The 44,813-nt window shown below is 63.3% G+C and carries 41 protein-coding genes and 1 pseudogene; 16 read left to right on the forward strand and 26 right to left on the reverse strand.

The features are described 5' to 3' along the window. The coding region (locus tag ACYVD0_RS21540; protein WP_460428700.1) for an IS630 family transposase at nucleotides 1-490 on the forward strand (490 nt) is incomplete at its 5' end. Nucleotides 491-699: 209 nt separating this feature from the next. Here ACYVD0_RS21540 and ACYVD0_RS21545 read toward each other — a convergent pair. Continuing rightward, complete coding sequence (locus ACYVD0_RS21545; RefSeq protein ID WP_460428701.1) at nucleotides 700-1,188, reverse strand: Lrp/AsnC ligand binding domain-containing protein; 489 nt, start codon at nucleotides 1,186-1,188, stop codon at nucleotides 700-702. 138 nt (nucleotides 1,189-1,326) lie between these two features. Here ACYVD0_RS21545 and dadA point away from each other — a divergent pair, with 138 nt between their 5' ends. The 5 genes from dadA (at nucleotide 1,327) to ACYVD0_RS21570 (ending at nucleotide 5,271) form a co-directional block, all read left to right on the forward strand. Further along, nucleotides 1,327-2,625 carry a D-amino acid dehydrogenase gene (dadA, locus tag ACYVD0_RS21550; protein ID WP_460428702.1) on the forward strand — a complete coding sequence of 433 codons (1,299 nt, stop codon included), beginning with the start codon at nucleotides 1,327-1,329 and terminating at the stop codon, nucleotides 2,623-2,625. After that, entirely contained in the window at nucleotides 2,600-2,953 is a 354-nt protein-coding gene (locus ACYVD0_RS21555; protein ID WP_460428703.1) for a RidA family protein, read from the forward strand. Before dadA ends, ACYVD0_RS21555 begins: the two co-directional genes overlap by 26 nt. A gap of 30 nt (nucleotides 2,954-2,983) precedes the next feature. After that, entirely contained in the window at nucleotides 2,984-4,069 is a 1,086-nt protein-coding gene (gene alr, locus ACYVD0_RS21560; RefSeq protein ID WP_460428704.1) for a type III PLP-dependent enzyme domain-containing protein, read from the forward strand. Between the two features lie 88 nt (nucleotides 4,070-4,157). After that, nucleotides 4,158-4,706 carry a cupin domain-containing protein gene (locus ACYVD0_RS21565; protein ID WP_460428705.1) on the forward strand — a complete coding sequence of 183 codons (549 nt, stop codon included), beginning with the start codon at nucleotides 4,158-4,160 and terminating at the stop codon, nucleotides 4,704-4,706. A 151-nt stretch (nucleotides 4,707-4,857) separates the two neighbouring features. Beyond that, nucleotides 4,858-5,271, forward strand: coding sequence for a c-type cytochrome (locus ACYVD0_RS21570; RefSeq protein ID WP_460428737.1), 414 nt, complete (start codon nucleotides 4,858-4,860; stop codon nucleotides 5,269-5,271). Nucleotides 5,272-5,323: 52 nt separating this feature from the next. On the opposite strand, the gene ACYVD0_RS21575 is transcribed toward ACYVD0_RS21570, so the two are convergent. The 7 genes from ACYVD0_RS21575 to ACYVD0_RS21605 all read right to left on the reverse strand — a co-directional run bounded on the left by ACYVD0_RS21575 (nucleotide 5,324) and on the right by ACYVD0_RS21605 (nucleotide 13,903). Further along, a complete protein-coding gene (locus ACYVD0_RS21575) occupies nucleotides 5,324-5,896 on the reverse strand; it encodes a xanthine phosphoribosyltransferase (RefSeq protein ID WP_460428706.1) in 573 nt (190 codons plus the stop codon). 190 nt (nucleotides 5,897-6,086) lie between these two features. Next, nucleotides 6,087-7,088, reverse strand: coding sequence for a catalase family peroxidase (locus ACYVD0_RS21580; protein WP_460428707.1), 1,002 nt, complete (start codon nucleotides 7,086-7,088; stop codon nucleotides 6,087-6,089). A gap of 1,147 nt (nucleotides 7,089-8,235) precedes the next feature. After that, complete coding sequence (locus ACYVD0_RS21585) at nucleotides 8,236-8,502, reverse strand: DUF2790 domain-containing protein (RefSeq protein ID WP_460428708.1); 267 nt, start codon at nucleotides 8,500-8,502, stop codon at nucleotides 8,236-8,238. Between the two features lie 597 nt (nucleotides 8,503-9,099). After that, a complete protein-coding gene (locus ACYVD0_RS21590) occupies nucleotides 9,100-9,993 on the reverse strand; it encodes an HlyD family secretion protein (RefSeq protein WP_460428709.1) in 894 nt (297 codons plus the stop codon). 24 nt (nucleotides 9,994-10,017) lie between these two features. Then, the gene (locus ACYVD0_RS21595; protein WP_460428710.1) at nucleotides 10,018-10,218 is read right to left on the reverse strand and encodes a DUF1656 domain-containing protein; all 201 of its coding nucleotides are present in this window, start codon (nucleotides 10,216-10,218) and stop codon (nucleotides 10,018-10,020) included. After that, nucleotides 10,208-12,385: an FUSC family protein gene (locus ACYVD0_RS21600; protein ID WP_460428711.1), complete on the reverse strand. Its 2,178-nt coding sequence runs from the start codon at nucleotides 12,383-12,385 to the stop codon at nucleotides 10,208-10,210. The genes ACYVD0_RS21595 and ACYVD0_RS21600 overlap by 11 nt, the downstream gene beginning before the upstream one ends. 9 nt (nucleotides 12,386-12,394) lie before the next feature. Beyond that, nucleotides 12,395-13,903, reverse strand: coding sequence for an outer membrane factor lipoprotein domain-containing protein (locus tag ACYVD0_RS21605; protein WP_460428712.1), 1,509 nt, complete (start codon nucleotides 13,901-13,903; stop codon nucleotides 12,395-12,397). Nucleotides 13,904-14,109: 206 nt separating this feature from the next. On the opposite strand from ACYVD0_RS21605, the gene ACYVD0_RS21610 reads away from it, so the two are divergent. After that, nucleotides 14,110-15,051 (forward strand): LysR family transcriptional regulator, encoded by a 942-nt coding sequence (locus ACYVD0_RS21610; protein ID WP_460428713.1) that lies wholly within the window; start codon nucleotides 14,110-14,112, stop codon nucleotides 15,049-15,051. 5 nt (nucleotides 15,052-15,056) lie between these two features. On the opposite strand, the gene ACYVD0_RS21615 is transcribed toward ACYVD0_RS21610, so the two are convergent. Then, on the reverse strand, nucleotides 15,057-16,061 hold the full coding sequence (locus ACYVD0_RS21615) for a substrate-binding domain-containing protein (RefSeq protein ID WP_460428714.1): 1,005 nt from the start codon (nucleotides 16,059-16,061) through the stop codon (nucleotides 15,057-15,059). Between the two features lie 996 nt (nucleotides 16,062-17,057). Here ACYVD0_RS21615 and ACYVD0_RS21620 point away from each other — a divergent pair. Then, entirely contained in the window at nucleotides 17,058-17,915 is an 858-nt protein-coding gene (locus ACYVD0_RS21620) for a restriction endonuclease (RefSeq protein WP_460428715.1), read from the forward strand. Nucleotides 17,916-18,043: 128 nt separating this feature from the next. On the opposite strand, the gene ACYVD0_RS21625 is transcribed toward ACYVD0_RS21620, so the two are convergent. Both ACYVD0_RS21625 and ACYVD0_RS21630 read right to left on the reverse strand, forming a co-directional pair. Continuing rightward, entirely contained in the window at nucleotides 18,044-19,345 is a 1,302-nt protein-coding gene (locus ACYVD0_RS21625; RefSeq protein ID WP_460428716.1) for an acyltransferase family protein, read from the reverse strand. Further along, nucleotides 19,342-19,800, reverse strand: coding sequence for a transposase (locus ACYVD0_RS21630; RefSeq protein ID WP_460428717.1), 459 nt, complete (start codon nucleotides 19,798-19,800; stop codon nucleotides 19,342-19,344). Before ACYVD0_RS21630 ends, ACYVD0_RS21625 begins: the two co-directional genes overlap by 4 nt. Before the next feature lie 415 nt (nucleotides 19,801-20,215). Between ACYVD0_RS21630 and ACYVD0_RS21635 the strand changes: the two genes are divergently transcribed. Continuing rightward, the gene (locus ACYVD0_RS21635) at nucleotides 20,216-20,365 is read left to right on the forward strand and encodes a hypothetical protein (protein ID WP_460428718.1); all 150 of its coding nucleotides are present in this window, start codon (nucleotides 20,216-20,218) and stop codon (nucleotides 20,363-20,365) included. A 46-nt stretch (nucleotides 20,366-20,411) separates the two neighbouring features. On the opposite strand, the gene ACYVD0_RS21640 is transcribed toward ACYVD0_RS21635, so the two are convergent. The 4 genes from ACYVD0_RS21640 to ACYVD0_RS21655 are packed head-to-tail and all read right to left on the reverse strand — an operon-like array spanning nucleotide 20,412 to nucleotide 24,557. After that, nucleotides 20,412-20,885, reverse strand: coding sequence for a Csu type fimbrial protein (locus ACYVD0_RS21640; protein WP_460428719.1), 474 nt, complete (start codon nucleotides 20,883-20,885; stop codon nucleotides 20,412-20,414). A 39-nt stretch (nucleotides 20,886-20,924) separates the two neighbouring features. After that, complete coding sequence (locus tag ACYVD0_RS21645) at nucleotides 20,925-23,321, reverse strand: fimbria/pilus outer membrane usher protein (protein WP_460428720.1); 2,397 nt, start codon at nucleotides 23,319-23,321, stop codon at nucleotides 20,925-20,927. After that, a complete protein-coding gene (locus ACYVD0_RS21650; RefSeq protein ID WP_460428721.1) occupies nucleotides 23,284-24,021 on the reverse strand; it encodes a fimbrial biogenesis chaperone in 738 nt (245 codons plus the stop codon). The genes ACYVD0_RS21645 and ACYVD0_RS21650 overlap by 38 nt, the downstream gene beginning before the upstream one ends. Beyond that, nucleotides 24,021-24,557: a Csu type fimbrial protein gene (locus tag ACYVD0_RS21655; protein WP_460428722.1), complete on the reverse strand. Its 537-nt coding sequence runs from the start codon at nucleotides 24,555-24,557 to the stop codon at nucleotides 24,021-24,023. The genes ACYVD0_RS21650 and ACYVD0_RS21655 overlap by 1 nt, the downstream gene beginning before the upstream one ends. Before the next feature lie 424 nt (nucleotides 24,558-24,981). Between ACYVD0_RS21655 and ACYVD0_RS21660 the strand changes: the two are divergent. Together ACYVD0_RS21660 and ACYVD0_RS21665 are read left to right on the forward strand one after the other, a co-directional pair. Further along, nucleotides 24,982-25,185: pseudogene (locus tag ACYVD0_RS21660) on the forward strand (PDDEXK nuclease domain-containing protein); the annotation flags it as partial. 72 nt (nucleotides 25,186-25,257) lie between these two features. After that, entirely contained in the window at nucleotides 25,258-26,013 is a 756-nt protein-coding gene (locus tag ACYVD0_RS21665) for a metallophosphoesterase family protein (RefSeq protein WP_460428723.1), read from the forward strand. Between the two features lie 163 nt (nucleotides 26,014-26,176). On the opposite strand, the gene ACYVD0_RS21670 is transcribed toward ACYVD0_RS21665, so the two are convergent. Both ACYVD0_RS21670 and mqo read right to left on the reverse strand, forming a co-directional pair. Next, complete coding sequence (locus tag ACYVD0_RS21670) at nucleotides 26,177-26,950, reverse strand: haloacid dehalogenase type II (protein ID WP_460428724.1); 774 nt, start codon at nucleotides 26,948-26,950, stop codon at nucleotides 26,177-26,179. Between the two features lie 149 nt (nucleotides 26,951-27,099). Continuing rightward, nucleotides 27,100-28,725 carry a malate:quinone oxidoreductase gene (gene mqo / locus ACYVD0_RS21675; protein WP_460428725.1) on the reverse strand — a complete coding sequence of 542 codons (1,626 nt, stop codon included), beginning with the start codon at nucleotides 28,723-28,725 and terminating at the stop codon, nucleotides 27,100-27,102. 779 nt (nucleotides 28,726-29,504) lie between these two features. Here mqo and ACYVD0_RS21680 point away from each other — a divergent pair. Continuing rightward, nucleotides 29,505-30,113, forward strand: a complete 609-nt coding sequence (locus tag ACYVD0_RS21680) for a hypothetical protein (protein ID WP_460428726.1) — start codon at nucleotides 29,505-29,507, stop codon at nucleotides 30,111-30,113. Nucleotides 30,114-30,237: 124 nt separating this feature from the next. Here the strand turns inward: ACYVD0_RS21680 and ACYVD0_RS21685 are convergent, their stop codons facing one another. Beyond that, a complete protein-coding gene (locus ACYVD0_RS21685; protein ID WP_460428727.1) occupies nucleotides 30,238-30,471 on the reverse strand; it encodes a hypothetical protein in 234 nt (77 codons plus the stop codon). Between the two features lie 308 nt (nucleotides 30,472-30,779). After that, nucleotides 30,780-31,043, reverse strand: a complete 264-nt coding sequence (locus tag ACYVD0_RS21690) for a helix-turn-helix domain-containing protein (protein ID WP_460428728.1) — start codon at nucleotides 31,041-31,043, stop codon at nucleotides 30,780-30,782. An 88-nt stretch (nucleotides 31,044-31,131) separates the two neighbouring features. Between ACYVD0_RS21690 and ACYVD0_RS21695 the strand changes: the two genes are divergently transcribed. The 4 genes from ACYVD0_RS21695 to ACYVD0_RS21710 all read left to right on the forward strand — a co-directional run bounded on the left by ACYVD0_RS21695 (nucleotide 31,132) and on the right by ACYVD0_RS21710 (nucleotide 37,714). Beyond that, entirely contained in the window at nucleotides 31,132-31,563 is a 432-nt protein-coding gene (locus ACYVD0_RS21695; protein WP_460428729.1) for a helix-turn-helix domain-containing protein, read from the forward strand. Nucleotides 31,564-32,099: 536 nt separating this feature from the next. Continuing rightward, entirely contained in the window at nucleotides 32,100-33,791 is a 1,692-nt protein-coding gene (locus ACYVD0_RS21700; protein ID WP_460428738.1) for a glycoside hydrolase family 13 protein, read from the forward strand. A gap of 614 nt (nucleotides 33,792-34,405) precedes the next feature. Beyond that, nucleotides 34,406-36,208, forward strand: a complete 1,803-nt coding sequence (locus tag ACYVD0_RS21705) for a glycoside hydrolase family 13 protein (RefSeq protein WP_460428730.1) — start codon at nucleotides 34,406-34,408, stop codon at nucleotides 36,206-36,208. A gap of 534 nt (nucleotides 36,209-36,742) precedes the next feature. After that, complete coding sequence (locus ACYVD0_RS21710) at nucleotides 36,743-37,714, forward strand: glucokinase (RefSeq protein WP_460428731.1); 972 nt, start codon at nucleotides 36,743-36,745, stop codon at nucleotides 37,712-37,714. 182 nt (nucleotides 37,715-37,896) lie between these two features. Here the strand turns inward: ACYVD0_RS21710 and gloA2 are convergent, their stop codons facing one another. From gloA2 to ACYVD0_RS21745, 7 genes are all read right to left on the reverse strand, one after another. Next, on the reverse strand, nucleotides 37,897-38,301 hold the full coding sequence (gloA2, locus tag ACYVD0_RS21715) for a VOC family protein (protein ID WP_460428732.1): 405 nt from the start codon (nucleotides 38,299-38,301) through the stop codon (nucleotides 37,897-37,899). A gap of 501 nt (nucleotides 38,302-38,802) precedes the next feature. Then, nucleotides 38,803-40,092 carry a sugar MFS transporter gene (locus ACYVD0_RS21720; RefSeq protein WP_460428733.1) on the reverse strand — a complete coding sequence of 430 codons (1,290 nt, stop codon included), beginning with the start codon at nucleotides 40,090-40,092 and terminating at the stop codon, nucleotides 38,803-38,805. Between the two features lie 758 nt (nucleotides 40,093-40,850). Further along, nucleotides 40,851-41,669 carry a metallophosphoesterase family protein gene (locus tag ACYVD0_RS21725; RefSeq protein WP_460428734.1) on the reverse strand — a complete coding sequence of 273 codons (819 nt, stop codon included), beginning with the start codon at nucleotides 41,667-41,669 and terminating at the stop codon, nucleotides 40,851-40,853. Further along, on the reverse strand, nucleotides 41,666-41,923 hold the full coding sequence (lysC, locus tag ACYVD0_RS21730) for an Rz1-like lysis system protein LysC (RefSeq protein ID WP_460428739.1): 258 nt from the start codon (nucleotides 41,921-41,923) through the stop codon (nucleotides 41,666-41,668). The genes ACYVD0_RS21725 and lysC overlap by 4 nt, the downstream gene beginning before the upstream one ends. Continuing rightward, on the reverse strand, nucleotides 41,808-42,215 hold the full coding sequence (locus ACYVD0_RS21735) for an Rz-like lysis system protein LysB (RefSeq protein WP_460428740.1): 408 nt from the start codon (nucleotides 42,213-42,215) through the stop codon (nucleotides 41,808-41,810). Before ACYVD0_RS21735 ends, lysC begins: the two co-directional genes overlap by 116 nt. A gap of 258 nt (nucleotides 42,216-42,473) precedes the next feature. Next, on the reverse strand, nucleotides 42,474-44,483 hold the full coding sequence (gene rep, locus ACYVD0_RS21740) for a DNA helicase Rep (RefSeq protein WP_460428735.1): 2,010 nt from the start codon (nucleotides 44,481-44,483) through the stop codon (nucleotides 42,474-42,476). Between the two features lie 89 nt (nucleotides 44,484-44,572). Continuing rightward, nucleotides 44,573-44,813: pirin family protein (locus tag ACYVD0_RS21745; RefSeq protein ID WP_460428736.1), on the reverse strand; the 241-nt coding region annotated here is incomplete at its 5' end.

Genomic DNA, 44,813 nt, shown 5'->3' on the forward strand with positions numbered 1-44,813 from the left:
TTTCGACGAGTCCGGGTTTTCGCAAAGATCCGCCTTGCCTTACGCCTGGAGCTCCGTGGGCCAACCGCTGGAACTGCCGGCCTTCTCGCGTAGCCGACGCCTGAACGTGCAGGGCTTGCTGAGTCGCCAGGGCAAGCTGATCCATCACACGACGACCGCTACCGCGACGACGGAGGTGGTCATCGAAGCCTTCGACCGCCTGATCGAGCAGAAGTCGCCCGACGCCTTTGCGATCGTCGTGCTCGACAATGCCAGCCCCCATCGCTCCGCCTTGTTTCAGCGCAAGCGGGTGGAGTGGCGGGCACAACGAGTCCACGTGATTTTCCTGCCTCCGTACTCGCCTGAACTCAACCTGATCGAGATGCTCTGGCGGAAGAGCAAGTACGAATGGCTGCCCCTGAGCGCCTACCGGAGCTTCCAATCGCTCTGCAGCCATGTGCATCGGGTGCTGTCGGGCTATGGCGATAAATATCGGGTTAATTTTCTGTAAGTGCTTATCCATTGGCAGGAATATAATCTCGGCTCGCTCGTATCCGATTTAACCAATGGATGTATTCCTGCCTCACGCTTTGCTCATCTGGGTCCTGATATCAAGCGAGAGAGAGCCTATCTCGACATCCCGCATGGCGGCCAATACTTGGGCAAATAGGCGCCGCAGGATGATGTCGTGGCCGGATCGTCGGGATAGTTGGAGTCGATTCAATCCGGCACTGGCAGCTCCAGGCTTTCCTTGACCTCTTCCATGACGATATAGCTCTTCGACTCGCGCACATGGGGCAGCTTCAGCAGGATGTCGCCGAGCAGCTTGCGGTAGGAGGCCATCTCCGAGATGCGCGCCTTGAGCAGGTAGTCGAAGTCGCCGGATACCAGGTGGCATTCCAGCACCTGGGGCAGCTTCAGCACCGCCCGGCGGAACTCCTCGAAGATGTCACCGGACTTGTAGGCCAGGCTGATCTCCACGAACACCAGCAGGCCGGCCTTCAGGTACTGCGGATTCAGCCGCGCCGCATAGCCGAGGATGAAGCCCTCGCGCTCCAGGCGGCGGACCCGCTCGGTGCAGGGGGTGGTGGACAGGCCGACCCGCTCGCCCAGCTCGGTGAGGGAGATGCGCCCCTCCTGCTGCAGGAGGCGCAGGATGTGCCGGTCGATCCGGTCCAGCTCGCGGCGGCTCTGATGCTGGGTTCTCACGATGGATTCTCCGGGCGCAGGCGCCCGCTCTTGAAAAAACACCTGAATATAGACTTTCAAATAGTGAAAGCCGCTGGCTGCGGCTTTTTATACTGCAGACATTCAAGGTTTTACAGCTCGCAGGAGGGGGAGACCGTCATGCGCGTACTGGTACTTGGCAGCGGGGTGATCGGCACGACCACTGCCTACTATCTGGCCTGGGCCGGTTTCGAGGTGGTGGTGGTCGATCGCGCCGCCGCGCCGGCCATGGAAACCAGCTTCGCCAACGCCGGCCAGGTGTCGCCCGGCTACGCCTCGCCCTGGGCGGCGCCCGGGGTGCCGCTCAAGGCCCTCAAGTGGCTGCTGCAGCGCCATGCGCCGCTGGCCATCAGGCCGACCGCCGACCCCCGCCAGTACCTCTGGCTGGCGCAGATGCTGCGAAACTGTACCGCTGAGCGCTACGCGCTGAACAAGGAGCGCATGGTGCGCCTGTCCGAGTACAGCCGCGACTGCCTCGATGAGCTGCGTGCCGAGACCGGTATCGATTACGAGGGCCGTCAGCTGGGTACCACCCAGCTGTTTCGCAGCCAGCGGCAGCTGGACGCCGCGGCCAAGGATATCGCCGTGCTGGAGCGTTCCGGAGTGCCCTATGAGCTGCTCGACCGCGCCGGCATCGCCCGTGTCGAGCCTGCCCTGGCCGGCGTCGCAGACCGGCTCGCCGGCGCCCTGCGACTGCCCAACGACCAGACCGGCGACTGCCACCTGTTCACCATCCGCCTGGCGGAAATGGCCGCTGCGCTTGGTGTGGAGTTCCGCTTCGGGCAGCACGTCGAGCGCCTGGAGAGCGATGGCGAGCGCATCGCCGGCGTGCGGATCGACGGCCGGCTGGAGCACGCCGACCACTACGTGCTGGCCCTCGGCAGCTACTCGCCACAGCTGCTCGCGCCGCTGGGCATCCGCGCGCCGATCTACCCACTGAAGGGCTACTCGCTGACCATTCCCATCGTCGATCCGGCCATGGCGCCGACCTCGACCATCCTCGACGAGACCTACAAGGTCGCCATCACCCGCTTCGATGCGCGCATCCGTGTCGGCGGCATAGCCGAGCTCGCCGGCTTCGACCTGTCCCTCGATCCGCACCGGCGCGAGACGCTCGAGCTGGTGGTAGGCGACCTCTACCCGCGCGGCGGCGACCTGGCCCGCGCCGAGTTCTGGACCGGCCTGCGTCCGGCCACCCCGGACGGCACGCCGATCGTGGGAGCGACCCGCTACCGCAACCTGTTCCTCAACACCGGGCACGGTACACTGGGCTGGACCATGGCCTGCGGCTCCGGCCGCCTGCTGGCTGACCTGCTGGCGCGCAAGCGCCCGCAGATCAGCGCCGCGGGCCTCGACATTTCCCGCTACGGCAATTCCCAGGAGAACTCCACCCATGTCCATCCGGCGCCTGCGAACTGAAGCGCGCTACAGCGAAATCGTCGTCCACAACGGCACTGTCTACCTGGCCGGGCAACTGGCCGACGACTACGGCGGCGGCATCGAGGAACAGACCCGGCAGACCCTGGCCAACGTCGACCGACTGCTCGCCGAGGCCGGCAGCGACAGGTCGCGGCTGCTATCGGTGACCATCTACCTGAAAGACATGGCCACCGACTACGCTGGCCTCAACGCGGTGTGGGACGCCTGGCTGCCGGCCGGCTGCGCGCCGGCGCGGGCCTGTGTCGAGGCCCGGCTGTACAGCTCCGATGCCCGGGTGGAGATGGCGGTCGTCGCCGCACTGCCCTAATCCTTTCCCGTCCGAGACGAATACCCCGCCATGCGTCCTGCCCGTGCCCTGATCGACCTCGCCGCTCTGCGTCACAACTACCGTCTGGCCCGTGAGCTGAGTGGTGCCAAGGCCCTGGCGGTGGTCAAGGCCGACGCCTACGGGCACGGCGCGGTGCGCTGCGCCCAGGCCCTGGAGGCGGAGGCCGACGGCTTCGCGGTGGCCTGCATCGAGGAGGCGCTGGAGCTGCGCGAGGCCGGCATCGCCGCGCCGATCCTGCTGCTGGAGGGCTTCTTCGAGGCGGAGGAACTGGGCCTGATCGAGCGCCACGGGCTGTGGTGCGTGGTGCATTCGCCCTGGCAGCTGGAAGCCATCGAGCGCACGCCTCTGGCGCGGCCGCTGACCTGCTGGCTGAAGCTCGACTCCGGCATGCACCGGGTTGGCTTCGCGGCGGCCGACTACCGGGCGGCCTATGCGCGCCTCCTGGCCAGCGGCAAGGCGGCGAAGATCGTCACCATGAGCCATTTCGCCAGGGCCGACGAGTTGGACTGCCCGCGGGTCGCCGAGCAGCTGGCGCAGTTCGAGGCGGCGACCGGCGGTCTTTCGGCGGAGTTCAGCCTGCGCAATTCGCCGGCGCTGCTTGGCTGGCCGCAGCTGTTCCGCCGCGGCCAGGACAACGAATGGCTGCGGCCGGGGATCATGCTCTACGGCGCCACGCCCTTCGAGCAGTATCAGGAACAGGCGGCGCGCCTGCAGCCGGTGATGACCCTGGAGTCGAGGATCATCAGCGTGCGCGACCTGCCGGCCGGCGAGCCGGTGGGCTATGGCGCGCACTTCGTCAGCCAGCGGCCGACGCGCGTCGGGGTGGTCGCTCTGGGCTATGCCGACGGCTATCCGCGGCATGCGCCGGGCGGCACGCCGGTTGCCATCGACGGCCAGCCGGCGCGGCTGATCGGCCGGGTGTCGATGGACATGCTCACCGTGGACCTCACCGACCTGCCCCGGGCCGGCCTTGGCAGCCGGGTCGAACTGTGGGGCGCCCAGGTGTCGGCCGCTGCGGTGGCGACGGCGGCCGGCACCATCGCCTACCAACTGTTCTGCAATGTGCGGCGGGTCGCCCGGTCCTGGCAGGGCTGAATGGAATTTGCGGCAGAGCGTTGTAAATACTGAACGCCATTGCCATCATTAGCCACAACTTGTTCAGGCCCCCGAGAGGATTCCCGCCTTGGACGTCGGCATTCGACTGCAATCCATACGCAAGCTCAAAGGCCTCTCCCAGCGTGAACTCGCCAAGCGTGCGGGCGTCACCAACAGCACCATCTCGATGATCGAGAAGAACAGTGTCAGCCCCTCGATCAGCTCCCTGAAGAAGGTTCTCGGCGGCATTCCCATGTCGCTGATGGAGTTCTTCTCCCACGACCTCGTCGTGGAAACTTGCCCTCCGGTGGTCTATCGTGCCGCCGAGCAGGCCGAGCTGTCCCGCGGGCCGCTGAGCATGCGCCTGGTCGGCCGGGACCATCCCGACCGGGCACTCGCCTTCCTCTCGGTGACCTACCCGCCGGGAGCCGATAGCGGCGAGGCGCTGCTCGTCCACCAGGGCGAGGAAGCCGGCATCCTCGTCGAGGGGCGCCTGGAGCTGCAAGTCGGCGAGCAGCTGCACATCCTCGAAAGCGGCGACAGCTACTACCTCGTCGCTGGCCAGCCACACCGCTTCCGCAACTCCTTCGGAACCCCGGCGCGGCTGATCAGCGCCTCCACTCCGGCGCATTTCTGAGCGGCGCGGTGGTGCTCCCGTGCCGCATGTCTGCCTTGTATCCACTTATTTCAGCCTGCCTTTCATAAGGTTATACTCCCGCCCGCTCGCGAAAACCCGTGGCCGCGGGCGCACGTAACCAGCCACGATGAGGGGGGTAAGGGTGAATCTGATCAAGATGTTGGCGGCACCGGTCGCTGTGTTGGCCCTGTGGGCGGCGAGCGCTCAGGCCGCGACCAACGAGGAAATCGCCGAGCGTCTCAAGCCGGTCGGTGAAGTCTGCGTGGCCGGTCAGGAATGCGAGGGCATCGGCGCCGTTGCCGCCGGCGCCAGCGGCGGTGCTGCGCGCACTGGCGATGAGGTTGTCGCCAAGTTCTGCAACGCCTGCCACGGCACCGGCCTGCTGAACGCGCCGAAAGTCAGCGACAGCGCCGACTGGAAGGCCCGTGCCGATGCCAAGGGCGGTCTCGACGGCCTGCTCCAGTCGGCGATCGCCGGCTTCAACGCCATGCCGCCGAAAGGCACCTGCGCCGACTGCTCGGACGACGAGCTGAAGGACGCCATCGGCAAGATGTCCGGTCTCTGATCGCGAGCTGGCCGGAGACGAAGCCGCCTGCGGGCGGCTTCGTCGTTTCTGCTCACTCCATAAAGCGTACCTGGCCACCCGCGAGCGAGGCGATCCGCGCCAGGGATTCGACCCGATAGCCCTGCTCCTCCAGCGCCCGACGGCCGGGCTGGAAGGACTTCTCGATGACGATGCCGATCCCGAGCAGCCGCGCCCCGGCCTCGCGGACGATGGACGCCAGGCCCAGTGCAGCCTGGCCATTGGCCAGGAAGTCGTCGACGATCAGCACCCGCTCGCCAGCCGCCAGATGGCTGGCGGAAACGGCCACGGTGCTCTCCACCTGCCGGGTGAAGGAGTAGACCTGGGCGGTCAGCAGGTTGTCGGTCAGGGTCAGCGAGCGGTGCTTGCGGGCGAAGACCAGCGGCACGCCCAGCTCCAGCGCGGCCATCAGCGCCGGCGCGATGCCCGAGGCCTCGATGGTGACGACCTTGTCGATGCCCAGGTCGCGAAAGCGTCGGGCGAATTCCCGGCCGATCTGCTGCATCAGTAGCGGATCGACCTGATGATTGAGGAAGGCATCCACCTTCAGTACCTGCTCCGAGAGCACGCTGCCTTGCTCGAGGATTTTCTGTTTCAGCTGCTCCACGACGCCACCTCCGGCGAGCCTATGGGAAAGTCAGGATTCTCGCCCAGTCTGCCGTTGCGCTCAAAGAGCCTGCAGCGGGAGACAGCGGGCCGGATTGGACCAGGTTGGCGAGGCCGCTTTCCACGAGGTCGGGCTGGGGCGTCCTAGCCGCTTCGCTGATGGCGCGGACGCCGGTATGGCGGGTGTTCCGTTACTGCCCGCCCAGTCGCTTGGCGAAGGAAACCGCATAGGATGGCGAGCGGAACAGCAGGATCGGGTCGTCGGTTGGGGCGATGCCCTCGGCCATCACCAGCGGATCGAAATTGATTTCCTCGCACGCGGCGCCCTTCTGCGGCACCGCCGCGCTCAGGGTCAGGGTGCCGACCTTCACCTGCTCGCGGTTTTCCGGCCAGGCCACCGTCGGGTCGTGCTCCGGGTCGCCGGGCTGGCCGATGCTCACCAGCATGTCCCAGCGCACCGGGCCCTGAGCGGTGCGCTCGATCAGCCGCTCCTCGAGAAAGTTGGCCGGCAGGCTCTTCAGCTCCTCGTCGGAGAGGCGCTGCTCCCCGTCCTGGGGCACGAAGCGCCAGCGCACCAGCGTGGTCTTGCCGGTGCTGTCGATGAACTTGAACGTGTGGATGCCGAAGTAGCTGCTGTTGACGAAGCTAGGTGGCGGGTTGTGTTCGCTCAGAAACTGCGCCTGCGCCAGGCTGTCCGGGTGGCTGGCTTTGAAGGCTTCGAGCTTGGCCGGGTCGGGTTTGCCGGTGGCCGGGTCAGGCTTCAGGGCGACGATCAGATCGAGGAAGGTCCTGGGGTGCGCCGCGCCGAATACCGGGGTGTTGAGCATGGTCATGTGCTGCAGGCGGCCGTCGCCGAGCTTGAACTCCAGAGCCATGCCCCGGGCGCTCTTCGCCGTGTCGGGTACCTTGGGGTTGCCGCCCGGCAGCGAGAAGCGCGCGATGACCGGCACGGGCTTGCCGGAAAACAGCGCCGAGCGTGACCAGGCGGCCGCAGCGGGCAGGCCGACGAACTCGCCGACTGCACAGGTCCCCTTGATATGATTGCGCCGTTCGCCCGGCGTCACGCCGAAGGTGTCCTCCAGGGCGGCTATCACCTGTTCTGCGCTCACCTCGTCCTGTGCCGCCATGCCAAGTGGTGCGGCAAGTCCCAGACCGGCGGCCAGCAGCCATCCCGGCAGATCTTTCCTCTGCATCTTCGCTCCCTCGTATTCCAGGTTGAAAAGCGGCCATTGCAGCATCGACCGCACGGCTATCTTCATGCCAGCAGCTGGTTGTGGATTTGACAAGGCGGGCCGCCCTACTCGAGAGAGCGGCCGGCCGGTTGCGTCCGGGGCGGTTTATTCGCCGGCGATCAGCAGGGGGGAGTGTAACCGCTTCGCTCGTATTCCCCCTGCTCGATAGGCATGGGTATCTACACATCTCGGTCTTGGGTTACAAATAAGCCGCATGGATTTGAATCTCTCGGGCTTGAGGTCCGAGGGGTAAAAACGGTACGAAAAATTGGTCATGGGCCACTGTAACGCGCTATCGGCGCTGTCAGCAGGCATGAAAGCCCTGCCCCAGGGCGACAAGGTCTTCGCACACACAGGCCCTGTGGCGGTTTCTGCACAACGACCGCGTCCAGCCGGTCGATCTGGTCAAGCCACTACTATCAATACGATGTGGGGTACGAGCTGCAAAGCAGCCTGCTGGTGGCTGACCGCGACGGTGCGCCGATCTGTTCGCCGGCGCAGAACTTGAGTACGGCCGACGGCCTGCTGAGTACACGCACGACTGAAGTGCAGCCGCTAATGCCACACCTGGATGAGCTATCGCAGCGAATGAGCTGGTTGGAGCAGCAAGCCTTCGACCGCCCCCTGAGGCATAGGGTCGATCGCGAAGGCGATTCGGTCGCTCACCGGCGCGCGTGGTCTGCCCAGGGGTGGCACTGGCTGGTGCGGGTCAAGGCGGGTTCCCGGGTGCGCCAGGCGGATCGATCGTGGTCACTGCGTGAGGTGGCCTTCAAGGAGACCCGTCCTGTAGCGTATCAGGGCACGCCAGCGGTCCAGTGGCTGGCCGAAACACGGGTTGCCCTGACGCGACCGGCCAAACCCAAGCGCCGGGAGGGCACGGGGAAACGGGTACCTGTGCAAGCGGCTGCTCCCTTGCCGGCTCGTCTGATGCGTGCAGAGAGCGAGACCTGCTCTGCTGGCAGGCCTGTATCAGCTGTTGGCCATGTGCGACACCCTGGAGCATTACACGCCTGAGGAGCTTACTGCCTTTGCCCGGCAAGCCCTTGGATCAAGAACTCCCCGAAGGCGATGAGATATGCAGATGCCTATGCTGCCGGAGCGCGGGCGGTCAGCCGTTCAGGCAGCCCTTGCCCATGACCAGGTATTCCAGGATATGGCGCTTGCCCTGGTGGTCCTCATAGGTCATCTGCACCGGCACGACCCCGCAGACATCCGGGATATCGGGGCTCTTGATGACCCGAGCAATATCCAGATCCATCGCATATTCGTAGCGTTCAACTTCCAACGTTTCCGGGTTGTTCGCGGTCGTCGGCTGTTCGTCGGCCGCCACCATGCACGAAACCCCAGCCAAAGCCAGCAAGGCTAACGCTTTCATCGAAGATCACCTATAGAGCGAAACTTTATCGAGAACTTGCCCGGCCTCGCATGAGCCGGGTGAAGTATGTGTCCAACTTGTGAATGCTGCTGTTGGGCAATGGGTTGCTTCCGGTTTGGTAACTTCTTTCCGGAAGGTGAGTTCATTTTAGAACTTGTGAAAAAAGCATTACATAGGCAATAACAACAAGGACTGTTGAGCGGATGAGCAACAATGGCCGTATGCAATACCATGCCAACAGACCGCCAAGGCCCCGGAAACCTGGAAAGGCGCATTTGTTGCCCATTTTGGCCGGTATTTTCCGATAGCTGATATACGCATGCGCAACAATGCGCGCCGCCTTTTTCGTCGGTGGCAGTAGTGAGAAGTTGCGTATGAATATATTCGCTGAAGGCTTTTCGGGGGCGGAAAAGTGATGGCGGAAGTCGTCGGGTGAGGAGGGGGAAGTTTCCGGAAAGGAGCGGCCTGTTTTTCTGTTGGTTATGACGAGTCGATTTTATTGGGTGTCTTCGAAGTCATACGAAAGTGACCGGTCAATCCCCAAGATCGGCGGCGCCAGTGGCAGGAACCAGCTGGCTGGCGATGGCGGGGGCGAGCCTACCAGCGATCCGGCACCGGACGCGGCGTGTCGGCGCTGGGAGTGACAATCACCGTGCAGGTCAGGCCGGCCGCCAGGGTCACCTCCGGCGGCACCTCGTCGATATGGATTCGCACCGGCACCCGGCGGGCCAGGCGCACCCAGTTGAAGGTCGGATTGACGTCGGCGACCAGCTCGCGGCTTTCCGGGTTGTCGCGGTCGTAGATGCCGCGGGCGATGCTGTCGACCCGGCCGCTCAGGCGCTCGCCGCTCATCAGCCGCAGCTCGGCCTTGTCGCCGACGCGGATCAGCGGCAGGCGGGTTTCCTCGAAGTAGCCGTAGACGTAGAAGGAGTGGCTGTCGACCAGGGCCAGGGCCGGCTCGCCGCGGTTGGCGAAGTCGCCTTCGAAGACGTTGAGGTTGGTGACGTAGCCGTCCACCGGCGCGCGCACCTCGGTGCGGCCCAGGTTGAGCCAGGCCAGGTCGAGCTGCGCCAGCGCCTCCTGGTAGTCGGCCTGGGCGGCATGGGCCAGGTGGCTGGCGTTGATGCGGCTTTCGCGCGACACCACCATCGCGTCCAGGTCGATCCGCCGTCGAGCGTTCTCCTGGTTCATCTGCAGCTCGGCCTTGCGCGCGGCCACCAGGGCCTCAGCCTGCTTCACCGCCAGGCGGTAGTGCTCGGGGTCGATGCGCAGCAGCAGGTCGCCCTTTTTGACCTGCTGGTTGTCCTTCACTGCCACCTCGACCACCAGGCCGGCGACGTCCGGGGCGATGTTGATCACCTCGGCGCGCACCCGGCCGTCGCGGGTCCACGGCGAATCCATGTAGTGCACCCACAGCGTGCGCACGAGGTAGGCGGCCACGGCGGCGACCAGCAGGGTAAAGACGACACTGATGACTTTTTTCCAGGACATATCCGGGCCTATGTGGGGTGGCGATCAGCGGTAGATGTACAGGGCGAGGAGCCCGTACAGGCAGGTGAACAGGCTCATGCGCAGCAGCGTCGGGTGCCAGGCGTGGCGGTACAGGCCGCACCAGGCGACCAGCCGGTCGAGGGCCCAGCCGCCGGCCAGGATGGCCAGGAACAGCAGGGTCAGGCTCGGCATGTAGACGCCGAACAGGGCGATTTCACGGGGCATGGACGACTCTCCCGGCAGCGTTGGCGGAACCCTCGGCCAGCGGCGAGCGGGGGTCGAGCAGCGAGCTGCGGATGAAGTGCAGGTAGCTGAGGACCCGGCGCAGCGGCGAGGTGTCGAATTGCGGCGGGCGTGGCTCGGGGGTGTCGCGCACCGCCTGGATAGCCTGCTCGACCGCGGCCAGGGCGCGCAGCCGGTTGGCCTCGTCGGGCTGGATGAACAGGCGCACCAGCGCGCGGCCCAGCGCCCGGATGCCGAGCCGCCAGGGGGCTTCCTCGGCGTAGCAGGGCTCGTCCGGCAGCGCAGCCTGCTCCTGGCGCAGCTCGATCACCGCATGGCCGATCTCCAGCACGGCGAACATCCAGCGCAGCAGCCGGCGCTGTACCTCCGGCTGCCGAGCCGCCAGACCATAGGCCTGGTTGAGCAGGTCGCGGGTGCCGCTCTCGAAGCCGTCGACCAGACCCCTGAGCTTGCCGCTGACGGCGAACACCACGCGCATCCGCAGGTCCTGTTCCAGACGTCGCCACAGCCAGGGGCGGTCGGGCGGCAGGATCAGCATGGACACCACCACCAGGCCCATGGAAGCCAGCACTGCCAGGGACTCGTTGAAGAAGCGATAGGGCAGGTAGTGGGTCTGGTTGGCCGGCAGGGCGAGCATGCAGAACCAGATCAGCAGGCCGACGCCGTAGCCGAGGGGCTGCGGACGGGCGAGGAGGAAGGCGCCGAAGGCGATCACCGGCACCAGCGAGGCGTAGAGCAGGGTGAAGCCGTCCAGCCAGGGGAATACCCAGAACTGCAGGACGAAGCCGACCACCGCGCTGCCGCTCGCGCCGACCAGCAGCTGGCGGCTCAGGCGTGCGGGGTTGGCCGAGGTCGAGCAGAGTGCCGAGACCAGTCCCGCGGTGAGCACGAAGGTGCTGCCGCTGGGCCAGGCGCTGGCCAGCCAGAAGGCGCTGAGCAGCAGGATCAGCAGGGCGCAGCGAATGCCCGCCACCGCTGCGGCCAGGCCGTTGGCCCGCGGAGTGAAGTTGCCCTTCCATTTTTCCCGGCTGTGGTGCTGCTCAGCTAGCGAGGCCTGGGTCTGGGCATAGCCGTGCAGGTCGTCGGTGAAGCGGAACAGCAACTCGGCGGCGGTGTTGAAGTCGGTCAGCTGCGCCTCCTCGGCCTGCCGCTCGACGAGTTGCTGGCGGCCGTCGCGGATGCGCTGCATCAGCACCTGTTGGCTGGTCTCAAGGCCCTGGGCCAGGTTCGCCGCATCCTGCTCGCTGTACAGGCGCCCGGCGAGCGGCGCGAGCTCCGCGCCGACCGGCGCCAGGCATGGCTGCAGCGCCTCCAGCACGCTGTCGCCGGCCTCGCCCTGCAGGCGCTGGAGCAGTTGGTAGAGCGCGTGGAAGCGCGTCGAGAGCACCATGAACTCATTGTTCAGGCGCGCCAGGCGACCACTGCGCAGGCGGATGCTCGGGTCCTCGAAGGCGCTGGCGTTGCGCAGGTTCTCCAGGGCCACCGCCTGGGCGGCGAAGCGTGCGCTGATCTCTTCCATGCGTTGCGGCTCGAGCTCGCCGGCCAGTCCGGCGCAGGCGAAGCCGGCGAAATCGCGAAAGCGCGTGGCGAGGGTGCTACGCAGGGTGGCGCCGCTGGTCTGCGGCAGGATCAGGCCCATCACCAGGCCGGTGCAGAGAATGCCCACGGTGATTTCCAGCACCCGCCACAGGGCCTGCATGAAGGCGCCTTCCGGGTCGAGGGTGGCCGGCAGGCCAATCATCACCGCGGTATAGCCGGCGAGCACGCAGGCGTAGCCGCGAAAATCCCGGTAGCGCGCCGCGCCGGCGGTGCACAGGCCGACCCAGAGCGCCAGGCAGAGCAGGAACAGCACGCGCTCCTGGTTGAACAGGGCGATCAGGGTGACCATCATCGCCAGGCCCAGCAGGGTGCCGACGATGCGGTAGAAGCTCTTGGCCAGCACTTCGCCGCTCTGCCGCTGCATGACGATGAACACCGTGGCCAGCACGGTGCTGGGCTGCGGCAGCTCCAGGCGATAGGCCAGCCAGAGGGCGACGAAGGCGGTCAGCAGGGCCTTGAACACGAACACCCAGGTCAGCCCCTCGCTCAGTGCCCAGTCGCCCAGGGCACGGCGGAAGGCGCCGACCGGCGCGTCAGCCACGGTTTTCATGGAGATTCCTCAGTGACGGCCGGGGAGGTGCAGGGAGACTTCGCGAGCGTCCAGTTGCCCGGCGGCAGGGCCGCTGTCTTCCACCAGTACACCGCCACCGAGCGCCACCCAGAGCCTGGCCTGGGCGGTCAGGTGGGCGGCATGCACCTGCTGTTCGAGGAACTGCTGGTCGAACAGCTGGGTCTGCGCCTCGAGCACCGCGCGGTAGTCGGTCAGGCCGCGGCGGTAGGCCTCCTCGGCCAGGTGATAGCGGCGCTCGGCGGTCTCCAGGCCGTGGCCGACGAAGATCTTCTGCTCGTGCAGCGAATGCAGGCGGATCAACTGGTCGGACACGCTCTTGAGCGCCTCCACCAGGGTCTGGTTGTATTGCTCGACGGCCAGGTCGTAGGCGGCCGTGGCGGCGCCGAGCTGGCCGCGCCGACGCCCGCCGTCGAACACCGGCAGATTCAGGGCCGGGCCGAAGCTGTAGGTGAGGTTGTTGTAGCGCAGGACGTTCAGCGGACTGCCCTGCACCGCGGCCGAGCCGAGGCTGGCCAGCAGGTCGACGTTGGGGTAGAAGTCCGCCTTGGCCACCTCGATGCCGCGCGCCTCGGCGGCCACCTGCCAGCGCCGCGCCACCACGTCCGGGCGCCGGCCGAGCAGCTCCAGCGGCAGGTTCGACGGCAGGGCGGGCTCGCCGTGCAGCGACAGCTTCGGCCGCGCGAGCCGCGCCCCTTCGCCCGGCCCCTTGCCCGCCAGGGCGGCCAGCTGGTTGCGGGTCAGGGCGATGGCCTCGTGGATCAGGTCGATCCGGCGGTGGGCCTCCGGCAGCGGCGCCTCGGCCTCGCTGATCTCCAACTGGGTGCCGAGGCCGATCGCCAGGCGTTCGCGGGCCAGGGTCAAGAGCTGTTCGCGCTGCTCGAGTTCGGCCTCGGCGATGTCCAGCCGGGCGTGGTGCAGGGCCAGCTGGATGTAGGTGGCAACCACGTTGCTCTGCAGCTCCAGCGCCGCGGCGCGCTCCTCGGTCGCCGCCACCTCGGCGAGGCTCAGGGCCCGCTCGGTGTCGCTGCGCAGCCGGCCCCAGAGGTCCAGGTCGTAGCTCAGGCCCAGCGCCGAGGTGTTGTTCCAGCTGGTGGTGCGGCCGAGCACGCCGGGGCCGTAGAAATAGTCGCCCGGCCAGCGCTTGCGCTGCATCGAGGCGTCGAATTCCACCTGCGGCGCATGCTCCGACTCGGCGACTCCGGCCAGCGCCCTGGCCTGACGCAGCCGCGCGGCCGCCACGGCCAGGCTCGGGCTGCCGGCCAGGACCAGCTCGACCCAGGCGTCCAGCTGCGGATCGCCATAGGCCTGCCACCAGTGGTCGCGTGGCCATTGCGCCTCCCTGGCGGCCTTGCGGAGCATCTTGTCGGTGAGCAGCCTGGCGTCGTTCAGACGCTCGGCCTGGGGGGCGATACCACGGCTGTCGATGCAGCCGGACAGCGTCGAGAGCACAGCGAGCAGACTGGACAGGCAGAGGCCCGACCACAGATTGCGAGGCACTGTAATTATCCTGATGTGCGGGAGGAGGGCGGAGAAACTTGAGTCAGATCAATTTTAAGAGGGTGCACGCAGGAGAATAAGGCGACAGTTTGATGATGAATTCTGTACTAAAAAGCCATAATCCTTGGCAGACTTCCTGCCCGTGAGCGGCTGGCGGAGCGCCCCTGACGTGCCCGGCCCTTCGTCATCCAGCAGAACAGCGATCCATGGACATCCTCTCCCACATGCGCATCTTCGTCTGCGTGGCGGAAACCGGCAGCTTCACCGCCGCCGCGACCCGCCGCGACCTGACCACCTCCTACGTCTCGCGGGCGGTCGCTTCCCTGGAGACGCATCTGCGCACCCGCCTGCTGCACCGCACTACCCGGCGCATCGCCCTCACCGAAGCCGGCCAGCGCTACCTGCAGCGCTGCGAGCAGATCCTCGGCTATATCGAGGAGGCCGAGGCCGAGGCCAGCCAGGCCCATGCGCGCCCCGCCGGCAATCTGAAGGTTCATGCGGTGACCGGTATCGGCCATCACTATCTGATCAAGGCCGTCGCCGAATACAGCGAGCAGTACCCGGAGGTCAGCTTCGACCTGACCCTGGCCAATCGCACCACCGACATTCTCGAGGAGGGCTACGACATCTCGGTGGTGACCGCCCCGCAGCTGCCGGATTCCGGCTTCATCTCCAAACAGCTCGGCAACATCTACAGCGTGCTCTGCGCCTCGCCGGCCTACATCGCCCGGCATGGCCAGCCCCGCGCGCCCGCCGAGCTGGCCGGGCACCGCTGCCTGCGCCTGGTCTATCCGGTGATGAGCCTCGACAAGTGGCTGCTCGAAGGCCCCGCTGGCGAGGAGCTGGTGACCATCAGCCAGACCCACTTCCAGGTCAACACCGTCGATGCCATGACCGTGGCGCTCAAGGCTGGCATGGGGATCGGTGCCCTGCCGATCTACTCGGCGCTGGAAAGCCTGCAGAACGGCAGTCTGGTGCGCGTGTTGCCCGAGCACACACTCTATCCGCTGGGGGTCTACGCGCTGTACCCGTCGCGGCGGTACCTGGATGCGAAGATCCGCACTTGGGTGGAGTTCCTGCGCGACTATATCCCGCGCCACCTGGAGGCCGACCTGCAGAGCCTGAGGGAGTGCAGCCGGCCTGAATAGACGCTTCAGGGGTCTGTCGGCGCACTTCCGGGCAGGTAGAGCTGGCTGCCAACGAGGACTTGCCCGGCGACCGGCTCGCCCTGTGCCGCACGCTTCAGCATGTAGTAGCTCTGCCGGCCGATTTCGGTACTTTTCGCTCCCAGATAGGCCTGTATCAGGCCGTCCTCAAGCAGCGCGAGCTGTTTCTCGTCGGGTTCGTCGGCGGTCATGACGATGACGGGGCGCCTGCCCTTCTTGCCGAGCTCAGCGAGCAGCGGGCCGAGCTGCTGGCGGAATGCATCGGCTTCGTAGATCGGCCAGCTGCCGACGCTGACGATCGCATCGAACTCCGTGGCTTTCAGCAGGGTGGCGAGCTGGAGCAGTGCGTTCTCCTGATTGTCGGCGGTATACAGCGGACAGCGCTCCACCTCGCGCCAGCCGTTCTCGCCGGCCAGCCGTTCGGCGCCGCCGCCGCCCTGGGCGCCGCGCAGCTGCAGGCGGATGCCCTGGAGGCGCTCCCGCAGGTTGGTGTCCTGCGGACTGCTGCCGAGAATGCACAATTTTCCGCCCGCGGGCCTGAAGCGCTGAGCGAGCAGGCCCAACCGCCGGCCGAAGGCCAGGTTGTCGATACCGACATAGCCGCGGCGCAGATGCCGCTCGGCGGGCGCCAGATCCGAATCGAAAGTGATCAGCGGTGTCTCGCCCAGCCGCTGCAGGGCGTGCCTGGCCAGCCACTGCGAATGGGTCACCGACAGGGCGATACCGTCGAGCCCACGGTCGAGGGCTTGCGCCAGGGCTGCGTTCTGCCGGCGGAAATGCGCTGGCCCCGAAGCGCCCAACAACAGACAAGTGTCGCCCTCGGCTTCGGCGGCCTCGGCGCAGCCTTCGCCGGCCTGGATGAAGAAGTGCTGATCGGTCCGCTTGGCGAGCAGCGCGAACTGCCTGCCCTCGGCGCTGGCGAGGGGGGCGAGCAGCAGCGCGCAGAGCAGACCTGCAACGCAAGGCAGATGATGAAAAAGCGGCCTGTTCAAACCGAGTCCTTAGCTGGCGGCAGCATCCCGGCGGACCGACCGTGCTTTCTATTTATTTATGTCTCGATGCCTGGGTCCCTACTTGGGCAAATCCCATCCTGCCGGATCGTCGCTGGACTGGCGTTGGCAAGGCGAAGGTAGTGTAGGCGAGATTGGCGCAAGCCTGTGGTCACGGCGCGCCGGGGCGGCGAATGGTGTGTTGCGGACTCCGGAGAGGAGCCGCTTGCGGGCCTGGCCGAGCGCTCCGACAGCGAGTCGGCCGGCGCGTTCACCGGTCGGGAGAATTTTTCGCGGACAAAACAAAGGAGGCGAGGGTAACCCTGCCTCCTTGTTTGTTTCTATCTTCCTTGTTCACCATCCTGGTGAATCGCCGTCCTGCGATGTCCCTGGCTGTCATCCCTGTCAGCCTGTGTCGCTCCGTCGACCCGAAAGTGATACTAACGCTTCGGCCGGACGGGACAAGCGACCGGAAATGCCTGTCTGGTCGTTCCTTATGCCTCAATGAAAGAGAATAGCCTCGGCTTTTTAAGAGATTGGCATTTGGCCAGTAAGGCGCAAGCGGGGCGCCAATCCCTTTCCGCCTACTCCATGCATAGCCGATGGCTTACAACGCACGGCAGAAAGTGGGAGGAAGTGTCCTACGTGTACAGCTACTGCTCGAATTCCTCCAGGTTGGCCACCCCGATCTGCAGGGCGGTGGCCTTCGGCTAAAACTTGGTGGTGTCGATCTGGAAGCGTGGCAGCACGTACTGCACCAGGGCGCTGCGGCTCGCCCGAGCGCGCCGAGGCTTTGTGGCCAGTGGCTGTAATATTGCAGTAGTCTTGCAACCCGATTTCATTTCACCCCCCGCGGACCGTGATTCAGTCCAGCGCTTGCCTCGCCGCCAGGGAACTGGCGGCAGGAGGGACGGCCGCAGCGCCATCCGTCCGATCCGCATCTTCCCCCTGGCAAGGCTCCTGGACACCAGCGCATCACCGCCAGACAGGAGCCCCGCGTTGCCCCGAAGAAATAGCTCGCCCGTCACAGGCCTGATCCGCCTCTGTGCCCTCCTGCCCTGGTGGCTGAGCATGCCTGCCGGCTTTGGCGCCTGGTGGTTTCTGCATCCCCTGGCGGAGCAGGGGCCGCTGCCCACCTTGGACAGTCTGGTCACACTCGGCAGTCTGGCGGACCTGGAAAAACTGGCCCAGGACCTGACTCGAAATCCGGATCTGATCCTGGACCCGCTAGTCACGGTCGCTTCAATGATCGGGCAGTACCTGCTGCCCGGCCTGCTGGGCATGGGCGCGCTGGTGTCCACTGGCAGACGTATGTGGCGGAACAGGCTCTTTCGCAAGGCGCTGAACGATCCGAGGGCGGTTGCGAATGGGATGGACTGGCAGCAGTTCGAGCGTCTGGTCGGGGAAGTTTTCCGTCGACAGGGGTATGCCGTCGAGGAAACCGGGGCCGCCGGACCGGATGGCGGCGTCGACCTCGTCCTGCGCAAGGGGCGCAAGCGGTTTCTGGTGCAGTGCAAGCAGTGGCGCGCCCTCAAGGTCGGCGTCAAGGTGGTGCGCGAGCTCTATGGGGTGGTGGCGGCGCAGGGGGCGGCGGGTGGCTTCGTGGTGACCTCGGGACACTTCACCGAAGATGCCAGACAATTCGCCGCCAGCTGCAAACTGACCCTGATCGATGGCGAAACCCTGGGCTACTGGATCTCCGGTGCGTCGAGCCGGTCGGCTCCAGCGTCCTCGCCCCGCCATTGTCCAGTCTGCCGCTCGCCTATGGTACGGCGCACGTTCAAGCGCGGCAGCCAGGCTGGCACACAATTCTGGAGCTGCTCGAACTACCCGGACTGCCGTGGCTCGCGGGTATGACCAACGATTGAGTCCCTTCACTTTTCGGCCAGTTGCATAACTGCAATATGCCAAGAGCGTTGAGTCGGCGGGCTTGATCGATCGCTTGTCTTCGGCGGTGGCGATGAAGTCGTGCAACTTCGCCAATCTCAATCCAGTAACCGTGTCGCACTCAGCTTCTGCGTCCGCCCCGCTTTTGCAGGCAAAAAACGTCGCGTGAGCCAGTTTCTCACCCCCACGACAAACCTCTCCTGGAACAGTACGCAGACGAACACAGTCAGCAGCAGATACATCAAGTAGCCGGGGATGGAAAGTTCGACCTCGCCTGCGGCGGCGATGCACCCTGCCCAGCTGTTCAGGCAGCCGAGTGGGTCGCCGCGCAGGAACTGTTCCACAGTACGGAACAGGTTGAATATCGGCACATGCAGGGCAAAAATCGACAGCGAAGCGGCCCCCAGCCGTGGCAACCAATGGCGCAGCCAGAAGCTGTCCGGCGTGCTCATCAGCGCGCTCAGATAGACCAGCAGGCACTGCGCCGGCAGCAGCAGGCCGTTATGCAACAGGAAATACCAGAACTGCTTGCCAGAGTGGGTGAATAGCGCGGTGGCAATCAGGAAGCTGGTGAGAATAAACAATGCGATGCTCCAGCGCTGTAGCCTGGAATGATGCAAGCCAGACTCGCGGCGCTGGCGGAATATCCCGTAGCAGACTATCCCGGCAAGAAACTCCGGCAGGCGGAACAGTGGACCGCGCTGCAGCAGGCCGGTGAACGGTATGCCGTACTGATGTTGCCAGATAACCCAGATCGGTGGCAGCAGGTACAGCAACCACAGAATGGCAAACCACAGCTGCTTATTGCGCACTGCCAGCAGGCGCGGAGCCAGCAGCGGAAACAGCAGGTAAAAGAAAAACAGCGTCGAAATCGACCACAGCGGTGCGTTGAAGGTCAGGAAGTAAGGGTTCCACGCCTGCAGCATCAACAGTTGCAGCACGATATTGAATGCCAGCTGGGGGTCGGTCATGTAGTGGCGGAAGATTTCCGGGTTGGTCTGCCCCAGCTCCTCGTTGGTGTCATAAACCACAAAGCGCAGGCTGGCGGCCTGGCCTTCGGGCGGGATCGCCCACCATTGCATGAGGGTGACCACCAGAATCGAGGAGAGCAGCGCGACTATGTGGATAGGGTAAAGATTGAAAAAACGTTTGGCCCAGAATGAACGCGCGGGCTCCCGCATCTGATTGCCGTTGAAATAAACATGAGTCAGCAGAAAGCCGGAAAGCACGAAGAAGGTGCTGGTGGCAAAAAAGCCCATGCTGGTCAGTTCCGCCAGAAAAGGAATGGTGTTGCGCTGTGGATACAAGTGCAGCGTGTGATACACCATGACATAGCAGCCTAATAGAAATCTCAGCCATTCCAGGCCGATAAAGTGTTCTTTGCTCGATGTCTTTGTCACTCTGCCTCCGCAGTCTTCATCGGCCCGCGTGTATTTGCGAAAGGGCCGCCACTCGTATTTGGTTTGCGCCGGAGGATTTCGATCCGGTTCAGCTCCGGGCAGTACGGCGGCGGGAAGCACAGGGTCAAGCCCTGGCACTCAAGGAGTTCGAGCAGTGGGCGCACCGCCTTGGCCGTGTAAATGGAGGCATTGTCCAGCACCACGACCAACGGCTTGCTTGCCTGACGCAGCCACAGACTCGGGAGCCCGACGAACAAGAGCGCCTTCATCGTGCTCCAGCCCGGCCAGGAGTAGCCGGCCCGAGCTGGACAGCGCTGTCCATGACCTTCGGTCGGCTGGTCTTCCGTGGCTGGGCCTGAAGGGGCTCGCCGCTTACGAATAGGCGGCGCCAGCGAGAAACCCGCTTCGCCGACATAGACCCGTTCGAATTCGCCCTCCCAAGCCTTCCCTGTCAATTGCTCCAGCTCCTCGCAGCTTTCGAGGAAGGCTGCGGAATCGCGTTTTCAGGTCTGTATTACGTCCTTCTCCAGACGAAACCCAGCTGTTAGAGGGTGTTTTCACCATTATTCGCATGCGCCGTGACACCGAACGATTTCACTAGTTGCCGCTATATCTCGGTGGCAGTCATGGCGACGCTCGCAGACGGTTTGTGTGCAGAGCCTCCGAGCCTGGGCCACCGCCCTGGCGGGCTCTCCATGCATGGGACAATCGCAGCAGCGTTTCTGCACAATCCTGCTTGCGCCAATTCCGGCCCTTGCGAACGATCTCCTGCAGCGTGCGAGTCTCTTCCTCTGTCAGCGCTAAGGACGGGGGCATGAGGGTAACATCGGTGCTCTGTGTGGGCACCCATGATGAGCTGAGTTGTTGGTGATGACTTGCCGCATCCTGCTCGCCAGGACGTTGCGCCGTACCGCCGATTCCTTCGTCCGTCAGGTGCTGCAGCCAATTCAAATGGGGCAAAACAGCAGAGACGATCATCAGCTCGGTGAACAAGGCGAAGCTGGGCGCGATAAAAAATAGATTATTGAACTAACCACACAGGACACCAGCTCTGGTGACTGTCTGATCAGAAATCGAGGGTAACGATAATGCTGTCCGTATAAATGCCAACAGACGCATTCTGTTGAGCAGGAATGCGTCCGTAAATCGTATGATCGACTGTGCCTGAAGTGCTTCCCCCTACCTGGCTGGTACCGCCGGAGCCGTCGCCCCATATGCTGTTCCGGCTTGCATCGCTATAGAGATTGTAAACAAGAACATGGCCAGCGCTGGTCATCTGGCGCTCGCTGTAGCTTCCGCTTCCGCTGCTCAGGGAGATGGTATAAGAGAACAGTCCATCCTCGCAGCTCACTTGAACATTACCGACCCCATCCAGGGGGGCAGTGTCGAAAACGTCGTAATTGCCGTAAGCGACGCTCTGTGCCTGGACGTTGCAAGCGCTGAAAGCGACGACTGGACAGCATGTGGCAAACGCCAGCAAGAGCAAATGCCGGCCCCAGCGGAAATTTTGTCTTCCAGACATGCCTGAATTGCGAAACATATGCATCTCGGTGCCTCTCATCCAATTTGGACAGATGTGCTACGGCTTGATGCCAGGGCAGGTGAGATATCCCAGGTCGAGGAGCGGCTCACTGCTATCCGGTATCTCGAGCATGATTTCACAGGTTTGCCCGCGCCACTCCACGGTGAGCCTGTTGCTGGAATCCAGTCTGGACAGAAAGACTTCGCCACGCAGTCCAACCGGGAATCGTTCTCCGTTTTCCAGCATCACCACTGCCCCGGTGGGCAATGCCTCTCCATTCTCGAACTGTATTCTGAAGAATGCGTCACGGCTGAGCTCGACATCGAAGCCGAGGACTATGCCACTGCGGGCATAAGGAATGGCCACTTGCTCCAGGTTGCCGATATTGGCCTCAATGGGCAGGTCGGCCTGTTCGATGCGGATTTTATTGCGCTCAAAGGAGCGCAGGCGTGGAAGCAATGCACGACCCTTGCCATCGGTGCGAGCCACCTCCTGATTCTCGGCATAGACGCGCACATTGGAGAACCCGGGGATGTCCACGACGGCAAAGCTGTCGCTGATTCGCCGGCTGGCGAACACTCCTCCGCCCAGTAGCGCTACGCCGCCGCTGGCATCGACTCTGGTGCTGCTCTGGCCGTTGCTGTTCGTTGCTGCCAGTCGATAGGTTCCGAAATCGTTCTGATAGCTCAGGCTTCCCTCGCGATAGTCGCTGTCACCCAGGCCTGCCTTCAGGCGGTAACCGAAGCCGCTACCTACCGGCAGACTGCGCTGCAGTTGCAGGGTGCCATCGCGCCGATCGGCGCGATGACTGGCATTGATACTGGCAGTGGTGCGATCGAGGCCGCTTAGCGGCAGGGTGAGAGTCAGACTGAAACTTGTCTCGTGATCATCGAGGAAGTGCAGGGCCGAAAAGCTCAGGAAGCCCAGCTCGCCGAGGCCTAGGCTGTAACCGGCCGAAACGAACTCGATATCCTGTTGGGCGCGGTAATTCTGCTGGGTATAGCTCAGGCTGAAAGTGTCTTTAGCGAATCCGGCAAGGCTGACGAAGGCGTTCGTTTGCCAAGCGGGGAGCGGATTGTTCTCGCTGGATGCGCCGAGCCGCACGAAGTGTTCGCTGGCAAACTGGTTGTCAATGCCGAAGCTCGCCTTTCGGCCTTGCCGCTGCAGGCCGAGCCTGAGCAATTGCCCCGTTTCACCTTCTGCCCGGCTGGCCGCCACCGCCGAATGGATCTCTCCGTCCCAGGGTAGCAGCCAAGCGCCGCCGACCCCGACGGTCTGTTGGTCTTGAAGAAACTGGCCGTGGATCTCCGAGGTGAAGTAGTCGGTCTGCCCTTGGCGGTAGGTGGCCGTTGCCACGAGGCGGCCATAATCGTTGCTGCTCAGGCCGTAGTTCTCGCGAATGACTCCCAGTTCGACGCTGTAGTCCTGAAGGCCAGGGCGCAGCAGCCGATTGCTGGCATAAAAGCTCTGCGTAATCACCTGTTCGCGGCCGAGAATGTCGCGGACTACCAGGCGGGCCTCGCCCGCGCCGGTGACCACAGGCACCTCGTCGATGCTAAACGGTCCTGCTGGGATCTCGCGGCGCGCGCGCAGTGCATCTTTGACATACAGATCGATAGTGGAGGGCAGGCTCGCTTCGCCGGACATGCTCAGCAAGGGCAGGGTCGCGAACTCCGGTCGGGTGCTGAAATTGGTTCCCCACTGCAGCCCTCCGAACCGCACCCCACCGCTCCAGCTGGTGCCATGGCTGGTGGTGTCGCCGAGCAGCAGGGTGCGCATGTTCTCCGGGTCGTCTCTACGCCAGCTGGTATCGAGACGCACGAAGGAACTGCCAGCCTCCTGGCCCTGCGGCTCCGCCAGAAAGCTGCTGCTGCCGGCACCCCAGCCATTGAAGGCGCCCAGCTCGAACAGCCCGCTTGTGCTGTGGTTATCTGGAGCTTGGGTAGCCGACAGGTCGTAGTTGAAATAGGCGCCGAGGGGCGATCGCACGGGCCTGTTGTCGTCGGGCCTGCCGCCGCCCAAGCGCGAGGTTTCGAACAGGTCCGCCGGTGCTTGCAGATCGAGCGTCAGCAGCCTCGGATCAACGTGGTGGCGCAATCCGGCGTAGGCTGCTAGCGGGTAATAGTCCTCGCCCGCATATCGGGTGGGGTTGGTTTGCGGCATATGCAGCCGCAGTTGGCGCAGATCCTCTGCACGCAGCAGCGGCCCGTTGGCAGGATCGAGCAGAGCCAGCACAATCATCTGGATGGGCTGGCCGTTGACTGTCAACTCCAGCCAGGTAGCCTCGAGAGGGACTGCCGGCAGGCGAGTCTCGGCAGCCGGCCCCGCATCGGCTGCCTGCACCCGGCCAGGCATGCAGATCATCATCCCTAAGGAGAGGATCGCCAATGTCTTGAATGCAGGGGGGAGCAGCCGGTCATTCCACTCGCAGATGGCTAGTGATATCAGTTCCATTGATCTTCGCCGACAGCTCCACGGCTTCGCCCACTGGGAGGCCGGCAGCGGCCTCCAGCGACCATTCGCGACTGACGCCGGCCAGGACGTAGACCGGGTCCTGTAGCGGCAGCGTCTTGCCATTACGCAGGCGCAGCTGCAGGTCAGACACCTGGCCTTGTGCATTCCCCTGGTTGATCGTGGAAAGCACAAGCCCCTTCGGGGTGCGCCGCAGACGCCATTCGAGTTGCGGCACGGTCGGTGCCGAAGGTGTCACGAAGACCGGCACGCCGAGGCGCAGCGTCACCTGCATGCCTCGGAAACCCTCCGGCAGCGGCGCTGGTAGCTCCTGAAGGAACAGCCGGTAACTGAGCTCCCTCTGTGGGTCCGGCACACGCCGCAGGCCGACCCGGACAATCTGCGACTCTCCCGGCGGCACGGTGAAGATCGGCGGCATGGCCAGCAAATCCGTGGTTGGACTAAAGTGGTCAACGCCCTGCTCCTGCGACCAGTTCAGCAGCTCGAGCTGGATGGACATGGGGGTCGTCCCAGAATTGAGCACGCGCAAGGCAGCGATCTTTTGCCCGGTAGACAGCGTCACTCGTATCGGGCTTACCGAAAAGCTGCCGGAAAAAGCCGATTCGCTCAGACCCATGCAGGAGAGGGCTGCGAGGAAAAGAAGGCCGTGCCTTGCGGCACGGCGGTCAAGGGCCGTGAGCATCAGAAGTCAACGGTGGCGACAACGGTATCTACATAGGCGCCGCTGGGGACGTTCTGGCCTGCCGGAATTTGGCCGTATACGATATGCTCATCCGCCACACCTGTGCCGACGGCTTCGACATCCACCGTCGCGTCATCGCCCCAGATTAAGGTGCGTGCAGCATTGCTATACAGATGATAGGTCAGTAAGCCGCCGGTGCCGTTATTCATTTGGCGAATCGGCGCTGCAGCGGTAGAACCACCGGCGGGGGTCAAACCCTGGCCCAGGGTTATCGTCACCGGTGCGTCTAGGGTGCAGATAATCTCGACGGCACCCTCTTCGTCGAGATCAACGGTGTTGTTGGCTGTAACGAAATCATAAATGCCAAACGCCAGCGCAGTCGTGGTGATGCTGCAGGTGGGTTCAACAGTGGCGCTGACCTCAAGGTCGGCTGTTTCTTGCGCGTGAGTAGCCGTAGCCCAGCTTCCAGCCAGAGCAATACTGGTAGCCCAGGCAATTTTGCGCAACATTTTCAGCGAGGATTTCTTCTCGTTCATGAAGTCTATTCCCTTAGACAGAGGACGGATAACTTTGCATCTCCGCTTTCGACGGGTTTGCTTTTTTCAAAAGGCCCAGATATGTCGGAGCTGGACTCCCAGGATTGGGACGGCCGAACTCACATCTCTACACCTTGAAGAAAAAGCATCTTATAAAACAATTAAAACCATCAAAAAATCCATAAATTAAATAAAAAACCATTATTGCAGCAGGTGAACACTGAGCCGGTGACGCAGCGCCATGAGGAAGCATAGGACGGATCATTGCGCGCGCAAGGTTGTTGTGTGGAAATAATCCACGGGAAGCGCAGGCCCCCGGCACTCGACAGGTTTTTGCCTGCGGCAGTCCTGCCCGGCAGCGCACCCGCATCCGATCGCCGCATCCCGCCGGAAGGTCTTGCAGGCGGTGAGCACGGCGCTGATCGAGCGCAAGCCCCGCGGGAATCCGGCCATCGGCATGCTGCCGTGCGCCAGCAAGGACGACGAGGTGGTCGAGTATGCCCTCAACCGCTCGCTGTCGCTGGCGCTGATCGCCGAGTATCAGACGCAACTGCTGGACAAGCGGCTGCTGCAGGCCAAGTTGAACGAGCTCCATGCCTTGAACGCCCAAGAAGACGAGGGCACCTGAGTCCGCCGCGCCCGTCCGCCTTACCGCAACACCGCCCGGCTATAGTCCCCTGAGACTTCCAGGAGTAGTCCCATGCGCATCCATATCCTTTCCGACCTGCACAACGAGTTTTCCCCCTTTACGCCGGCGCCGGTGTCAGCGGATGTGGTGGTGCTGGCCGGCGATATCGACGTCGGGGCGCGGGGGGTGGAGTGGGCGCGGCGGGCGTTCGACTGTCCGGTGCTCTACGTGCCGGGCAATCACGAGTATTACGGCGGCGCTCTGCAGGCGACCCTGCGGCAGCTGCGCGAGGCGGCGGACGCGCGCGTGCGGGTACTGGATTTCGACGAGGTGGTGCTGGGCGGGGTGCGCTTTCTCGGCGTCACCGCCTGGACGGATTATCGGGCGACCGGCGAGGACGAGCAGGCGCGGCAGGTGGCGCAGCGGCGGGTTTCGGACTTCCGGCAGATCCGCTGGGGCGAGGGGGAGCGGGTGCCTTTGCCGGAGGATTTCGCTGCTCTGGCCGGGCGCGCCCACGACTGGCTGCGCGACTGTCTGGCCCAGCCCTTCGCCGGGCCGACGGTGGTGATCAGCCACCATGCGCCGTCGCTGCGCTCGATTGCCGGCCATCCCTACGCTGGCACACCCCTCGATGCCGCCTTCGTCAATGACTGGGACGAGCTGATGGGGGAGGGCCTCGATCTGTGGATTCACGGCCATACCCATTATGCGGTCGACTACCGGATCGCCGGCACCCGGGTGATCTCCAATCCGCGCGGCTACGAGGGCGAACAGGTCGCCTTCGATCCGTGCTGCGTGGTGACGCTGGAGGAGGGTGGGGTGGTTTGAGGCTGGGTTTCTCGGCCAGGTGTACGAGGAGCGGCTGCGAGACACTGAGCAGGTCCGCCACGCCCAGCGTGGTCAATGCGTTTGCATTGACTGAAAGGGGCGTTCGGCTCCACCAGTCATTCATTTCGTGAGGGGGGAGGGGGAGCCGAAAGCCGGTCCGCGCTCATGGGCGCTTGCCGAGGACTCCGGCCAGCTCCCGGATGTCCTTGACTACCCGGTCCGGTTCGGCTGCCAGCGGATAGAGGGCCTGGCCGGGGCGCGCGACGAAGATCGCCGGCATGCCGGCGGCCTTGGCCCCGGCGATGTCCCAGCCGTGGGCCGCCACCATCAGCGCCTCTTCCGGTTTGACGCCCATCTGTTCGGCCGCCCAGCGGTAGGTTCGCAGATGGGGCTTGTAGAGCTTGATCTCCTCGATGCTCAGGTTGCGGGTGAACAGGTCCGCCAGCCCGGCATTCTCGAGTTGCGTCCGCACCCCGCGATGGGTGGAGTTGGTCAGGGTGACCAGGGTATAGCCTTGGTTCTTCAGGGCCTGCAGGCCTTCGCGCACGTCGGGATGGGCCGGCAGCTCGAGCAAGGGTGTGACGATCGCGGTTCGGGCCTGTTCCTCGGTCAGCGTGATGTCATTGTTCTTCGCCACCATCATCAGTGCGGCAGTGCCGACCGTGCCGAAGTCGTGGTAGTTCTCCGTGGCGCTCTCGACCAGCGAGTGGTGCAGCATGGTCGAGAACCACAGCGGCAGCAGTTCCTGTCGCCCGTTCAGGGCTGCGCCGACGGACTGGCGCATGGATTCCAGATCCAGCAGGGTTTCGTTGACGTCGAAGAAGATGACCCTGGGTTTGCTCGCAGCCGGCTCTTCCGGGGGAGCGGCGAGGGATGGCTGCAGGCCGGCCGCCAGGAAGGTCAGCAGTAGAGTCAGGATGGCATGGATGGGGCGCATCGGGTTTTCCTTGTCGATGAGTTCGGGGGTTTTCCCCGTGAGCCTGCCCGGAGCCGGGCAGCGATGCCATGATGGCAGACGGCATTCGCTTCGGGAGGCTGGAAAGGAAATATCCCCCTCGGGCGAGGGGGATATCGGAGATGGACAGCTTACAGGGCAGCCTGGGTCGGCTCGGCTGCTGTGGCTTCGGCCTGGACCTCGGCTTCGGGGGCTTCCGGGCCGATGTGGATGAAGTTCAGCTGCAGGTGCTCGCTGGTCATGGCGCGGATGCTGTTGGTCAGCTCGAGGTTGTTGTTGAGCTTCTGGCCGTAGGTGGGAATGATTTCCTTCAACCTGGCCTGCCATTCAGGCGTCTTGACCTTGTCTTTGAAGGCCTTTTCCAGCACCGAGAGCATGATCGGCGCGGCGGTGGAAGCACCCGGCGAGGCGCCCAGCAGCGCGGCGATGCTGCCGTCCGCGGCGGCCACGACCTCGGTGCCGAACTGCAGTTTGCCGCCGAGCTCGGGGTCCTTCTTGATGATCTGCACGCGCTGGCCGGCGTTGACCAGTTTCCAGTCCTCGGCGCGGGCCTCCGGGAAGTACTCGCGCAGCTCCTCGATGCGCTCTTCCAGACTGAGCATCAGCTGACCGACCAAGTAGGCGCTGAGCGGCAGGTTGTCGAGGCCGGCGTGCATGATCGGCATCAGGTTGTCCGTGCTCAGCGAGCGCGGCAGGTCCAGCAGCGAGCCGTTCTTCAGGAACTTGGTAGAGAAGGTGGCGAAGGGTCCGAACAGGATCGCCCGCTGGCCGTCGATCAGGCGGGTGTCCAGGTGCGGCACGGACATCGGCGGGGCACCCACCGAGGCCAGGCCGTACACCTTGGCCAGGTGACGTTCCACGACTTGCGGGTTGGTGGTGTAGAGGAACTGGCCGCCCACCGGGAAGCCGGCGTAGCCCTCGCCCTCGGGGATGCCGGATTTCTGCAGCAGCGGCAGCGCGCCGCCGCCGGCGCCGATGAACACGAACCTGGCCTTGACGGTCCTTTCTTCGCCGCCCTTGGCGAGGTCGGCGACCGTCACGCTCCAGGTGCCGTCGTCGTTGCGCTTGAAGTCGCGCACATCGTGCTTGAGGTTCAGCTTGACGTCGTCGTGTTTGGTCAGGGAGCCCATCAGCTGGCGGGTGATTTCGCCGAAGTTGACGTCGGTGCCGATCGGCATGCGGGTCGCGGCGACCTTCTGGTCGGCCGGGCGGCCTTCCATCACCAGTGGCGCCCAACCCTTGATCTGCGCATGGTCTTCCGTGTACTCCATGCCCTGGAACAGGGAGTGCTGCTGCATGGCCGCATAGCGCTTCTTCAGGAAGTCGACGTTGTCTTCGCCCATGACGAAGCTGATGTGCGGCACGTCGTTGATGAAGGATTTCGGGTTGCTCAGCACGCCCCGCTGAATCTGGTGGGCCCAGAACTGCCGGGAAATCTCGAAGTCTTCGGCGACTTTCTCGGCTTTATGGGTGTCGATGTGGCCATCGGCCTTCTCGGGGGTGTAGTTCATCTCGCAGAAGGCTGAATGGCCGGTGCCGGCGTTGTTCCAGCCATTGGAGCTTTCCGCGGCGATCTGATCGAGGCGTTCGTAGATGTCGATCGTCCAGCCAGGCTCCAGCTCCTTGAGGTAGGTGCCCAGACTGGCGCTCATGATGCCGCCGCCGATCAGCAGAACGTCCACGGTTTTCTCCGTGTCATCCTGCTTGGCGCAGCCGACGATGCTGGCGCATAGGAATGTCAGTAACAGTTTTTTCATAAGATGGACCTTTTGAAATTGTGAGTAGGTGTGGCAAGGCTGAGGCGGGGCGCCGGTTCGCGCTGTCGGCGTCCTGTCGGGCGTCGTGGGCGTCGGATAAGGCCTGCCGCTACTTCCGATGGAGCTGTCGCATCTGGATCAACTGTTGTTCTTGTTCGGCGCGCACAGGACTGCTGCGCTTTCCGGTCGCTTGTCCGGGCAGCCTCCCGGGGCCGGGCAGCCGGGAGGGCTCGGGGCGCGAAAGGGCAGTCATGGCTCGCTTCTCCTGGGGGGCCGCGTCGCCCAACCCATGGCGGGCGCGAACCCGTCGATGCGCTGGCCTTCGCATTCGGAAGGCTTTCGTCGGTGGATGCAGTGTCGTCCTGCCATCGCAGGACTACCTAGGCAGAAAACATGCCATTTTCATGGGGATGCCGAAAATCAATGCTCTGGGGCAACTAGTCGTCATTTTTTTGGGTGGGCGTGTGGCGAAATGCCGCCACTCGGGCTGAAGCAAATCTGTGGCGAAAGGCGGAATTCCGCCCGCCCGCCCGCGAGAAACGGCAGCGAAGTCGGCGGTAAAGCAACGCTGTCCTGCAGTCCCGCCAGCGAACCCGAGCACGACGGATGGCGTGCACCGGCACTGGCCGAAACTGGCCTCAGGGACAAGACTGAGAGTGAGGTGGCCCTCCGCTAGCTGAGGGTCCGCGCGTGGAGGCCGCAGGGATTCCCGTGCGGCCGACCCGAGCGCTGCCGGGCGGGGGCACCCATGGCTATACATCCAGGATGGAGTTGATCCCATGAAAGCCGAACACCTGCATATTCTCGCCGACCTATCCGCCCGACCGACTGCCAGTGCGCGTACCCGACTGATCGCGATCCGCCGCCTCTGCCGGGCTTTCGCCCTGGAACTGGACGCCATCAGCGCCGAGCGCCGCGCCCTGCGCCGCCAGGCCGGCAAGCTGCGGCCCTTCCTGCCGTTCACCTGGCTGGCTGTGGATGAGCTGGAGCGACAGGCCGCCGATCACCGGAGTGAAGTGAAAAACGACCTATGCCAGGCATTGGCGGGCTTCGGACGTATGTTGATGCTGGATCACAAGAGGATGATTGAATCTTTGGGCTTCGACGGCCTGTGCGATCTGCTGAATGTGAATCCCGTTCACCGCAACGAGATTCGCCGCAGAGAGCACGCTGAGCTTTCGGAGATCGTTTTCGTCGAAGGGCTGGAGGACAGCGCCGAGCACCAGGGTGCCGACTGGAAGGACGGGCCACTATTCAACGCCTGCTACTACGCGATGATGGAGCTTATCCGGACAAGGCCCCAGTTGCCTGTTCTGTTCGCTTCAGACAAACCCTTCGGACCAAAGCTGCCGCCCAGGTTGCGGATAGTGGGTGGCAAGGCTGGCTGAGCCGCGTCCCGTCCGCTGCAGGCGTTTCCGGGTCTGGGCGCGGTCACGGCGCTAGAGGGTCGGCGCGGGTCTTTCCGCGTGGTCCCGCCACTGAGGCTGATGAGACCCGTGCCCGTTGCCGGCCTTACTGCGCCTGATCGAGGGCGGCCTTGAGCGCGCCGAGGGCTTTCTTCTGCGCGGCGAGGCATGGGGAGTCGCTGAGGATGGCGCCGCAGCGGATGCCTTCCGGGATCGGCCGATAGCGGTCGGCATGCCAGTGTTTATGAATGGCGCTGCGGAGTTCCTCGCGCAGGTGCAGCAGCAGAGCCTCTGCCAGTTTCGGTTCCAGCTTCAGTTCGACAAAAATGGCCTTTTCCATGGCACTTCTCGACTAGTGGGCGCGGCATTCTCAAGCCAGCGGTTGGAGCCGCAGGCCTGGCACTTTCGGTGCTCGGCGAATAGCGCGCGGGTAGGTGTGGCCGGGCACTTCCCACGCCGACAGAAGTTCAGGCCGGTGAATACCTGGATTCGTATGTGGCTTTCGGGATCGACCAGGCGGGCGCTGTTGCCGTCGCTGGCTCTCGGGGCGAGACGGCACCGAACGCATGCTGCTTGTCGAGAGCGAGGCAGACCAGGAGCACTGCGTTTCCAATAGCGTGCATCTCTTTTTCTGTTTTCGATAAGCAATTATCGTTCCAGTGCTGTCGGGATCTGGGGCAGCCCGTTCGTGTCCATACCCTCCAGGATGCCCGGCAGTACTTCGGTGCCGATCGCCAGCGACAAGTCGCGCAGGATGGAAAAGGTCAGCCGCCCGTTGGGCAGGGTTTTGGCGCCGGCCCAGCGCTGCACGGCCTGGGTCACGGTGCGCGGTTCGTAACCGTGGGCGAGGGCGAACTGGCGGAAGTTGCTGCCGTGTTCTATCAGCCGGGCCTGGATCTGGCGTTTGTTCATGGCTCGGGTGTTCTCATTTGGTTAAAATGTACTCGTTGTGCGTAAATTTATCTACTCTAAACGCATATGTCAAACGGTAGTCCTCCAAATGCGTAAAAAAAGTGCGGCGGCTGTTCTGGCGCGACTCAAGGTACTGATGGGCGCCACAACCGATATAACCTTGGCCTCCACGCTTGGCATAAGTCCCCAGACGCTGAGCAGCTGGAAGTCCAGAGACTCTGTTCCCTATGCGTTATGCGTAGAAGTGGCCGAAGAGCGTGGGGTTTCGCTTGACTGGCTGCTGGTCGGCGAGGGTCCGATGTCACGAGGAGAAGCTGACTCGCCATCGGCTCGGGAGGCTCCTGCTATCTATGAGATAAGCCCCGGCGAGCAAGTCCTGCTCGAGCTGTTCCGTTCTCTCGGGGAAGATGACCGGCAAGAGGTACAGAACGCTGCTTCGGAAAGGAAACGGCTGACCGTCATCGGGCAGCGCCTCGAGGAGCTGACCGCTGTCGTTGCCGCTATCAAAAAAACGGTTTAGGCAGTTCGATTCCGCAAAGTCATGGCGCCTCCTCAAGCGCTCGGCAAGAGGATATGCCATGACAGCAAGTCTTCAGGGCGGGGCAATCGCATGAACGACTTTCTCCTCTCTCCCCAGCCCTCTCCCGCACGCGGGAGAGGGAGTGAACGGCTTCGCCTGCCCCCTCATGCGATTGCCCTGGTCTGCAGGGCTCGACCTGCACGCCACTGCGAGATTCGAGCTGGGGCTCAGGGCATCAGGGCAATCTGGACGATGCCTCTTTTTTTCTTCTCTTTGGATGTCCTGCGCATTTCCTTGGCTGCCACCCTGTTCCGGGAAGACGGTGCAGCACTGCTCGGCGCGCGGGTCGAGCCGCCCCGTCGCCGCTTGCAGCCTCCGACCCTGAGTTCGAGCACAGAAGAAGACGTACGGTATGCAGGGAAGCGCGTGTTGCTTGCCAACAGCGTCAATAATAGGAAGTTCCTATGTCTTCATCTTCACGTCGCGACTTTTTGAAAGCTATGGCCATAACCACTGCGAGTCTGACCTTGGTGTCATTGCATGGCGGCGCATACGCCGCCGGCGCCCAGCCAGCCCCTCCCGGGCCGGAGTGGTGGCGCAATGCGGTGATCTATCAGGTCTATCCACGCTCTTTTGCCGATGCCAATGGCGACGGCATCGGCGACCTCGCGGGCATCATCGGCAAGCTCGACTACTTGCAGACGCTGGGCATCAATGTGATCTGGCTGTCGCCGGTGTTCCGCTCGCCGATGGACGACAACGGCTACGACATCTCGGACTACCGTGACATCGCTCCCGAGTTCGGCACGCTCGCAGAGATGGAAGCGCTGATCGCCGAGGCCGCGCGACGCGATATCCGCATCCTCATGGATCTCGTCGTCAACCACACGTCCGACGAGCATCCCTGGTTCGTCGAGGCGCGCAAGTCCAGGGACAACCCGTACCGCGACTACTACATCTGGCGCGCGCCCCGCGCCGACGGTTCCGCGCCGGACGAACAACGCGCAAACTTTGGCGGCAGCGCGTGGGAGTTCGATGCGACGACCGGCGAGTACTACTTCCACCTGTTCTCGAAGCACCAGCCGGACCTGAACTGGGCGAACCCGCGGGTGCAGCAGGAAGTGCACCGGATGATGAACTGGTGGCTGGACAAGGGCATCGGCGGCTTCCGCATGGACGTCATCGACCTGATCGGCAAGGATGTCGATCGCGGCATCACGACCAACGGCCCGCGCCTGCATCCGCTATTGCAGGAGATGAACGCCGCGACCTTCGGCAAGCGCGGCGTGCTGACGGTTGGCGAAACCTGGGGCGCGACGCCGGAGATCGCCAAGCTGTATTCGGATCCGGCACGTCGCGAATTGTCGATGGTGTTCCAATTCGAGCACATCACCCTGACTTGGGACCGGCAGGACGGCAAATGGACGCCGCGCGCCTTCGACCTGCGCGAACTCAAGGAGGTCATCAACAAGTGGCAGAACGCCCTTGCCGGTACCGGCTGGAACTCGCTGTTCTGGAATAACCACGACTTGCCACGTGTGGTATCGAAGTACGGCGACCCTGGTCGCTACCGCGTCGAGTCGGCGAAGATGCTCGCGACCGCGCTGCATTTCCTGAGGGGCACGCCCTACATCTACCAGGGTGAGGAAATCGGCATGACCAACGTGCGTTTCGAGTCGATCGAGGACTACCGGGATATCGAGTCGCTGAACCTGTATCGCGAGCGCACCGCGGCGGGGGTGTCGCATGAAGCGATGATGGAAGGGATCTACGCCAACAGCCGCGACAACGCACGCACGCCGATGCAGTGGGACGCGAGCGAGCATGCCGGCTTCTCGCGCGGCAGGCCGTGGCTTAAGGTCAATCCCAACTACCGCGAGATCAATGTCGCCGTCGCGCTCGGCGATTCGGGATCGATCCTTCATCACTACCGCAGGCTGATCCGGCTGCGCAAGGAGCACCCGGTGATCGTCCATGGCGACTACCGGCCGCTCCTGGATGCGCACCCGCAGGTCTTCGCCTACGAGCGCCAGCTCGGCAACCAGCGCATCGTCGTCATCAACAACTTTTCCGCGAACCTTGTCGAGCTTGACCTGCCGGCCGGTCTGCGCGACCTCGCGGGCGAAGGCCTGGTGAGCAACTACGGGCCCCGTAACGTGCTCGGGCAGCGCCTCGCGCTGCAGCCCTACGAGTCCTTTGCCATCGCGCTGAGCACGCCGCCGGCCTGACCAGAGGTTTCCCCGATTTGCCCGTCCATGGCTTGGGCGGGTAGCGGCTGCATGCCTGTCGGCCACGCCCGCACTGTTGAAGTCACGCCCACCATGTCGCTCACTATCTCGGCCGGGTGCTGATCGGCGAAACCTATTATGAAGCGAACTTCATGGAGTAGCCGCTGGAAATGAGTGGGCTTGCCAAGCGAAACCTCAAGCTCTAAGGTTGCGCTGTCTCATCGGTGCGAACTTGCCAAGGCACAGGTTTTTTCTCTGACTACCTTGGGACAGCCTTGTGGCAATTGACAGGAACGACAAGCTGGCAGCGCAGACTCTGCTGTAGGGCGGCACAGCCCGTAAGATAGCGCTGTCTCATGGCCGAGGTATCTCCATGGCTCCATCTATCAATGCCCACCGTGTTCATGGGTAATGTCTCTTTTGCCCTCTCCCTGAGCGCTCTTTGCACTCCTTCGGCCTTGGCCGCAATCAGGGAGCAAGACCGTTCAGCAGAAGGGCAAAGCCCCGGAGCAAGTCAACCAGGCGACTCGTTCGGTCTGAGGCCGGACACCCGGGCGCCCTCTCCAGCAGGGGGAGAACGCCCAACAACAACAATCAAAAAGAGAGAGTTGGTTATGCAGGCTGCACGTTTTCGCAAAACCCTGCTGAGCGCCATGGTGGGCGCTCTGGCTATCTGTCAAACCGCGACGGGCGCAGATCAGAGCATGACCCGCGATGTGACGAAAATAGCCCCGGTGTCCCAAGCTGCAAGTCCTGACGCGGCCTGGTGGAAGGAGGCGGTTGTCTATCAGGTCTATCCCCGCTCGTTCAACGATACGAACGGCGACGGTATCGGGGATCTGAACGGCATCACGGCGAAGCTCGATTACCTGAAGACACTGGGCGTCGATGTGATCTGGCTGAGCCCGCATTTCGACTCGCCCAACGCCGACAACGGCTATGACATCCGCGATTATCGCAAGGTGATGGCCGAATTCGGCAGCATGGACGACTTCGATCGCATGCTGGCCGAGATGAAGAAGCGCGGCATGCGCCTGATCATCGATCTGGTGGTCAACCACAGCAGCGACGAGCATCAGTGGTTCGTCGAGAGCCGCAAAGCCAAGGACAACCCCTATCGCGACTATTACATCTGGCGCGACGGCAAGAATGGCGGCCTGCCGAACAACTATCCGTCCTTCTTTGGTGGCTCGGCATGGAAGAAGGATGAGGCCACCGGACAGTACTATCTTCATTATTTTGCCGAGAAGCAGCCCGACCTGAATTGGGAAAACCCCAAGGTCCGCGCCGAAGTCTACGACACCATGCGCTTCTGGCTGGACAAGGGCGTGTCCGGTTTCCGCATGGACGTGATCCCCTTCATCTCCAAGCAGGACGGTCTGCCCGACCTGGCCCCGGAAAAACTTGCCCACCCCGAATTCATCTATGCGAATGGCCCGCGCGTTCATCAATATCTCCAGGAAATGAATCGCGAGGTCCTGTCCCGCTATGACGCGATGACGGTCGGCGAGGCGTTCGGCATCACCTTCGATCAGGCCCCGCTGTTCACCGACGCGCGCCGCCGCGAACTCGACATGATCTTCCATTTCGATCTGGTTCGGCTCGATCGCGATGGCTGGCGCAAGAAGGACTGGACGCTTCCCGAGCTCAAGGCGGCCTATGCGCAGATCGATCGTACGGGCGGCACGCATGGCTGGAACACGAGTTTCCTGACCAACCACGACAATCCCCGCACCGTCTCCCATTTCGGCGACGACAGTCCCGAATGGCGCACGATATCGGCCAAGGCGCTGGCCACGATGATGCTGACGCAGCGTGCTACGCCCTTCCTCTACCAGGGCGACGAGCTGGGCATGACCAACTACCCCTTCCGCGGCATCGAGGATTACGACGATGTCGAAGTGAAAGGCCAATGGCGCGACTTCGTGGAAACCGGCAAAGTCTCGGCGGACGAATATCTCGCCCATCTGCGCCAGACCAGCCGCGACAACGCCCGCACCCCGATGCAGTGGAGTGCCGCGCCGAATGGCGGCTTCACCAGCGGCAAGCCGTGGCTCCCGGTCAATCCGAACTATCCGCAGATCAACGCAGCGGCGCAGGTCGACGATGCCAACTCGGTCTACAACCATCATCGCCGCCTGATGGAACTGCGCCGCCAGACGCCTGCGCTCATCCATGGCGAATTTCGGGATATCGATCCCGCCAACCCCAAGGTCTTCGCCTATACGCGCACGCTCGACGACAAGCGTTATCTCGTGCTGATCAACTTTACCCACGAGAGGGTCGACTACGGCCTTCCGGAGGGGCTGAAGATCGCGGCGACGCTGCTGGACAACGGCGCCGCGCAGCAGCAGATGCCGCCCGGAGCCACGGGAGTATCGCTGCAGCCCTGGCAGGCGACCGTCTATGAGCTCTGATTCGCCGCCTGTGCGGTTGGCTGGCCGACCCGACTGGGACGGCCGGAACACCGGAAATGATTCGTTGAATCAGCAGAGCCTGTTTTGTTCGTTTCTTGATCGGCCCGCTGCTGCCCAGGCCTTGATGGCTGTAGGCAGCTGCGGGCCGATCCCTGCCATGCAGGGAAAGCCTGCCTGCGTCGAGGCCGGATGCTCGTCGTTGAAGTGGTGGAGGTGCCCGTAGAGGAGGGCCGGAGAGGCCGAAGTTCCTTCAGTTGGCCTCGTCGCACGGGCTGTTGGCGCAGAAACTCCCGTTGTGGCGGGTGTCGCCAAAGCAAGTTCAAGCACAATCATGCTTAGTAATGGGCTGCTTAGATTATTGTTTTATTACTACATTTTGCGGTTGATTTTAAGCTTTGATTCGTGTTTTTATAAATTTATTTATCAAATACAATAAAGTGTGAAGCCTATGCCTGTCGAAATTTATCTCTCTGCGCTCCGCTCGTCTTTGGCCATCATGCACATGGAGTGCTCCAGGATGCAGGAGCGACTGAAATGAACTTGTCAGTGGTCGGAGATATCGGGGGCACCAATGCGCGTTTCGCCTTGTGGTGCAATGAACGAATAGAGTCAGTGCAAACGCTGGCCGCTGCCGACTTCGCCAGCCCGGAGCTGGCTATCGAGCATTACCTGTCCTCCCTAGGGCTGGCGCCAGACAGCCTCTCCAGTCTGTGCCTGGGTTGCGCCGGGCCGGTGTCCGGTGAGGACTTCCGCTTCACCAACAACCATTGGACCTTGAATCGCACCGCTTTCCGGCAAGCGCTGGGGTTGGAAAATCTGCTGCTGATCAATGACTTCACCGCCATGGCGCTGGGCATGACGCGCCTGCGTGAACACGAGTGCATCCAGATCTGTCCCGGTGCGGCGGAGCCTGGCAGCCCGTCGCTGGTGATAGGGCCGGGCACCGGCCTGGGCGTCAGCACCTTGCTGCCCGATGGCGATGAGCGCTGGAGAGTGCTGCCGGGCGAAGGCGGGCATGTCGATCTGCCCATTGGCAGCCTGCGCGAGGCGGCGCTATGGCAGCAGCTTTTCGTTGATCTCGGCCATGTGCGTGCCGAAGACATACTCAGTGGCAGTGGCCTGGTACGCCTCTACCGCTCGATCTGTGCCCTGGACAACCATGCGCCGAGCCTGGGCACGCCCGCCGAGATCAGTGCGGCTGCCCTGGCCGGGGATCCGGTCGCGGAGGAGGTTCTGAGCCTGTTCTGCATCTGGCTCGGGCGGGTCGCCGGCAACAGCGTGCTGACCATGGGCGCCCGCGGCGGCGTGTACATCGTCGGCGGGGTGATTCCGCGCTTTGCAGCCTTCTTCCAGTCCAGCGGCTTCGCCAACAGCCTGTGCAGCAAAGGCTGCATGAGCCACTATCTCAAGGGCGTGCCGGTTTGGCTGGTGACAGCCGAATATCCCGGCCTGGAAGGCGCCGGTGTTGCCCTGCAGCAAATGCTGGAGCCCGCCAGCGTCTCTTGAGGATGAACCGCGCGTGAGGCATCGAGGAGGGCGGGAAGCTATCTACGATGCCCGGCAACTGCCTCATGCGCGCGGCACCTTGCCCCATTCCTTCCTTTCACTCGCCTGATGCACGCCGGCAACCTTGCGGGCGGGCGGGTTATCCATCGCCACGTATCGTTGCGGGTCAGGCTGCGAAAGCGTCAGCCGCCATGTCGAGCGAGCGACTCGTACAGTTCAAGCGGCAGATCATCCGGATCCGCGAAGAAGACAAAGCGCTTGTTCGTGTGTTCGTCGGTTCGTATGGGCTCGACGAAGACTCCCTGGCTCTCGAGTTCTGCCTTGCAGGAAGACACGTCGTCGACCTCGAATGCCAGATGGCGAAGACCGCAAGCCTCTGGATAAGAGGGGCGCATCGGTGGATTGGGAAAGGAAAAGAGTTCGACTTGCGATCCATCGGGAAGCGCCAGATCGAGCTTGTAGGACTTGCGCTCGGCCCGATAATGCTCGGCCACGATTTGCAGGCCCAGATATTCGGTATAGAAGCGCTTCGAGACTTCATAATTCGAACAGATGATCGCGGCGTGATGAATACGACGAAGGCGCATGGCTTTATGGCTCGCTCTTTTTAATGAGTTGCAGCGTTTGATGTTTTATATCGTCACGTCTGCCGTGTCACAAGCATGGATGTCGCCTGCGAGAGCTCCAATATAGACAGTGGTGAAGTTCAAGCAGAAGACGCCGAGTTGGTGGTGCAGCGTATTCGATTGAATACGAGGCGTGGCATTGTGCGGTGGGCTGGCGCGCGGGAGGTAATCCGCTGGAAGTGCAGGTGCCTGGATATTATTTAATTAATGCAAACAGATGGGGGAGCTGCAAGTGCGAGGGGCATGGAGGCTTGTTTGTAAAAAAAACGTCCCAAGCCTTCACGGCCCGGGACGATAAAGATCTCAAAAGACCGCATTTTCCAGTCGTCCGCAATCCTGCTCCTTTTACGGCACCAGTATTGCGGACAATGACCGGACCTTTTTCAAGAACGGGATCTGCTGATCCCGCCAAGAATTCCGGGGTATCGCCATCAGGCTTTCGCCTGTTCAAGAGCTTCGCAATTAACCGATCATTCGGGGGCGACGTGCATACCAGCCATAGGAGGCGATACCGGCATAACAAATGACGGGAACGGCCAGGGCAGTGGCGAGGGTAGACAGGTCGGCTGCAAATCCAGTGACCGGCGGAATGATTGCCCCGCCAACGATCGCGCAGCAGATCAGGCCCGATCCTTCGGCCGCCCGCTCGCCGAGCCCTTCGGAGGCAAGACTGAAGATGGTCGGGAACATGATGGAGTTGAACAGTCCCACGGTCAGCAGTGACCATCCGGCGACACTGCCTGTCGTCATTGCGGAAGTGGTTACCAGGACCATGACGGCCGTGGCGGCAAAGGCCAGCAGTTTTCCGGGGGAGTACCGGCGCATGAGGGCTGCACCGATGAACCGGCCCACCATGGCGCCGCCCCAGTAATAGGCCACATGCTTGCCGGCCGTTTCGGGTGCCAGGTTCATGGTGGTGGGGAGCATGAGATAGTCGGTGAGGAGACTGCCGATCGCAACTTCAGCCCCGACATAGAGAAAGATGCAGGCGGCGCCGAAGGCAAAGCGGGGTTGCTTCAAAAGATCGAGGGTAGAGAGGATGTTGGGATTCTCGGGTTTTTTCGAGGATTTCAACTTGTCTCTCTGCAGCCAGACGACCAGGGCAAGCAGGCAGATGATCAGAGCGATGCCTGCGTAGGTATTGCTGATGACGCTGGCTTCCTCGGCCAGATAGGCCGTCAGTTCGGATGAGGACAATGTCGAGGTGTCCACCTCATTCAGGGTGCCAAGAATCAGGATGGCGCCAATATAGGGGGCTACAGTCGTTCCCAGCGAATTGAATGCCTGGCCCAGGGTGAGACGGCTATGTACGGTCGTGCTCGGCCCCAGAAGTGAGATAAGAGGGTTCGCCACGACCTGCACGGTGGTGACGCCCACCGCCAGGATGAACAGGGCCCCCAGGAATGTCAGGAACAAGGCAGAATTGGTTGCCGGTATGAACAGCAGGCACCCGATAGCCATGGTCAAGAGCCCGACGACGGCGGCTTTCATGTAGCCGATTCGCGAGATGAGCAAGCCGGCCGGTATGGATGCAACGAAGTAGGCAAAGAAGAATGCGGATTGCACCAGCATTGCCTCGGTGTAGCTCAGGCTGAACAGGTTTTTCAACTTTGGAACGAGTACATCGTTAAGGCTGGTCAGGCCGCCAAAAATAAAGAACAGAGCGAAAACGAACAGGCTCAGTTTTTGTGTTTTTGCTGTTGCCAGGCTGTTCGTGTCAGCCCCGCTAACGGTGGTTTCGATCATTGCCATCGTACATTTCCTGTTTTTGTGGTTGTTACTTTCAAGGAGTACTCCGCTGAGAGCGTACGAGTACTGCTCAGGCAGAATTTCAATCCAGGGATCCTGGCTTCCCCGGGCTAAACAGAGTGCAGCTTGCTGTTGCGGGTTGGGACGGCGCTGTCCCAGGCGCGCTCGAAGCGCTGAAGCGAACCGGTCCTGCTCGGTCTGGTACGGATGGCCATTGTCCGAGGAGCGACGCTGCTGTTGACAGGCTCGCCGGAAGGCGGGGGGAGGGCATATCTGTCGCCGGCAGTCTGCGCCGGATGCATTGCGGCGAGGCCGACAGAGGAACGGGCGCGGAATCTCTGCTTGAGAGTGGCGTCCTGGTGCAGGCAGGGTTTGCTGTAATCAGCGCCACCCGTGTTCGTCAGCGTAGTGGTAGATGGATGCATAAGTAGTCACCTCGGCACATAGGCAGCGCTATCTTAAGAGTTCGTGCCTATACAAGGCAGACTCTGTCGCTGTCATCTTGTTGTTTTTGTCAATTGCCACTAGGGCTAACCCAGCATGGGCAGAGGCTAGGTTGGCGCATGGCCAGTACCGTATGCTGAGATAGCGTTACCTTAGTGCCTGCGGTTCCGTTTGACAAGGCTCTCTGCATGAGTGGTCACCCATGAAAATTGCTTCACTAAAACGATTCGGCGTGAAGATAGCTCTTTCGATGACCAGCGGGAGGCTGAGCATCGAGCCTTGGCCGTGCTCGAGCGGTCTGGGCAGGGAGGCTGAGATCAGCGGGCGGGCCAGTACAGATCGTAATGCGCTCCGAGCACGAATTGACCGGTCGGGGAGTGGTAGTCCCAGCGTTCGACTTGCACCTGCTTGCTCTCTGCCTGGCCCAGATGCAGCCGGTTGAACGAGTTCGGCGAGCGGCCGCGCACTCGCGAGGACAGCGCGGTGCCAGCCTGCACCGTCCAGATCTCCCGGGTCAGGTTGGGGTACTGACCACTCAGCGGCAGCACATAGGGCAGGTGGATGTGCCCGCCCATCACGATGTCCAGACCCGCCTCGGCCCAGCGCGTCAGCGCCGCCTGCGCGCCATGCTGCAGGTTGTGCAGGTCCGAGGGCGCTATCAAGCCGAAGGGCTGGTGGGCCACCACAATGCGTAATTTGGCCGGATCGCACTGGCGCAGCCGCTCGCAGACCGCGCGTACCTGGTCGCCTGTCACCCGGCCGTCCTTGCGGCGCCTGGGATGGGTCGTGTTCAGGCCGATGACCAGCAACTCGTCGTTCTCGAAGGTCGGCTCCAGCTCCTTGCCGAAGTGCCGGCAGTAGTTGCCGTAGGGGCACAGGAAGCGCGACAGCAGGTTGTACAGCGGCAGGTCGTGATTGCCGGGAATCACCAGGGTTTCCGGGATGCCGTAGCCTTCCAGGCGCTGGACGAAGGCCTGTGCCGCGTCGAATTGGTGGCGTCGCGCGCGCTGGGTGATGTCCCCCGACAGCACCAGCAGGTCGGCGCCCTGTTCGCGCACGTGCGCCTCCATGGCTCCCACGACCGGTTGCTGCTCGGTGCCGAAATGGGTATCGGAGATGTGCAAGATGCTCGTCATGGTACCGAGAGTCGCCTGCCTGCGGGCGAAGTAAGCCGAGCGGAAGTTTCTCTTCGCTTTGTGCTGACCCTGTCTATCTGGGCGGCGTATTCGGCCCAGGCGGCTTCGGTGTGGTCAAGCCCGGCGAGCAGGTCGCCGTTAGTGCGCGGGCTGTTCGGCGGTAGCCGGAAGGGCATCACTGCCGGACAGGTGCTCAAGATGGGCGTCGGCACCAGTGATGACGAGGCGCTCGCGCAGCCGGCGAGCAGCCGCAGACAGAGGTTCGGCAGTCCAGGCGCGCAGTTCCTGACTTTCATGCTTCAGTGCTTCGATCTGTTGCTGTTGGCTGGTCAGCGCGGCGCGCAGCTGCTCCTGGCCGCTGCGCTCACTGGTGAGCGCAGCGGCCAGGCGCTCGGCATCGGCCTGGTGTTGGCTGGCCAGCCGTTCGGCTCGGTCGGCACGCTCGGCAGCGCGCTGCAGCTCGGTGCGCAAGGTATCGCTCTCACGGGAGAGCAGCCAGATGACCAGAGCCATGAGTATGGCGAGGAGAACAGAGGACTTGGTCATGCCCGCTCCCTCCCTGCTGCAGTGCCATCCTGTGGGCTGAATTGGCGGAGCCGCTTCAATTTCATACCATTCGTTCCTCCTTGAACTGCGCATAGGCGTGAGCGAACTTTACGTTATACAAATTCTGAGCATAGGCCGCTCTGAGTTGTAGCGCTGAGAGAATTCGGCCCAGCGGCGACCCTGCAGGACCTTGTGACGGTGTTGAACTTATGATTGGTACGCGTCCAGAGCCACGCTATGGATTAGTGACACTCGATCTCAGCGCTTGAGCATCGCCCTGATATCCGCCAGCGCATTCTTCCCCCGCGCTGCCTTGGCCTCCACCGGGGCGTCTTCCTGGCCCTCCCAGGACAGGTCGTCCTGGGGCAATTCGGCGAGGAAGCGGCTGGGGGCACAGTCGATGATTTCGCCGTACTGCTTGCGCTTGGCGGCAAAGGTCAGCACCAGGTTCTGCCGGGCGCGGGTGATGCCGACGTAGGCCAGGCGGCGTTCTTCCTCGATGGTGTCGGCCTCGATGCTGGAGCGGTGGGGGAGGATTTCCTCTTCCACGCCGATGATGAACACGTGAGGGAACTCCAGGCCCTTGGAGGCGTGCAGGGTGAGCATTTGTACGCCCTCGGCGCCTTCCTCTTCTTCCTGCTGGCGTTCCAGCATGTCGCGCAGCACCAGCTTGCCGATGGCCTCCTCGATGGTCATCTCGCCGTCTTCGTCCTTTTCGAGCGTGTTCTTCAGCGCTTCGACGAGGAACCAGACGTTGCCCATGCGCACCTCGGCGACCTTGTCGCTGGAGGCGTTCTGCTTGAGCCAGTTCTCGTAGTCGATGTCCATCACCATGCTGCGCAGGGCGGCGATCGGGTCATTCTGCGCGCACTGCTGGCGCACGCCGTCCATCCAGCGAGTGAAGCGCGCCAGGCGTTCGCTGTAGCGGCCGTCCAGATGCTGGGCGAGGCCGAGCTCGCCGGCGGCCTCGTACAGCGAGAGGTTGCGCTCGCCTGCGTAGTGGCTGAGCTTTTCCAGGGTCGCCGAGCCGATTTCCCGGCGCGGCACGTTGATTACCCGCAGGAAGGCGTTGTCGTCATCCGGGTTGACCAGCAGGCGGAAGTAGCTCATCAGGTCCTTCACCTCCTGGCGGGCGAAGAAGCTGGTGCCGCCGGAGAGGCGGTAGGGGATCTGGTGGTGCTGCAGCTTCAGTTCCATCAGCCGCGACTGGTAGTTGCCGCGGTAGAGGATGGCGAAGTCGCTGTAGGGGCGGCCGGTCTTCAGGTGCAGGGTGAGGATCTCCATGGCCACCCGCTCGGCCTCGGCTTCCTCGTTGCGACAGCTGATCACGCGGATCTCGTCGCCGTGGCCCATCTCGCTCCACAGCTGCTTGTCGAACACGTGGGGGTTGTTGGCGATCAGCACGTTGGCGCACTTGAGAATGCGGCTGGTGGAGCGGTAGTTCTGCTCGAGCATCACCACCTTCAGCGAGGGGTAGTCTTTTTTCAGCTGCATCAGATTTTCCGGCCGCGCCCCTCGCCAGGCATAGATCGACTGGTCGTCGTCGCCGACCACGGTGAACTGGTGGCGCATGCCGACCAGCAGCTTCACCAGCAGGTACTGGCTGGCGTTGGTGTCCTGGTATTCGTCGACCAGCAGGTAGCGAATGCGGTTCTGCCACTTCTCGAGGACGTTCGGATGCTCCTGGAACAGCTTCACCGGCAGCAGGATCAGGTCGTCGAAGTCGACCGCGTTGTAGGCCTTGAGGGTGCGCTGGTAGTGCAGGTAGACGACGGCGGCGGTCTGCTCCTTGGGCGTGCGCGCCTTCTCCAGGGCCTCCTCGGGGAGGATCAGGTCGTTCTTCCAGGCGCCGATGTGGTTCTTGATCTCGTCGACGCCGTCGTCCCCGGAGTATTCCTTCTGCATGATGTCGGTCAGCAGGGCCTTGATATCGCCCTCGTCGAAGATCGAGAAGCCGGGCTTGTAGCCGAGCCTGCCATGCTCCTTGCGGATGATGTTGAGGCCGAGGTTGTGGAAGGTGGAGACGGTCAGCCCCTTGCCCTCGGCGCCGCGCAGCAGGCTGCCGACGCGCTCCTTCATCTCGCGGGCGGCCTTGTTGGTGAAGGTCATGGCGACGATGTGCCGGGCCTGGATGCCGCACTGCTGGATCAGGTAGGCGATCTTGCGGGTGATCACGCTGGTCTTGCCGGAACCGGCGCCGGCGAGCACCAGCAGCGGGCCGCCGACGTAGGCCACGGCTTCCTGCTGGCGGGGATTGAGTCGGGACATGGCGAGCTTCGCAGGAGGGGACGGCCGGGCATTCTAGCAGCCCCCGGCGGAGCATTTTCACACGGCGCCGATCCGCTGCCCGCCACCGTTCATGGCATCCGCGGCAGTTCGTTCAGGCGCAGATCGAAGACCAGCACCTCGGCCAGCTCACCGTCGCCGAACTCCAGCCGCTCGGCCCGGCGGATGCGCAGGCCGTCGCCCGCCTCCAGTCGCTGGCCGTTGACGGTCAGCGCGCCGCGCGCCAGATGCACGTAGGCGTGGCGTTGTCCGCCGAGCTCCAGGCTGGCCCGCTCCGCACCGTCGAACAGCCCGGCATAGACCCGGGCGTCC

It is taken from the genome of Azotobacter armeniacus, assembly GCF_054779355.1.

What these genes read in the sequence shown, in the direction of transcription:
- ACYVD0_RS21680 (WP_460428726.1), top strand. Translation starts at nt 29,505, where the DNA reads ATGAAAGCCGAACACCTGCATATTCTCGCCGACCTATCCGCCCGACCG.
- ACYVD0_RS21650 (WP_460428721.1), bottom strand. Translation starts at nt 24,021, where the DNA reads ATGCTCACGGCCCTTGACCGCCGTGCCGCAAGGCACGGCCTTCTTTTC.
- ACYVD0_RS21710 (WP_460428731.1), top strand. Translation starts at nt 36,743, where the DNA reads ATGAACTTGTCAGTGGTCGGAGATATCGGGGGCACCAATGCGCGTTTC.
- ACYVD0_RS21735 (WP_460428740.1), bottom strand. Translation starts at nt 42,215, where the DNA reads ATGACCAAGTCCTCTGTTCTCCTCGCCATACTCATGGCTCTGGTCATC.
- ACYVD0_RS21600 (WP_460428711.1), bottom strand. Translation starts at nt 12,385, where the DNA reads ATGAAAACCGTGGCTGACGCGCCGGTCGGCGCCTTCCGCCGTGCCCTG.
- alr (WP_460428704.1), top strand. Translation starts at nt 2,984, where the DNA reads ATGCGTCCTGCCCGTGCCCTGATCGACCTCGCCGCTCTGCGTCACAAC.
- ACYVD0_RS21640 (WP_460428719.1), bottom strand. Translation starts at nt 20,885, where the DNA reads ATGTTTCGCAATTCAGGCATGTCTGGAAGACAAAATTTCCGCTGGGGC.
- ACYVD0_RS21555 (WP_460428703.1), top strand. Translation starts at nt 2,600, where the DNA reads ATGTCCATCCGGCGCCTGCGAACTGAAGCGCGCTACAGCGAAATCGTC.
- ACYVD0_RS21580 (WP_460428707.1), bottom strand. Translation starts at nt 7,088, where the DNA reads ATGCAGAGGAAAGATCTGCCGGGATGGCTGCTGGCCGCCGGTCTGGGA.
- ACYVD0_RS21665 (WP_460428723.1), top strand. Translation starts at nt 25,258, where the DNA reads ATGCGCATCCATATCCTTTCCGACCTGCACAACGAGTTTTCCCCCTTT.
- ACYVD0_RS21645 (WP_460428720.1), bottom strand. Translation starts at nt 23,321, where the DNA reads ATGGAACTGATATCACTAGCCATCTGCGAGTGGAATGACCGGCTGCTC.
- ACYVD0_RS21705 (WP_460428730.1), top strand. Translation starts at nt 34,406, where the DNA reads ATGCAGGCTGCACGTTTTCGCAAAACCCTGCTGAGCGCCATGGTGGGC.
- dadA (WP_460428702.1), top strand. Translation starts at nt 1,327, where the DNA reads ATGCGCGTACTGGTACTTGGCAGCGGGGTGATCGGCACGACCACTGCC.
- ACYVD0_RS21690 (WP_460428728.1), bottom strand. Translation starts at nt 31,043, where the DNA reads ATGAACAAACGCCAGATCCAGGCCCGGCTGATAGAACACGGCAGCAAC.
- gloA2 (WP_460428732.1), bottom strand. Translation starts at nt 38,301, where the DNA reads ATGCGCCTTCGTCGTATTCATCACGCCGCGATCATCTGTTCGAATTAT.
- ACYVD0_RS21590 (WP_460428709.1), bottom strand. Translation starts at nt 9,993, where the DNA reads ATGTCCTGGAAAAAAGTCATCAGTGTCGTCTTTACCCTGCTGGTCGCC.
- ACYVD0_RS21585 (WP_460428708.1), bottom strand. Translation starts at nt 8,502, where the DNA reads ATGAAAGCGTTAGCCTTGCTGGCTTTGGCTGGGGTTTCGTGCATGGTG.
- ACYVD0_RS21655 (WP_460428722.1), bottom strand. Translation starts at nt 24,557, where the DNA reads ATGAACGAGAAGAAATCCTCGCTGAAAATGTTGCGCAAAATTGCCTGG.
- ACYVD0_RS21720 (WP_460428733.1), bottom strand. Translation starts at nt 40,092, where the DNA reads ATGGCAATGATCGAAACCACCGTTAGCGGGGCTGACACGAACAGCCTG.
- ACYVD0_RS21610 (WP_460428713.1), top strand. Translation starts at nt 14,110, where the DNA reads ATGGACATCCTCTCCCACATGCGCATCTTCGTCTGCGTGGCGGAAACC.
- ACYVD0_RS21695 (WP_460428729.1), top strand. Translation starts at nt 31,132, where the DNA reads ATGCGTAAAAAAAGTGCGGCGGCTGTTCTGGCGCGACTCAAGGTACTG.
- ACYVD0_RS21595 (WP_460428710.1), bottom strand. Translation starts at nt 10,218, where the DNA reads ATGCCCCGTGAAATCGCCCTGTTCGGCGTCTACATGCCGAGCCTGACC.
- ACYVD0_RS21725 (WP_460428734.1), bottom strand. Translation starts at nt 41,669, where the DNA reads ATGACGAGCATCTTGCACATCTCCGATACCCATTTCGGCACCGAGCAG.
- ACYVD0_RS21685 (WP_460428727.1), bottom strand. Translation starts at nt 30,471, where the DNA reads ATGGAAAAGGCCATTTTTGTCGAACTGAAGCTGGAACCGAAACTGGCA.
- ACYVD0_RS21635 (WP_460428718.1), top strand. Translation starts at nt 20,216, where the DNA reads ATGACTTGCCGCATCCTGCTCGCCAGGACGTTGCGCCGTACCGCCGAT.
- ACYVD0_RS21670 (WP_460428724.1), bottom strand. Translation starts at nt 26,950, where the DNA reads ATGCGCCCCATCCATGCCATCCTGACTCTACTGCTGACCTTCCTGGCG.
- mqo (WP_460428725.1), bottom strand. Translation starts at nt 28,725, where the DNA reads ATGAAAAAACTGTTACTGACATTCCTATGCGCCAGCATCGTCGGCTGC.
- rep (WP_460428735.1), bottom strand. Translation starts at nt 44,483, where the DNA reads ATGTCCCGACTCAATCCCCGCCAGCAGGAAGCCGTGGCCTACGTCGGC.